Here is a 57,671-nt window from a genome sequence, read left to right as displayed (position 1 = left end):
CTGACGACGGTGGCGCCCGAATCCGTCGAGGCCAGCCAGGTGTCGGCGCTTAGCAAGGCCGGCATTGTCGTCAGCATCGGCCATTCCGATACCGGCTATGCCACGGCTCGCGCCTTAGCCGAGGCCGGCGCAACGGTGGTCACCCATCTGTTCAATGCGATGAGCCAGATCGGCAATCGCGAGCCGGGGCTGGCGGGCGCCGCAATCGATACAGGCACATTCTATGCCGGCATCATCGCCGACGGTATCCATGTCGATCCGGCCACCATGGCCATCGCCTTGCGCGCCAAGCAGGGGCCGGGCAAGATCCTGCTCGTTACCGATGCCATGGCGACGATCGGCACCGACATGACCTCGTTCACGCTGAACGGCCGCACCATCCACCGCAAGGATGGCATGCTGACACTTGCCGACGGCACGTTGGCGGGCGCGGACCTCGACATGATTTCCGCAGTGCGCTTCATGCACCGCGTCGTCGGCCTCGACCTCGACGAAACCTTGCGCATGGCCTCGCTCTATCCGGCGCAGGCGATCGGCCAGTCGCACCGGCTCGGGCGCTTCGCCAACGGTACCGCGGCCAACATCGTTTCGCTGTCGGACGATCTGGACATTAAAAGCGTCTGGATCGATGGTGCCAGGGTTTTTGCAGGCAGCCCTGCTCGTTAGGGTTAGCCGGCTTTGGACGTATAGAGGTCCTTGTAGGCTTCGCGCAGCAGGTTCTTCTGCACCTTGCCCATCGTGTTGCGCGGCAGTTCGTCGACGAAGATCACCCGTTTCGGATGCTTGTACCTGGCGAGGTGCCCGGCGATGGCCTCGACGATCCCCGCGGCGCTGATGGTCGAGCCCGGCGCCCTCACCACGACAGCGGTGACGCCTTCGCCGAAATCCGGATGGGCAACGCCGATGACAGCGCTTTCGGCGACGCCAGGCAGCGCGTCGATCTCGCTCTCGACTTCCTTTGGATAGATATTGTAGCCGCCGGAAATGATCAGGTCCTTGCCGCGGCCGACGATGTGGACATAGCCGTCGGCATCGATCAGTCCGAGATCGCCGGTGATGAAGAAACCGTCGTCACGGAACTCCGCTTTGGTCTTTTCCGGCATGCGCCAGTAGCCGCAAAAGACATTGGGACCCCTCACCTCGATCATGCCGACATCGCCCTTGGCAAGTGTTTCGCCGCTCTCGGGGTCGGTGATGCGCAGGGAGACGCCGGGCAGGGGAAACCCGACCGTGCCGGCACGCCGCTCGCCATCATAAGGATTCGACGTGTTCATGTTGGTCTCGGTCATGCCGTAGCGCTCGAGGATGGCGTGGCCGGTGCGCTCTCGCCAGGCTCTGTGCGTCTCGGCCAAAAGCGGCGCCGAGCCGGAAATGAACAGGCGGATGTTTTTCGCCGCTTGCCGGTTCAAACCGTCCTGCTGCAGCAGGCGGACGTAGAATGTCGGCACGCCCATCAGCACGGTGGCGCGCGGCAGCAGCGAGACGATGCGGGCTGGGTCGAATTTGGTTTCGAACAGCATCGAGGCGCCGGCCATCAGGACGACATTGGTGGCGACGAAAAGGCCATGCGTGTGGAAAACCGGCAGCGCGTGAATCAGCACGTCTGCGGCAGTGAAGCGCCAGAGGTCGACCAGCACCCGCGCATTCGAGGCGAGGTTTTCGTGGCTGAGCATGGCGCCTTTCGAACGGCCGGTGGTGCCGGATGTGTAGAGGATCGCAGCAAGGTCGTCCGGTCCGCGCGCCACGTCGTGGAAGTCCATGGCCGCCTCAGAGGCGCGATCGGTCAACGAACCCTCGCCCTTGTTGCCGAGTGTCGCGATCGCAGCGCCCGAGGCCTGCGCCAAAGCGCCGATCTCGGTCACTCGCGCCGGGTCGCAGACGATCAGTCGTGGCTCGGCATCCCTGAAGAAATAGTCGAGCTCGGTCAGCGTATAGGCGGTGTTGAGCGGCAGGAAGATCGCGCCGGCACGCAGACAGGCGAGATAGAGGAAAATGGCCTCCGGGCTCTTCTCGACCTGAACGGCGACGCGGTCGCCGGCTTCGACGCCCAGCTGCGACAGCACATGTGCCAGTTGAGCGGAGCGCGCCAGCATTTCGCCATAGCTGATCGACCGCCCGTCCTCTGCCTCCATCAAAAGGCGTCCGGGCGTGGGCATCCGGGCACGGAAAGCATCGAACAGATGGTTGCTCAAAAGTCCCCCCGAGCGGCTGTCTCCGGCCGAACGGCGGCGGTCAGCCGGCCGCCTTGTCCGCCGCTGCCCTGATTGCCTCGATGTTTGCCCGATAGGCTGCGACGCTGCCGCCCTTGAAAATGGCCGCACCGGCGACCAGCACGCTGGCGCCGGCGGCGGTGACCAGGGGCGCAGTTTCCGGCGAAATGCCGCCGTCGATCTCGATCCGGATCGGCCTGTCACCGATCAGCGCCTTCACCCGCTTCACCTTGTCTACGACCGCCGGAATGAAGGCCTGACCGCCGAAGCCCGGATTGACCGTCATGATCAGGATCAGATCGAGCCGGTCGAGCACGTATTCGATCATCGTCTCCGGTGTCGCCGGGTTGAGCGACACACCGGCCTTCTTGCCCAGGTTTTTGATCGTCTGCAGCGAGCGGTCGAGATGCGGCCCGGCTTCGGCGTGCACCGTGATGCCGTCGCAGCCGGCCTCGGCGAAGGCGGCCAGATAGGGGTCAGCCGGGGCGATCATCAGATGGCAGTCGAAGAAGGCCTTGGTGCGGTTGCGGATCGCCTTGATCACCGGCGGCCCGAAGGTGATGTTGGGGACGAAATGCCCGTCCATGACGTCGAGATGGATCCAGTCGGCGCCGGCGGCCGCCACCGCCTCGACCTCGTCGCCGAGCTTCGAGAAATCGGAAGCCAGCACCGATGGCGCGATCAGGGTTTTTTTGCTCATGACGCGGTCTTCCCGAACGCCTCGGTTTACGGCCCCTCTGTATCGCCTGCCTAGACCATGAGTCGAGTCCGGAAAGTGGAAGCCGGTTTGTCCTTCCGCTGATGCCACGGCTTCAGGTTTTCGCTGCTCTTTCATCTGCCAGCCAAAGAAAAACCCGCCGGATCGCTCCGGCGGGGTTTTCTTGATCGAATGATCACCGTTTTGAAGTTCGCGTGCGATCCTATTGCTCGAGCTGCGGCTTGCGCCTTGGCAGCTGCTGAAGAACATCTGGATTCAGCAGCAGGCTCGGTTTGCGGATCGGCTGGCACTGGCCATTAATCGGCCGCGCGCCCGGTGCGCACTCCAGCCGCGGTTTGCGGCAGGCGCCGTCGCGCAGCTCTGTCCCACGCGGGCAGACGCAGACGCCACGCTTGTTGTGGATCTGACCAGGTATCGAGCACTCCACCACAACAGGCTTCTTGCGCCTGCAGGCATTGCCTTGCACTTCCGTGCCTTTTGGGCAGACGCAATCGCCTCCGGCGTCGTGGATCTGGCCGCGGATGGTGCACTGCTCCGGCTTCGGCTGGATTGGCCGGCAGACATTGCCCCTGACTTCCGTACCCCGCGGGCAGACGCAATCGCCAGCGGCGTTATGGATCTGGCCCCGAATGGTGCACTGCTCGGGTTTCGGCTGGATTGGCCGGCAGACATTGCCCCTGACTTCCGTGCCCCGCGGGCAGACGCAATCGCCTGCGGCGTTATGGATCTGGCCCCGAATGGTGCACTGCTCGGGTTTCGGCTGGATTGGCCGGCAGGCATTGCCTTTGACTTCGGTGCCCCGCGGGCAGACGCAATCGCCGGCAGCGTCGTGGATCTGGCCACGGATGGTGCACTGCTCGGGCTGCGGCTTGCTGCCCACGCAAGCGCCGTTCTCCAGCTCGGTTCCGCGCGGACAGACGCAGCGTCCGTCTTCGGTACGGATCTGGCCTTTGAGCAGAACGCAAGGTTTTGGCTTCGGCACGATGACCGTGCCGCCCCCGGACGAGCATTGGCCATTGCGGAAGGTCGTGCCGGGCGGGCAGACGCAGTTGCCGGCGTCGTTCATGACGAAGCCTTGCGAGCATTCCTTCTTCACCTCATTCCTGATGGTGAAGGGATGGCAGGCATAGGCCTTGCCGCGATCACCCTGCACGTCGGCCGCACCGCGGGACAGCACGTCGCCACCGCCTTGCACCGGCGTGTTCTGGGACAGCACGCCGACACAGTTCTGGCCGTTGACAGTGCCCTGCAGATTGGCCAGACGGCCATCGTCCGGAATGATCACGGTCACCGTGTGCACGTGGCTTTCCCCGGCGCCGAGCGTCAGTTGGGCGATGCAGGACAGAGGCAAGATTGCCGGCTCCGGCGAGCAGCCGAAGGGCGGATCGATCGAGGTGATCGCAACGCCTTCCAGCCGGCCGAGGCCTTCGACGCCGATCGCATCGCCGAGGCGAACCGGACCGGAGAAGGCGCTCGCGCCATCGTTCGTGATGGTGATCTCGAACGAGCAGGGCTGGCCGGGCTTGCACTCGGCATCACCGGTCTTCTCGACGCGGATGGTCGAGGCGCCGCTGCCCTTGGCGCAGGCCTGGCCGATCGGATAGACGATGTCGTCTCCCGGAGCCGGGCCGTAGGAGCCGCGTGCGCAGTTCTCGAATTCGCCGTTCGCGGCAACCGTCACGTCGAAATGGCGGCTGGTTCCAGGCGTCATGACGGCGCCGGGAATCTGGCACGACAGCGCATTGGCCGGAACCGGTCCGCAAGTCCATTCCGCGCCGTCTGGGGTGACGGTCTGGATCTGGACCGGCGCTCCGCTGGCTATCAGCGTCGCGGCATCGTTGACCCGTACCGGACCGGTCGGGGCAGTGGTGCCGAGGCTGATGACGGTAATGCGGCAGGAAACGACCGCAGCACCGGCCAGCGAACCATTGCACACCTTGGTGATGCGCAGGGCCGGCTGGCCGCCATTCGGATGACGGATGCGTTCCTTGGCGCAGGCCCTGTTGTTGGTGATGTCGTTCTCACCGGGAATAGCCTTCACCTCGGCGCAGTTCTCGACACTGTCGGGCCGGTAGTTGGCCGGCATCACCGCCCTGACGAAGATCGGCGTCGAGGCGCCAGGCAACAGCACGATGCCGGCATTGTCGCAGCGGAACTGGCCGGGGCCGTTCGGTCCGCATGTCCATGGCGGCGTCGGGCCGAAGGTCGAGGATGCCGGCGCGCCGCCCGGATAGGTATCGACGACCGTCAGCGGCCCATTATAGGGGACGCTGCCATTGTTGATTATGTCGACCACGAAGGTGCAGACGCCATCGGCCGAACAGAATTCGGTGCGGGCGCGCTTCTTCAGGATCAGGTCGACCTTCTTCTCCACCGGCGGCCGGCAGTCGCGGCCACGATCGCCACGCCGGCAGACCGGGATCGAAGCACAGCCGCGATCGTTTTGCTGGCTGCCGAAAAGCGGCTTGCCGCTGGCGCCGTAATTGTAAGTGGCGCAGTTGCGCAAGACGCTGCCTCGCCAGCCTGCGGCCGGCTTGAAGCCAAGCTTGAGGTCGACAGAGGCACCCGGATTGAGCGTGGTCACCGGATGAGTGCAAATCATCGGGGTGGTTCCAGGCGCGCAGACCCAAGGCGGGTTCGGCCCTGAATCGAGGGTGGAGCCGGCCGGCAGGGTGACTTCGTTGAGCACGATCTTGCCGTGGTAGGGTGCATCGCCGACATTGGTGACCCTGATGGTGAAGTCGCAGCCGCCGCCCATCGTGCAACGTTGCACGTCGGCGCGCTTTTCGACTTTCAGATCCGGTTCCTTGTCCTTCGGTGGGCAGCGCTGATCACGCGGGATGACGATATCGACAGTTTGCGTACAGCACAGGTCCCAGCCCTCCCTCGGGCCGGCATAGGTTTCGATACCGGTGACGATGATGTGGATGACGTCGCCGGGTGAAGCGCCGACGATCTTCCAATTGAGCACACCGCCGCCGGCCGGCACCAATTGCGTGTCGGGAATGATGGTGATGCCGGGTGTCGTCGTCGAAAGCTGCACCCATTTGCCAGCCATCTCCGGGCCGACCGGCATGTGGTAGATGAAGGCGCCGCCGCCGGGCACGCAATCGACCGTGCCGCGCTCCACCTTGAAGCATTCCTTGCCGGGAGGTGGAGGCGGCGGGTTGCACCTGGTGACGTCGATCTTGATCGACGCCTTTGCACCCGTGAGATAATTGCCGTCGTCCGGCTTGCCCGGATCCTGCGACAGGATTTCGATGCCGGCGCCGCGTTCGCGGCTGACCTTGACCACGCCCTGGTTGTGAACGGTCGTCGGCGACGGAAACGCCGCATGGTCAATCTTGGCGGTGATCTGGAACGTGACGACGCGCTCGTTCGCAGCGCCGATGCCGTCGAGATCGCTGGCGGAAATCCGGAAATCGGGTACCGTCGCGGTATCGTCCGGTGTAGCCGAACTGCTGATCGCAGCAGCGGGCAGCGGTCCGCCGGACGCATTGGTGCCGTCGCCGGTCACATGCACGCCGACGATGCGCAGGCCGTGCGGGAGCTGGTCCCTGAAATCGAGCCTGACCTTTTTCAGCATGGCGGCGAGGTCCGGGCTGGCAAAACCCTGCGGATTGCCGCGCAAGCCAAAGCTCAGCGAGTATACGACATAGTCGCAGCCTCTCTGGGTGCCTTTCTTGGTGAAGAAGGGCACGATCCGGCCCGGCTCCGGATTGACGATGCGAGGATTGTCGAAATCGAGCCTGGGATCTGGAACGGCAGTGTAGATGCCCGCATCGGCAGGCTTGGTCTTGGCCGGAGCAAGGTCTTCAGCGAAGCCTTGCAGCGGACTCAGCATGGCGACCGCGATACCGGCCGCCATCAGCCAGCGCACACCGCGCCTGGCGAGTGACAGGGGTTTCACGATGGTCTCCATGACGAATGATTGTTTGCCGGTTGACTGGCTGCTTGTCGCAGGCGGGAAAAATGCGAGATTGCTCATCTTCCCCTCCTCACGGTTCGCAGCTGACGGCTGGGGTTCTGAGCGGCAAGGTCATCTTGCAGCAAGGATAGTAGCCACCCTTGTCGCTATCGGACTGCCTGTAGAAGCAGAGCCCGACATCGACCGTATCGCCAGGGTAATGGCCGGTGATGCCGATCGTGTATGGCGCGCCGGGCGCATGCGACAGAGGTGAAGTCACCCCAACGCCAGGCGTCCTGGACAGAGCCTTGATCGAATCGCCGCCAAAGCCGGCATGGTCATGGAGATAGAGATCGGCCTCGAGGCCGGAGGGCGTGCAGAAATACCTGACATCCTCGACATCAAGGCAAGGAGGCAGATTGCCGGGGGGCGGAAAGTCCGGCGGATAGAACGGTGGCAGATAGCCGCCCGGCACCTGCTCGTAATAGCCGGCACGGCCTTCGCAGGGGCGCCAGACCTCGACGTCGCCGACATGGCCTTCGACTTCCGGGTCTTCGAAATAATTGTCGAAGTCGACGAACCACGAGCCAAAAGGCGGCATGTTGGCCGGCTTGACCAGTGCCGTCGGCGTGATTTGCACGCCGTGCACGGCGAGTGGCCCGCCGGCTGCGAGTTGTTCGGCAAGCTCCGGGTTGTCGCGCAACTTGTCGCCGGTATCGACCAGCGTGTCGGTGCAGACGCCGGTATCGAGATTGCCTTCGGCATCGTAGCCATATTGCAGGTCGAGGCCGCCGGCCGACTGTCGGTTGTCTTGCGGGAAGCCGACCGCATATTCCTGCGGCACTTCCACCCAGGCCGATTCCGTCGCCGGATCGTCCGGATTTTCGCGCCAGTAGCGGATGACCTGACCCTTGCCGGAATCGGCGAACTGGCTGTAGTCGTAGCGGTTCTCCACCGGGCCGCGCTGGGCCAGGTACATGAAGCCTTCGTTGTCGAAGGCGATGTCGGTGACCGCGTAATCCTTGTCGGCCTTGACCGTCAGTTCCCAGCGCGGGTCGCCGGCGAAACTGCCGTCGCCGGCAACGCCTACCGACCAGATCTCCGCCTTATCACCGACCGAATAATAGAGCCGGTCGCCACGATAGGCGACCGACCAGACGCGGCGCTCGTCCTGCGTGTAGCCCCAGCTGTCGGGGTCCTCGCTGTCGAAGGCAGCACCCTGGATGTCAATCACCGAGCCGTCGTCGGCAAGGGCGGCAAGCCCGTGCGCCGGGCGGCCGGCTATGCCGTGGTCGAACGTGTCGAACAGCGCGCCATTGGCGTCGATGCGGTGGATGAGGCCGGTGTCGAGATCGCTGGCGAAGAACTGGCGGTGGATATTGTCAAAAGTGACGTCGCCGATGCCGGGACCGCTATTGGTGTCGATATCGGCGAATTTCGAGACGGCGCCGGTAACGCCGTCGATCTTCCAGATCGTTCCGGGGCCGCCGCCGTTTTCGGTGCCGAACTGGCCGTCCATGAAGACAGCGTCAGCCGTGCCGCGGCGCTGCCGCTCCGGCCGGCCGTCGGCGTCGCCGTCTGGCGTGACTATGCGGATGCCGTGCAGCGACGTGGCGCCGGCATAGAGGTTTGGAATGGCCGATGGGACGCCGTCGCGCACGCCGTCGTCGTAGGTGATGCCGAACACCTGGCCGATTTGCCCGGCTGTGACCTCGAACGGTGGCGGGGTGAAGACCAATTGGCCAGACGCCGGCCCGCCCAGCCTTGAGACGTCGAAGATGCGCAAGGTCGCGCGCGCCGTGTCGATGAAGGTTTCGTCGACGGGATCGACGCCTGGCGGCAGGCCTTCCTCGAAATTGGGGATGATGGTGCCGGAAAATCCGGTCATTGCCATCGAGCCGGGATAGATGATCCGGGTTTCCTGAGCCTGGGCCGAGCCACCGAGCCAGAGCCCAGCGGCGAGCGCCAGGATCGACAATCCGCTGGCAGCCTCGATGGCGCGGCGCAAACGGCCGGCACGAGAGCGCACGAACGCGCCGTGGTCGCAAGACATGGATCTCCCCCCACAGGTCATGGGAGAAACATCCGGTCCCGGCGCGCAAATCAGGGCAAGGCGCGGCGTTCCGGCACGTTCATCCCTGATCGAATTGTCTGCTTTCCTCAACGTCACGATACGCCTGGGTCCGCGCAGGGTCAACGGAACCGGCGAAAAGCCCAGCGCATCGACCCGGTCCCGAAGGCGATGGTCGCGCTGAGTTCCTGCTGTTCCCGGAGACCATGGAGCCTCTGGATCTGTGGTCATGGGGCTTTCCTTTCCGGGGCCGCACCACGCGGCACCTGAGCATCAGTCGCGGGGCGAGGCGGAAAGGTTCATGGGCCGGGGGCCGGCCCGGCTGGATCACCGCCGAAAATACGGGCCTGCCGGTCCCGAATCCGATCAACCGCGATGAATGGTGAACGCCTTGCGCAGAATGCTTGCGCGCCACGCAGCCTGTTCTTATATACGCGCCAAGCCGTCCAGCGCCGAATGCCGGTTGCCGGAGCGGAATTTCTTGTGAACAGGGGCTTTCGTCGGAACGCCTGTACGGGTCCTGAGAGCCTGCTTAGCGGAGAGATTAGAGAAATGGCAAAAGTAATCGGTATCGATCTGGGAACAACCAACTCCTGTGTCGCCATCATGGACGGCAAGGAATCCAAGGTGATCGAGAATGCGGAAGGCGCCCGCACGACCCCTTCCATCGTCGCCATCAACAGCGACGGCGAGCGCCTCGTCGGCCAGCCGGCCAAGCGCCAGGCGGTTACCAATCCTGAGAACACCATTTTCGCGGTCAAGCGCCTGATCGGCCGCCGCTACGACGATCCGGTGACGGAGAAGGACAAGAAGCTTGTCCCCTACAAGATCGTCAAGGGCGACAATGGCGACGCCTGGGTCGAGGCCGGCGGCAAGAAGCAGTCGCCTAGCCAGATCTCGGCGATGATCCTGCAGAAGATGAAGGAAACGGCGGAGGCCTATCTCGGCGAGAAGGTCGAGAAGGCAGTCATCACCGTTCCGGCCTATTTCAACGACGCCCAGCGCCAGGCGACCAAGGATGCCGGCAAGATCGCCGGCCTCGAAGTGCTGCGCATCATCAACGAGCCGACGGCGGCAGCACTTGCCTATGGACTGGACAAGAAGGAAGGCAAGACGATTGCCGTCTATGACCTTGGCGGCGGCACGTTCGATATTTCGGTGCTCGAAATCGGCGACGGCGTGTTCGAGGTGAAGTCGACCAATGGCGACACCTTCCTCGGCGGCGAGGATTTCGACATGCGTCTGGTCGAATATCTGGCGGCCGAGTTCAAGAAGGAACAGGGCATCGACCTGCGGAACGACAAGCTCGCCCTTCAGCGCCTCAAGGAAGCGGCTGAAAAGGCCAAGATCGAGCTGTCGTCCACCACGCAGACCGAAATCAACCTGCCCTTCATCACCGCCGATGCCACCGGCCCCAAGCACCTGACGCTGAAGCTGACGCGGGCGAAGTTCGAGAGCCTGGTCGAGGATCTCGTCCAGCGCACGATCGATCCTTGCAAGGCGGCGCTCAAGGATGCCGGCCTGAAGGCCGGCGAAATCGACGAAGTCGTCCTGGTCGGCGGCATGACCCGTATGCCCAAGATCCAGGAGATCGTGAAGCAGTTCTTCGGCAAGGAGCCGCACAAGGGCGTCAACCCGGATGAGGTCGTCGCGTTGGGCGCCGCTATCCAGGCCGGCGTGCTGCAGGGCGACGTCAAGGACGTGCTGCTGCTCGACGTGACGCCGTTGTCGCTCGGCATCGAGACGCTGGGCGGCGTATTCACGCGGCTGATCGAACGCAACACGACGATTCCGACAAAGAAGAGCCAGGTGTTCTCCACGGCCGAGGATTCGCAGTCGGCGGTGACCATCCGCGTCTTCCAGGGCGAGCGTGAAATGGCCGCCGACAACAAGGCGCTCGGCCAGTTCGATCTGGTCGGCATCCCGCCTGCGCCGCGCGGCGTGCCGCAGATCGAGGTCACCTTCGACATCGACGCCAACGGCATCGTCAACGTCTCGGCCAAGGACAAGGGCACCGGCAAGGAGCACCAGATCCGCATCCAGGCGTCCGGCGGCCTTTCGGACGCCGACATCGAGAAGATGGTCAAGGACGCCGAGGCCAATGCCGAAGCCGACAAGAAGCGGCGCGCGCTGGTCGAGGCCCGCAACCAGGCCGAGGCGCTGGTGCATTCCTCGGAGAAGTCTCTGAAGGAATACGGCGAGAAGGTTTCCGAGGCCGACCGCACGGCGATTGCCGATGCGATCGCGGCGCTGAAGACCGCTGCCGAAGGCGACGATGTGACCGAGATCGAGGCCAAGACGCAGACGCTCGCCGAAGTCTCGATGAAGCTCGGCCAGGCCATGTACGAGGCTTCGCAGAAGGAAGCCGCCGAGGCCGACGCCAAGGCTGATGCCGCCAAGGACAGTGACGTCGTCGATGCCGACTTCGAGGAAATCGACGAAGACGACGAGAAGAAGAAGTCGGCCTGAACCGCCTGACGGTACAGGTAAGGGAAAAAGCCCGGCGCACAGCCGGGCTTTTTTGCAACCCTTTGCCGGAAAAACGCTGCGCTGCCCGAAAAAATGCGGACAAAGCCTCGTAGACACTGGCATCGCGCCTCCATCACACCTAAATCGGAACAGCGTGCCGGCAAACGACGCAACGATGCTTCAAGACGTTGACTATCCGGACTGCGGGAAAACATGAAAGCTGATTTTTACGAAACGCTAGGCGTGCAAAAGGGCGCCGACGAGAAGGAGCTCAAGAGCGCTTTTCGCAAGCTCGCCATGCAGTTCCATCCCGACCGCAACCCAGGCGACCATGCCTGCGAGCACAAGTTCAAGGAAATCAACGAAGCCTACGAGACACTGAAGGACCCGCAGAAGCGCGCCGCCTATGATCGCTTCGGCCACGCCGCCTTCGAGCACGGCGGCATGAATGGCGGGGCGCAAGGCTTTGGCGCCGGCGGCTTCGCCGACATTTTCGAAGACATTTTCGGCGACATGATGGGCGGGCGCCAGCGCCGCTCGTCCGGCGGCCGCGAGCGCGGCGCCGACCTGCGCTACAATATGGAAATTACGCTGGAAGAGGCATTTTCCGGCAAGACCGCGCAGATTCGGGTGCCAGCCTCGATTTCCTGCTCGGAATGCTCGGGCAGCGGCGCCAAGCCTGGCACCCAGCCCGTCACCTGCTCGATGTGCAACGGCCACGGCAAGGTGCGCGCCACGCAAGGCTTCTTCTCGATCGAGCGCACCTGCCCGCAATGCCAGGGGCGCGGCCAGACCATCAAGGATCCGTGCCCGAAATGCGCCGGCCAGGGCCGTGTCACCGAGGAGCGCTCGCTGTCGGTAAACATCCCTGCCGGCATCGAGGATGGTACCCGCATCCGGCTGGCCAATGAGGGCGAGGCCGGCCTGCGCGGCGGCCCGTCGGGCGATCTCTACATCTTCCTCGCGGTCAAGCCGCACGAATTCTTCCAGCGCGACGGGGCCGATCTTTATTGCAAGGTGCCGATCTCGATGACGACGGCAGCGCTTGGCGGCTCGTTCGAGGTGACGACACTGGACGGTACCCAGACGAAGGTGAAGGTGCCGGAAGGCACCCAGAACGGTCGCCAGTTCCGCCTCAAGGGCAAGGGCATGCCTGTGCTGCGCCAGCCCAATATCGGCGACCTCTACATCCAGACCGTGGTTGAGACGCCGCAGAACCTTTCGCGCCGTCAGCGCGAATTGCTGGAGGAATTCGAGCAGCTTTCCTCAAAGGACAATTCGCCTCAGTCGAGCGGATTTTTCGCCCGCATGAAAGACTTTTTCGAAACGTTCGGCGAGCACTGAAGCTGATCCCTGGAAAACGCTTCCCGAGCGTCATCAACACCTTATCCGGGGATTCGCCTTGTCTTGCACCTCGTAACTGCTAAGTAGCATGCGAGGGAGCGTTGAGGAGGACTTTCAATGACGCGTAGTCCCGGACTGCGAAAGACGCTGGCGGAAAAGTTCGACGACGAGCTGAAGTTCTTCAAGGGCTGGATCGACAAGCCGAAGGCGGTCGGTTCGATCGTCCCGACCAGTTCCATCACCGCTGGCAAGATGGCCTCGATCGTCGATCCGACATCCGGCCTGCCGGTGCTCGAGGTCGGACCCGGTACAGGCGTCATCACACGCGCCATCCTCGCCCAGGGCATTAAGCCTGAGAATCTCTACGCGGTCGAATATTCCACTGATTTCGTGCGCCATCTGCGCCAGCTTTATCCAGGCGTCAACGTCATCGAGGGCGACGCCTTCAATCTCGACGCGACGCTCGGCGACAAGCGCGACCTGATCTTCGATTCTGTGATATCGGGCGTGCCGCTGCTCAATTTCCCTGTCGCCCAGCGCATCGCCTATGTCGAGAGCCTGCTCGACCGTATCCCGGCGGGCCGGCCGATCGTGCAGCTGACTTACGGGCCGCTGTCGCCGATCCCGCCGGGCCGCGGCGACTATACGGTCGAGCATTTCCATTTCGTCATCCGCAACATTCCGCCGACGCAGCTTTGGATCTACCGACGCGGGGCCGCATGAATTGAAACGTTGGGTTTGAATAGCACTTGTCTTATACCCATCGGGTGACAAGGCAGACCCATGGCTGTGATCCCGAAAATTCTCGTCGTCGCCGGTTCGGTGCGCAGCGGCGCCTATAGCGGCAGGACCGCCGACGTGGCACAGAAGGAACTTGCCATGCAGGGCGCCGAGGTGACCCGCATCTCGCTCGCCGACTATCCGCTGCCGATCCTCGACCAGGATTTGGAAAAGGAAGAAGGCATTCCCGACAATGCTTTCAAGCTCGGCCGGATGATCGCCGCCCATGACGGGCTGCTGGTCGCGACGCCCGAATATAACGGCTCCATTCCACCGTTGCTCAAGAACAGCATCGACTGGGTGAGCCAGCTGCGCAAGGATGGCGGCCGGACGTTCAGGCCACTTGCCGGCAAGGTCGCCGGCCTCTGCTCGTCTTCCAACGGACCCTTCGGCGGGATACGCTGCATCAACCATCTGCGCGCCGTTCTGGTACGCTGCCGGATGGAGGTGGTGACACCGGAATGCTCGGTGCCGGAGGGCGGCTACGCCTTCGACGACGAGGGCAAGTTCAGGGACGAGAGACTACGCCAATCGATGGAGCACCTATGCCGAACGCTGATCGAAACCTCGCGCATGCTGTCGACGCGGATCGAGGCATGATCCCGGACGCCGCGCATGCCGACACGATGCAGGAAAGGCTGATCGTCGGCCTCGACCTGCCGACGCTGAAGCAAGCCGAGAAAGCGGTGCGCGAGCTCGACGGGATCGTCTCCTTCTACAAGATCGGTTACCAGCTCGCGTTTGCCGGCGGGCTCGACTTCGCCCGCGAGCTGGCCAGCGGCGGCACCAGGATCTTTCTCGACATGAAGCTGCTCGACATCGACAACACCGTGGCCAAGGGGGTCGAAAACATCGCCAGGATGGGCATGAGCATGCTGACGATCCATGCCTATCCGAAGACGATGAAGGCGGCGGTCGAGGCTGCCAGGGGCAGCGACCTTTGCCTACTCGGGGTCACCGTGCTGACCTCGATGGACGAGCAGGACGTGATCGACGCCGGCTATGAGTATGATCCGCATACACTGGTGCTGAGGCGCTCCGAGCAGGCGCTGCATGCCGGCATGGGCGGCATCGTCTGCTCGGCCGAGGAAGCTGAGGCGGTGCGCCGCATCGTCGGCCCCGACCTGGCGGTCGTGACGCCGGGAATCCGGCCGAAGGGCAGCGACCATGGCGACCAGAAACGCGTGGTGACGCCGGCGCAGGCGATCCGCAACGGCTCCAGCCACCTCGTCGTCGGCCGGCCGATCGTCGGTGCGGCCGACAGGCGGGCGGCGGCGGAAGCGATCCTCGATGAAATGCGCTCGGCCTGAGGGCAGGAATTAACCCGGAGAAAAGCCATGCCCAAGGGATACTGGATCGCTCGCGTCGATGTACGCGATGCGGAAGGCTACAAGGACTATGTCGCAGCTGCCAAACCGGCCTTCGACCGCTTCGGCGCCAAGTTCCTGGCGCGCGGCGGCGCGCATGAGAAGGCCGAGGGGCCGGGCCGCGACCGCAACGTGATCATCGAGTTTCCGTCGCTTGCGGCGGCGCATGACTGCTACCACTCGCCCGAATACCAGCGCGCCGTCGCGATCCGCCAGAAGGTGGCCGAGGGCGAAATCGTGTTGGTCGAGGGGATTTAGGCGAGAAGCCGGTTCGCCGCTGCCTCCGCCATCGCATCGGCGAGGCTCAAGCCCCATTGCTGGCGACAGTAATCGCGGAAATCGAAGCAGGGCAGGCCGGGGCAGACCTCGAACTCGATGAGGTGGACGCTGTCGTCGGCTTCGACCCGGAAATCGATGGAAAACACATCCCGCAGGCCAAGCCCGACCATCAGGCGTTCGGCGATGCGACGGATTCTTGCATCGGCTTCAGGCTGGCTGCCGGCGACCGGCAGCAGCACCGGCTCGGTATATTTTCCCGCAGCTTTCGCCGCTGCGCCGGCATCGCCGTAAAGCGCCAGGCTGTCCTGCATGGTCTGGAAGTCGCCGCCCGAATCGACAAAGGCGATGCCCAGCGCCTCGACGCCGGTATCCGGCCTCAATCCGAGAAAACTGGCGCGCGCGTTGCGGCCGGCGACATAGGGCTGGACGACGACATCGTCGCGATAGGCGGCGAAGACGCGCCGGCTAAGCTCCAGCGCGTGGCCGAGATCGTGGCAGTGCGAATCCGGCCAGATGCCGATCTTGGCGCCGAGCCGGTTCGGCTTGACGAACCAGCCGCCGGGCGAGGCCGGTGGCGCGACCAGCCAGGCGCCGTCACGGGCAAGGCCCGCCCGCGGCACCGGCAGGCCAAGCGCGCCGAGCACGGCGCCGGACCGGAACTTGTCCTGACAGAGCGCGAACGACGCATCGTCGGCGCCGATCGCCTTCAGCCCATTCAGCCGTGCCAGAGCTGGTGCGGCGCCGCCGCGGAAATAGGCAATGCCGTCGGTCAGCGTCCAGACAAGCGTGGTCTTCGGGTCCTCGCCGGCGAGAACGCTTGCAGCATCGTCGAGCGCCAGCGGTACGAACGACAGGCCGCGCGTCTGGCAAGCGGCGGCAAGTGCGTCGAATTCAGCAGCGATGTCGGTCGATTGCGCCAGATAGGAGGCGATTTCGGCGGCACGCTCCGGCACGTGGTTATCGGCGACCAGCCGATCGAAGCAAGCCTTTTCCGGCTCGTAGACAAGGATCAGCTTCGGCTCGCGGCTTGACATGATCGAAACGATTTCCCGGCAGCACGATTGCCTAAAGCAATTCCAGGAAAAGTGTGAAACGGTTTTCCGTCCGGAATTGCGTCAAAACAAAGAGATAGAGCGGTTCAGCATTCCCGCGAAACGATGAACCGTTCTAGCATCGCGCGGCGAATGCATTCGGCTTTCGCGGAACCGACGTCAGCTGGACGCCTGCACGACAATGCTAGACATGGGTCTAGCCAATCAGCACGCGTGGCTCGAAGCGACCATTGACTGGAATGTCGAGCATGAATGTCATGCCGGCTTGCGGGTCGAGCAGGCGCTGCTTCTCGCTTTTGCCCGACCAGGCGGAGGTGACCGCCAGCCGGTCGGCATTCCTGCCGACGAAAGCCGGACAGGACGGCTGCGTCGCCGGCATCGCCACCGAACGGACGAGCTTGCCGTCGGGTCCATAGGCTTCGACGACGCTGCCGCCCCAGCAGGCGTTCCACAATATGCCGTCACGGTCGAGCACCGAACCATCGATATAGCCCTTGGTCGAACGGTGGTCGACGAAGACCTTCGGTTCGCCAACCGGCAGGCCGGTCGCCGGATCGCAGCCGACGCGCATCAACAGCCCGGTGCTGGTGTCGGTGTAATAGGCAATGGTCCCATCCTCGGAAAAGCAGATCGAGTTGGGCACAGTAATGTCGGCATAAAGCCGGCGCAGCTCGCCCTTGAAGAACCAGTAGATCGAACCGGCACCCTTCTCCTCGCCCTTGCCCATGGTGCCGACCCACAGCGCGCCGCAAGGGTGAACGCGTGAATCGTTCGAGCGGGTGACCGCATTGTCGGCCTCGATCGGCGTGTGCAGCGTCAGCTTGCCGGTCGCGACGTCGCGGACATGCAGGCCGGTCTCGGTGGCGATCAACTGGCGCCGGTCGTCGACGATGGCGACGGCGCTGGCCATCTGACCGAGCTCGTGGATCTTGACCGCACCGCCCGACAGGCGCTGTTCGAGGAGCTGGCCATTGACGATGTCGAACCAGTAGAGCGTGTCGGTGGCAGGGTCATAGCTTGGTCCCTCGCCGAGTTGGCAGACATGGTCGGAAAAAACCGAAACAATGGTCTCGCTCATCATGCCACTCCAAACGCCGCGTCCCAGGCCTGAACTGCGGCTTTCGCCCGTGCTGCCACTTCGTCGACGCTCATGCCCGGCTTGAACAGGCTGGAGCCAAGACCGAAGACGCTGACGCCCGCTGCCTTGTAGCCGGCAAAATCCTTGTCCGAAACGCCGCCGACCGCGCCGACCAGCACACTGGCCGGCAGCACCGCGCGCATCGCCGAAATGCCTGCCGCGCCAAGCACGCTCGCCGGGAAGAATTTCAATGCCGAGGCACCGAGCCGGATTGCTTGAAATGCCTCGGTCGGCGTGAACACGCCGGGCATCGTCACCATGCCGTAGTGCATGGCCCGGCCCATGACCTCGGCATCGATATTGGGGCTGACCAGCAGCCGCCCGCCGGCCTTGTGCAGGCCGTCGACATCGGCGGCGCTGAGCACCGTGCCGGCACCGACCAAGGCTGTTGGAGGAAGCGCTCCGACAATGCTGGCGATGGAGGCGTAAGGATCGGGCGAGTTGAGCGGCACCTCGATCGCTTCGATACCGGCGCCGAAGATCGCCTGGCCGATTGCCACCGCCTCGCTTGGCTTGAGGCCACGCAGGATGGCGACCAGACCCCGCTCGAGCTTTGGAAAAGGTGCGGTTTCGGTCATGCGGCAACTCCATTTCCAGCGATCATGCCATTTTCGCGCGCGGCTTCAGCAAGACCGGCACGCACCGCCTCGTCGGCGTCGACCACCCTGACCGCGAGCCCGGCAAGGCCGAGCGCCTCGGCATAGAGCTTGCCGAGTGCGCCCGACGCGATCAGCACGACGGGCACGGCACTCGCCCCATAACGGCGATTTGCCGAAGCGATCTCGCCGCCGATCAGCAGGCCGGACAGGCACGCGGCGGCATCCTCGGGCTTCAGATCCTGCAGCAGGCTGGCGGCGCGGATCGAGAACAGTCTTGAACCGATGTCACCGCCTTCGGCCAACGGCTTCAGGCACCACTCCCGGAAAAATGGATTTTCGGCGGCAACCGGCTTCGGCGGCTCGCCCAGCGAATGGCGCAGGATCGAGTGCGCGGCCAGCACCGAAAACAGCTCGCCGGTCGGCCAGGTGCCGAAACCGGCAACAGAGCCGTCCTCGACCAGCACCCATTTCGAATGGGTGCCGGGCATGCAGACGAGGTGGCGTCCCTTTGCCGGTAAACCGGCGCCGGCAAGCTGGGTTTCCTCGCCGCGCATGACGTCAGGTGCATCGGCGAGGCGTTGGGCAAGGCCAGGCACGATGCGGATGTCGCGGCGCTGGCCGGGAATGCGGGCAGCGCCGGCGAGAATAGCGCCGATCGGCGCCGGCACGCTGACATAGGGTGCCTCCAGCCAGCCCTGGCGCGAACCGGCCATGCCGCAAATGATGACCGGCAGCGCCTCGGCTGCGCCCAAGGCAGCCAGATGCCCTTCGAGAATGGACGAAAATCCTTTAGCTTGGGCGGTGATCAGCCCGTCATCGCCGCGCCGCTCGGCGAGAACCTTGCCGGCGCCGTCGAGCAACCAGACCCTCATGCGGGTGGTGCCCCAGTCGACGGCCGCGACGGAAGCTGCCTTGCTCGATGAGATCACAGGAACCCCCCATCGACGATCAGCATCTGCGCGGTCAGCATGCGTGAGGCATCCGACGCCAGGAACAGCACAGTGCCGACAATGTCTTCCGGCTGCATCACCTCTTTGATGCACTGTTTGGCGACATGAGCGGCGAGCGCTTCTTCGGTGACCCAGAGCTTTCTCTGCCGCTCGGTGATCACCCAGCCGGGCGCGATCGCGTTGACACGGATGCCGTCGACGCCGAGCTTGCCGGCAAGACCCTTGGTGAGACCGACGATGCCGGCCTTGGCGGCGGTGTAGGCCGGCATATCGGGATGGTTGATGAGAAACGACGTCGAGGTGAAGTTGATGATCGAGCCGCCGCCGGCCCGCTTCATGCCCGGCGCCACCGCCTGTGCGCTGAAGAAATGCGGGCGCAGGTTGATGGCATGGTTGTTGTCCCAGAACTCCACCGTGACGTCTTCGACGGCATGACGCTCATCCTGCGCGGCATTGTTGATCAGCACGGTCACGTCGCCATGCGCCTTGGCGGCTTTAGCCGCCGATAGCCGCAACGCCTCGATGTCGCGTATGTCGGTCTTGAGATAAAGCGGCCGCCGGCCCAGCTCCTTCTCTAACCGATCGGCCAGCGCCAGGCTCGCACGGTCGGCAATATCGATGAAGGCGACGTTTGCCCCCTGGCGGACAAAACCTTCGGTCAAGGCAGCACCAATGCCGGAGCCGCCGCCGGTGATCAGCACCGAAGCGCCTTCGAGGTCGGCAAAGCGTGCCGATGGCATCATGAAATTCTCTCCCGGTCCAATGATCTCGGTCGGCCGGCGCGCATCCTATCCAGCCGTGTCGGGCGGGCAAGGGCGAAAGAGTGGATTGTCAGGACTTATGTCCGACAAAAGGCCGCACGGGCCGCCGATCGATCAGCTGCCCAGTCGGACGCGGTACAATTCGACGGCGGCTCCGCTGGTCCCGGCAACCGGCTCAAGCCATTCCGGCACGCTGCCGCGCATCAGCCCGGCAAGAAAGCCTGCCGGCGCCTTGGCGGCGAGGAGCTTGCTTTCGGCGCTGCCGGGGCACAGCGCGACGAGGCCGACGTGATGATCCGCCAGGATGGTCCTGGCATCGGCATCGGACCCAAGGAAGGCATCGAGCGCCAACAGGTTGCCGGCGACGTTGCGATGATAGGGCCCGGCGAAGACGCGATGTCCGGAATAGGCCAGGATCGGCGATCCGAGATTGGAAATTGCCAGTATGGTGGTGCCTGGCAGGCGGCCAAGCGCCGCAAAGGAGGCCATGCGCTGGCAAGCGACATCGGCGCCGTCGCCATTATCCGCCGTGGTGTTGCTGTCGTCGAAGGCTACCGAGGTCGCCGCGGCAGCTCCAGTCCAGACCGCATTCACCGAAACCAGCCAGACGGCAGCCATGCGCAGCGCCACACCGCGCGACGCGCTGGCCTCGGCCCGTTGACGCCATTTGGCAATCCAGGCGGCAAGCGGGATGACGGCGAAGGCGATCGAGAATGTCGAACCGCGTACCTGCCAGGCGCTGACGATGAAGGCCACGACAAGCAGCGCGCCGACAAGGCTGTCCTGCCGCCGCCAGCCACCGCGGCCAAGGCGAAGCGCCATCAGCATGAGCGCAATGAGCGGCGTGGCATAGCGCGCCACCACCCCGGCCGGATCTTCAGTGAGCAGCTTGAACAGCGACTGCGCCTCGTCGATGTGATCAAGCCATAGCTCCTTGAGGCGCGGATCGAGGTTGGCGTAGGGCGCTGCCAGGCATTGTGGGAACAAAAAGACGATGACAGCGGCCAATACCAGGGCAAGCAGGCCAAGCGAGGCGATGCGCCATTGGCGCGTGCGGCCGGCGGGCTCGATCGACGCTATCGCCGCAAGGCCGGTTCCGGCAATCGCCGCGACGACGAACTGCACGGCCGAGAAGGCGTCGCATTGCGCCTGACCCCAGGCAGACGGCGCAATGGTGGCGACAAAGACGAGAGCGGACACGCCGGCAAAGCCGAGGCCGAAATCCCGGGCGATCAGCCTCTCGCCATTGGCGCCGAGGGCGAACAGCATGGCAACAAAGGCGCCGATGGTGGCCACATAAGGCGCGGTCTCCATGCCGACGGCCAGCATCAATCCGGCGCACAGGCCGGAGAGCAATGCCGCCGGCCTGCGCGTTGGCGCTTCAAGCAACAGGCTCAGACTGGCCATGCTCAGCATCAGCTGGATATTGTGGTGATCGAGCGCGCCAGGCGAAAAAATGCCGAGGAAATACAGTGCGGCAGCGCCGATCACGACAGCGGGCAGCACGGCGCTGTCACCGGCAAAGCTGCGCGCGGCGCGAGCCGTGAAAAATACGGTCAGGCAGAAGAGCAGCGCCGGCCACAGCACTTGCGCAACATTCTCGGCAAAGGCCGCGCTGCCGGTCAGGGCCGATACGGCGATGATGATGGCGGCGATCGGCGCATCGACCAGCCGCGACCAATGCATGACGAAACCGCCTTCCAGGCCCATCCTGTACTGGTGGAGATCGAACCACCTTTGGCCGGCCAGCATGTCGCGAACTTCGACGAGGCGCAGCAGATTGTCGTTGTCGCCGCCGGCATTGGTCAGTGCCGGGAAGCCGGCAAAGGCATTGACGGTAAGCGCCAGCGCCGTGGCAAGCAGCGCCAGCGCGATATCGGACCTCGAATTGGAGGCGCCATCGTCGGCTGTGCTCATATCGGGACCTTTGGAAGGAATACGGTGCGGTTTAAACCTAGCCTTAACAGCTTCAATAAATAGTAAAGCCGCCCGAGCGAGGCCGGCGTTTGAGCGGTCAGGGGCCTTACAGGGCATCCGGAGACGAAAATGCCACAAGAAGTGCGCCATGAGCCGAGCATCGCCGTGCTCCTGCCTTGCTACAATGAGGAGCTGACGATCGGCGAAGTGGTGCGGCGCTTTCGCGAAACGCTGCCTGCCGCAGCGATCTATGTCTACGACAACAATTCGCGCGACCTGACGGCGCTCCGAGCCCGCGCCGCCGGCGCCATCGTGGTGCGCGAGCCGCGCCAGGGCAAAGGCAATGTCGTGCGCCGCATGTTCGCCGACATCGAGGCCGACATCTACCTGATGGCCGACGGCGACGGCACCTATGCGCCGGAGGACGCGCCGCAACTGATCAACACGCTGCTGACCGAGCGCTCCGACATGGTGGTGGGCACCAGGCGCGGTGTCGCCAACGACGCCGGCAGGTCAGGCCACGCCTTCGGCAACCGCATCTTCAACAGCCTCTACAAACGTTTATTTGGCTCGGACTTTACCGATATCTTCTCGGGTTACCGCGCCTTCACCAGGCGCTTCGTCAAGAGTTTTCCCGCCGTTTCCGGCGGTTTCGAGATCGAGACCGAAATGTCGGTGCACGCCTCGCAGCTCAAATTGCCGGTCAGCGAGATCGGCCTCGACTATGGTCGCCGGCCGGAAGGCTCCTCGTCGAAGCTGTCGACCTTTCGCGACGGCGCGAAGATCCTGTGGATGTTCGCCATGCTGATGAAGGAGACGCAGCCGCTGCGTTTCTTCGGCGCTTTTTCGGTGTTCTTCCTGGCATCAAGCCTGTTTCTGATGGCGCCGGTGCTGATCGAGTTCGCCGAAACCGGGCTTGTGCCGCGCATGCCGACGTGGGTGCTGTCAGTCGGGCTGCTGCTGCTGTCGATGCTGGCGGCGGTGACCGGGGTAATCCTCGATTCGGTGTCGCGCGGCCGGGCCGAGCAGAAGCGCATCTTCTATCTGTCGATGCCTTCCGGCCGCATCGAACGCGAACGCGCAAGTGCGCTCGCGACTTTGAAGACCGGACCGCGCAAGACCCCGCGGGCGGCTTAGAGCCGTAAATGGGACGCCTCGCCCGCTTCATTGTCGCCGGCGGCATCGGCTTCGTCGCCGACGCGGCGGCGCTTTGGCTGGTGCTGGCGACAACGCCGCTTGGCCCCTTCGCAGCCCGAATCATCTCGATCGGTTTTGCCCTGTCCGTCACCTGGCTGATCAATCGCCATCTGACCTTCTCGCCTTCCAGCCGCGGCGTCGCGCAAGAGGGCGCACGCTATGGCGGCGTCGGCATCGCCACCAGCCTCGTCAATTATCTCGTCTATTGCGCCATGCTGTTCGCGCTGCCGATGGTGCCGCCGCTCGTCGCCCTTGCGGTCGCCTCGCTGGTTGCCATGGCGCTGTCCTTCCTCGGCTATTCCAAGCTGGTCTTCGACCGCTGAACGCACATCGCATTGGGGTCTGCGCCAGAAGCGCAGCCTCATCATGACCTTGGCCGATTGGCAGAGGCCGCCGATTTCCTTATATCGCTCTCGTCGATGCATCGGCCCGAAAAATCGGAAACGATTTTCGGAAAGCACGATGCATGGATTCAAAGTGTTGGAGCGTATGTGCGTCCGGGTGGACGCACGTTTGTTGCAACTGCGCCGGAGAGCACCCATGCCCCTGAAAGTCGCCGTCCAGATGGACCACATCTCTACCGTGTCGATTGCCGGCGACACGTCGTTTGCGCTGTCGCTGGAAGCGCAGCGGCGCGGGCACCAGCTGTTCCACTACACGCCCGACCGGCTGTCGCTGCGCGAAGGCAAGGTGTTTGCCCGTATCGAGGCGATGCAGGTCCGCGACGAGAAGGGCAACCATTATTCGCTGGGCGAGAAGGTGCGCACCGATCTTGCGGAGATGGACGTCATCCTTTTGCGGCAGGATCCGCCCTTCGACATGAACTACATCACCACCACGCATATCCTCGAGCGCATCCATCCGAAGACGCTGGTGGTCAACGACCCGGCCTGGGTGCGCAACAGCCCGGAAAAGATCTTCGTCACCGAATTTCCCGACCTGATGCCGGACACGCTGATCACCAAGGACCCGCTCGAGGTCGCCGCCTTTCGCAAGGAGTTCGGCGATATCATCGTCAAGCCGCTCTACGGCAATGGCGGCGCCGGCATCTTTCACCTGCACGAGGCCGACCGCAACCTCGCCTCGCTGCTCGAAATGTTCGGCCAGTTGTTCCGCGAACCCTACATCGTGCAGCGCTACCTCAAGGAGGTGCGGGGTGGCGACAAGCGCATCATCCTGATTGACGGCGAGCCTGTCGGCGCCATCAACCGCGTGCCGGCCGAGCATGATTCGCGCTCCAACATGCATGTCGGCGGCCGCGCCGAAAAAACCGAATTGACGGAACGCGAACGCGAGATCTGTGCCCGCATCGGCCCCGCGCTGAAGGAGCGCGGCTTCATCCTCGTCGGCATCGACGTCATCGGCGACTACATGACCGAGATCAACGTGACCTCACCGACCGGCATACGCGAAGTGCAGCGCTTCGGCGGCGCCGACATCGCCAGCCTGTTCTGGGATGCCGTGGAGGAGAAGCGCAACTAGCCTCGCTTCGCGAGCGGCCGCGTTGCAAACCATTGCAGCCGTGGCGCTCAGCTGTTCCCCAAATGTTCTTGCCTTCGCCGGAAATCTGTGGTTGTCTCGGGTGACGCCGTTCGCGGCATGATCGCAAAGGCTTGGGGCAAAAGCCTGCATCTGGGGTGAAGACATGGTGGCGCGGGTTCGCACGGTTGCTTTCCAGGGCATCGAGGCCGTGCCGGTCGACGTGCAGGTGATGATCGCGCCGGGCAAAGTCAACATGCACATCGTCGGGCTGGCCGACAAGGCTGTGGCCGAAAGCCGCGAGCGGGTGCAGGCAGCGCTGCATGCATCCGGCCTGTCGATGCCGTCGAAGAAGGTCACCGTCAATCTGGCGCCCGCCGACCTGCCCAAGGAGGGCAGCCATTACGATCTGCCGATCGCGCTCGGGCTGATGGCGGCGCTCGGCGCCATTCCGGGCGACATGCTGGCCGGCTATGTCGTGCTTGGCGAATTGTCGCTCGACGGCACCATTGCCGCGGTGGCGGGCGCGCTGCCGGCGGCAATCGGTGCCAATGCCGAAGGCAAGGGCTTGATCTGCCCGTTCGCCTGCGGGCCGGAAGCGGCCTGGGCCGGCAAGGACTTCGACATATTGGCGCCGCGCAGCCTGATCGCCATCGCCAATCATTTTCGCGGCACGCAGGTTCTGTCACGGCCGGAAGCCGGCATCCATGCCGCGGCGCGCGACCTGCCCGACCTTGCCGACATCAAGGGCCAGGAGACCGCCAAGCGGGCGCTGGAGGTGGCGGCCGCCGGCGGCCACAATCTTTTGATGGTCGGACCGCCGGGGTCGGGAAAGTCGATGCTGGCGCAGCGGCTGCCGTCGATCCTACCGCCGCTGGCGCCCAGGGAATTGCTCGAAGTCTCGATGATCGCCTCGGTGGCCGGCGAACTCGGCGAAGGAAAACTCACCGACCGGCGGCCGTTCCGCGCGCCGCATCATTCGGCCTCGATGGCGGCGATGGTCGGCGGCGGGTTGCGCGTGCGGCCGGGCGAGGCTTCGCTTGCCCATCACGGCGTGCTGTTCCTCGACGAATTTCCCGAATTCTCGCCGCAGGCGCTCGATGCACTGCGCCAGCCGCTCGAGACCGGCGACTGCATGATTGCGCGCGCCAATCATCGCGTCACCTATCCGGCGCGTATCCAGCTGGTCGCGGCGATGAACCCGTGCCGTTGCGGCATGGCCGGCGAGCCCGGCTATCGCTGCCTGCGCGGCGACCGCTGCCGCACCGACTACCAGGCGCGCATTTCCGGCCCGCTGCTCGATCGCATCGATCTCAGGATCGAGGTGCCGGCGGTCTCGGCCAGCGATCTGATCCGGCCGGACCGGGCGGAGAAAAGTGCCGCCGTCGCACTACGTGTTGCCCGCGCCCGTACGATCCAGCGAGAGCGCTTCGAGCGGCTCGGCGCGACCGCCACCACCAACGCCCATTGCTCGCCGTCAGTCATCGAGGAGATCGCCATGCCCGACGCCGCCGGCCTGTCGCTGCTCAGGGATGCCAGCGAAAAGCTCGGCTTTTCCGCACGAGCCTATCACCGCGTCTTGAAGGTGGCGCGGACCCTGGCCGATCTCGAGACCAGCGAGACGGTCGGCCGCATCCATCTGGCCGAAGCGATTTCCTACCGCATGAGCTCGGAACGGATGGCACAGGCGGCGTGACGTTCCCCTCCCCCTTGAGGGGAGGGTGGCCGCGAAGCGGCCGGGTGGGGTCGCCGGTGAGACGCTCGGCCTGTCGCATTTCGAAACCGACCGAGGTGCGGAGCGTTGCGATGCTCCTCCTAAGGCGCACCGTCAGAATTGGGTTGGCGCACTGCGTTGGCGACCCCACCCGGCCCTTCGGGCCACCCTCCCCTCAAGGGGGAGGGGGACGCCGGCGCCTACCCTTGGCCGGCGTGCATCGTGCTTTCGGTTCAGCCGTTATCCCGCGCCTTCAGCTCCAGCCGCCGCGCGTGCAGCACCGGCTCGGTGTAGCCGTTGGGCTGGATGCGGCCTTTGAAGACCAGGTCGCAGGCGGCGAGGAAGGCGATGGACTTGTCGAAATCCGGCGCCATCGACCGGTAGAGCGGATCGCCTTGGTTCTGGCGGTCGACGATCGCCGCCATGCGTTTCATCGTCTCCATGACCTGCTCGGGCGTGCAGACGCGGTGATGGAGCCAGTTGGCGATGTGCTGCGAGGAGATGCGCAGCGTGGCGCGGTCCTCCATCAGACCGACGTCGTTTATGTCAGGCACTTTCGAACAGCCGACGCCCTGGTCGATCCAGCGCACGACATAGCCCAGAATTCCCTGCGCGTTGTTGTCGAGCTCCTTCTGGATGTCTTCTGGCGACCAGTTCGGCCGCACAGCGACGGGCACGGACAGGATGTCGTCGAGTTTTGCCTTGGGCCGGCTCTTCAGCGCCGCTTGCACGGCATGGACGTCGACCTTGTGATAATGGGTGGCGTGCAGCGTCGCCGCCGTCGGCGACGGCACCCAGGCGGTGTTGGCGCCGGCCTTGGGATGCACGATTTTCTCGGCCAGCATCGCCGCCATCAGGTCGGGCATCGCCCACATGCCCTTGCCTATCTGGGCGTGGCCGGCCAACCCACATTCCAGCCCGATGTCGACGTTCCAGGCTTCGTAGGCGGCGATCCAGGCGGCCTGCTTCATGTCGCCCTTACGGATCATCGGGCCGGCTTCCATCGAGGTGTGGATCTCGTCGCCGGTGCGATCGAGGAAGCCGGTGTTGATGAAGACGACGCGTTCTTTCGCGGCGCGGATCGCCTCCTTGAGGTTGACGGTGGTGCGCCGCTCCTCGTCCATGATGCCCATCTTGATGGTGTTTTTGGGCACGCCGAGCAGCGCTTCGACGCGGTCGAAAATCTCGACGGCGAAGGCAACTTCGTCGGGCCCGTGCATCTTGGGCTTTACGATGTACATCGAGCCGGCGCGAGAATTGGCGCGGCGCCCGTTCACGCCGATGTCATGCAGCGCGATCAGCGCCGTCAGCGCCGCATCCATGATGCCTTCCGGCACCTCGTTGCCGTCGCGGTCTGATATCGCCGGATTGGTCATAAGGTGGCCGACATTCCTGACCAGCATCAGCGAGCGGCCGGGCAAGGTCAGCGTGCCGCCATCGGGCGCGGTATAGGTGCGGTCGGGGTTGAGCCTGCGGACAAAGCTCTTGCCGGCCTTGGTGATCTCCTCCGCCAAGTCGCCCTTCATCAGGCCGAGCCAGTTGCGGTAGACCAGCACCTTGTCCTGCGCATCCACTGCGGCGATCGAATCCTCGCAGTCCTGGATGGTGGTCAGTGCCGATTCCAGCACGACATCGGCAATGCCGGCCGGATCGGTGCGGCCGATCTGGTTGTTGCGGTCGATGACGATTTCGATGTGCAGGCCGTTCTTGGTGAGCAGCACGGCTTCGGGGTCGGCGGCATCGCCGCGATAGCCGGCAAACTGTCTGAGGTCGGCAAGCGTGGTGGCGCCGGCACCCTCGCCGAGCCGCAACATGCCGTTGGCGACCGAAAGCCCGTTGACGCCGGCCCATTTGCCTGTGGTGAGCGGCACCGCCTCGTCGAAGAAGCTTTTCACCCAGGCGACGACCTTGGCACCGCGCGCCGGATTGAATTTGTTGCCTCGCTCGGCGCCGGCCGTCTCCGGGATAGCGTCGGTGCCGTAGAGCGCATCGTACAGCGAGCCCCAGCGCGCATTGGCGGCGTTCAGCGCATAACGCGCGTTCATCACCGGCACCACCAGCTGCGGCCCGGCAACCGAAGCGATTTCCGGGTCGACATTTTCGGTGGTCACGCTGAACGCCGGCCCCTCGGGCAGCAGATAGCCGATCTCGCGGAGGAACGTCTTGTAGGCCTCCATGTCGACGGGCGCGCCATGGTCGCGATACCAGCGGTCGAGTTTGTCCTGCATGGCATCGCGCTTTTCGAGCAGCGCCCGGTTTTTTGGCGAGAGATCATGGACGATCGCCGAAAAACCGCTCCAGAATGCCTCCGCTTCAATGCCGGTGCCCGGCAGCGCCTCGTTCACGACGAAATCATGAAGCTCGCGGGCAATCCGCAATCCGGCGATCTCGACGCGATCGGTCATCAGGGCTTCTCCAGACGAAAGGCTAGGCCGGGCCTTTGGCATGTCACGGTGGCAGGGTCAATTCAGCTCAGGGTGAAGGTAGGGCGTTTTCGCTGCCGATCTCCCCCTTGAGGGCCCCTTGTGGGGGAGATGGCCGGCAGGCCAGAGGGGGTCGCCTCGCGGGAAGTGCAACCTCTTCTTTGCACCAAATCGCGTCGCGCTTCATGCGAGGCGACCCCCTCGGTCGCCTTCGGCGACATCTCCCCCTCAAGGGGGGAGATTACGCGCTCACACCGCAATCCTTGGCCGTCCCGACGCCACCGCCACGACATGCGCCTCGATGAACATGCGCTGGCCCTCTACTGTGGAGACGCGGAACTCGCTGGCGATTTCGATCTCGGCGCTGTCGGTGCCAGCGTCCTTCGCCCGTCCAGCGGCAATCGCCCGCACATCTTTCTCCGCTGCGGCGATCGCCGCTGCTTCGTCGTTGAAATCGCGCACGCTTTCACCGGAGGCGACGCGGAACAGGCCTTCCTTGGGCTGGCTGACCCGCGCCTCGGCCGAAACCCGGACCTGGCCGACGACGGCGCCGAGCGCGTTGGCGACATCGGTATCCTCAGGCACCATGCAGTCATTGCCGACCAGCTCGGCCAGGCCGGCATAGTGCAGCGGCGCCGAGGCGCCGAGGCCGATCACCGGACGGTCGAGCGCGACGCTCAAGCGGGCGATGCCGGGATGCGCGTCGACGGCGCGCTGGACCAGGGCATGGGCGACGGTCGCCGCGCCATCCAGCCCGTCCTCGGCAAAGGCGGTTTCGAGGATGACTTCGGCCGACAGGCGGGTCAGCGCGGTCAGCACCCGTTCCGAGATCGCCTCCGGCGAGGCGGCGATGAACTGGCCGCGGCCGTCGCGCCTGCGCGCGAACAGCTCGGCACCCAGACGCGCCGCGGCCGCATCCCAATTGGCCTGCCTGCCCAGCACATGCGCGGCGTCCGACGGCGTGAAGCCGGCGACATGCACCAGCCCGCGCGACACCAGCCGGTTCAAGGTGGCGTTCTGGGCATTCGAGGTCAGCAATCTGTCGAGAGCCTGCGGCACGGCACCAATCAGCTCGTAAAGCTTGGCTTCGGCACCGGTCAGTCCGGCCGCCAGCCGCTCCGGCACGCCGGTGCGCACCGCGAGGCGGCCATCCATGCGGCCGGGGTTGGGTGCGCGCAGCTGGCGTTCGAGCTCTGATGTGACGGCCTCGCCATGCATCAAGCCGGCCAGCGCCAGCGGCACTAGGCGGCGCGGGCCGAGCAGGATTCTCGGATTGAGCGCGCCGTCCTCCAGCGCCACTTCGGAATCGCCGCCGAGGCCAAAGGTGCGCATGGCGACGGCCTCGACCATGGTGCGGAACCCGCCGACGGTGGCGCCTTCCGGATCGAGCCGCGGCCGGCCCTTGTCGAGCACGGCGACGTCGGTGGTGGTGCCGCCGATATCGGAGACCACGGCATCGTCGATGCCGGTCATGTGGCGGGCACCGACGAGGCTGGCGGCCGGGCCGGACAGGATGGTCTCGATCGGCCGCTGGCGGGCAAAGGCGGCCGAGACCAGAGCGCCGTCGCCGCGCACCACCATCAGCGGGGCGGCGATGTTGCGCGCGGCCAAAAAGCCTTCGGTTGCCGCGACCAGCCGGTCGATCATCGAGATCAGCCTGGCGTTGAGCAATGTCGTCAGCGCCCGGCGCGGGCCGCCGAGCTTGGCCGACAGTTCGTGGCTGGCGGTGACCGGCAGGCCGGTCCTGTCGCGGATCAGGTTCCGCGCGCTTAGCTCATGCGCCGGGTTGCGGGTGGCGAAATAGGCGCAGACGGCAAAGCCGGACACCGACTTTTCCAGTTCCGGCAAAGCTGACTCCAGCCCGGACAGATCGAGCTTTGCCGCATTGCCGTGGACATCGTGGCCGCCGGGGCAGAACACCACGGGATCGGTGCCGAGCGCCGCCTTCAGCCCGTCGCGGGCAAGGTCGCCCTCGGCAAAGCCGATCATCACCAGCGCCACGCGGCCGCCCTGGCCCTCGACCAGCGCATTGGTGGCTAGCGTCGTCGACATCGACACCAGTTTGATCGCTGCCGGGTCGGTGCCGGCCATTTCGAGCACCGCATCGACCGCGCCGGAGATGCCGACCGCCAGATCATGGCGCGTGGTCAGCGCCTTGGCCTTGGCCAGCACCTTGCCGCTTGGCCCGCCGGCCTCCGACCACAGCACGGCGTCGGTATAGGTGCCGCCGGTGTCGATGCCGAGGAACAGGGGTGAGGGTTTGGGCTTGGCGGTCATATTTGGGTCCGGAGAATTCGTCTCCGCCCCTTAGCGGATATGAACGGGCCGATAAAGGCACGAGCGCTGGGCCAAGGCAGCGTAATCTCCCCCCTCGGGGGGAGATGGCCGGCAGGCCAGAGGGGGTCGTCTCGCGTGGAGCGCCGGCATTCTCTGGCCGCGATGGCGTTGGCGTCAGGACGCACCGACCCCTCTGTCGCCTTCGGCGACATCTCCCCCTCAAGGAGGGAGATAGCGGCGGCCCCTACCCCACAAACCCCACGCGCTTGTGCGAGCCATCGCAGAACGGCTTGTTGGCGGAGTGGCCGCAGCGGCAGAGGAAGGTGCGTTGCGTGCGGTCGACCGTGTGGCCGGTGCCGGTGACGATTTCGACATTGCCTTCGAGCTTGAGCGGGCCGTTGGTCGTCGGTGTGACGGTCAGCGGGCCATCCCGCACCTCCAGCGCCGGCGTGTCCTTCAGCGCCGGCTCGCCGGTGGCGATGACGCCAGCCTTGGCGTGGCTGCCATCGCAGAACGGCTTGTTTTCCGAGGCGCCGCAGCGGCACAGCGTGGCGCGGTAAAACGTTTCGCCGCCCAACACGATCTCGGCATGGACGGCAAGCGGACCGTTTTCCCTTATGCGCACAATGTTGACCACCGGCGGCTGTTCCTGTGGCCCGCCATCCTTGCGGACATAGGTGATGGCGCCGGACGGGCAGGCTTCGGCGAGCGCCACGATCTTCTCGACGCTGGCCGCATCCGGATGGATCCACTGGCCGGGGGCGTTGGGCACGAAAACATGCGGATCGCCAAGCACGCAGTTGCGCGAATGGATGCAACGTTTTCCCGAAAAGCCGATGTCGATGTTCTCGCCTTCGACCACTGCCATGGGTGGGTCTCCTGTCGGACTACGCTATGGCGACAGTCAGGACGACGTCAAGGCAGCATTCTCCCTCTCGTGAGGGCCGACCTCGGGCACGGCGGTAAGGGAATTCGCATTTTTTGCTCGCAGCACCACATTTTGTTCTTGCTTTGTGCCGGCAGCTATGCTACTAATTTGCGTATGGTGCTAATTGGCTCCAACGACCCGCCTGCCGAGGCGGGTTTTTTGTTTCAGCTTTGAAATTCCGTTGCCGGCCTGCACTCGCGGGACGGCCCTCTCCCCCCTCGAGGGGGAGATGGCCGCGCAGCGGCCAGAGGGGGTCGGCACGACCGGACTCGGCCTGCTGCTGCAGAACAGGTTGGCGCTCTATGCGCGGCGACCCCCTCTGTCGCCTTTGGCGACATCTCGCCCTCAAGGGGGGAGATCTGCCACGTCACGGAACCAGATCGATTTCCTCGGTCTCGCCGCCACTGCAGGTGTAGCAGCAATCGTCGCACTTTTCCGTATTGCCGGGGCCGACGCCCCAATAGGTGTTCTCGTCGCCGTCGACCCAGGCGCCGTAGCAGATCGATTCGCCGTCACTGCAGGACAGCGGGATCGACTTGGTCTCGCCATCGTTGAGATAGTAATCCTGATTGTTGCCCGGCCAGACATGATCGCGGTCCTGGCTGTAGAGCTCGACGCGCATGGCGTTCGGATGGCTGTTCTTGATCTCGAAGGTGACATCGCCGGCATGCGCGACGGGCGCAAACAGCGTGACAATGAACAGCGACGCAGCGACGCGGCGCCCGAAAGCGTAGGACGACATGATGATTTCCCCCCGGAATGAAGCGGCCTGCCCGGCCGCGAGGGGGAACATGGCATGGCGGCGGGATGGGTGGAAGGGGTGCGCCATTTGCACATCGCGAAAGCGCAGCGTTGCCAAGGAAGACCCCTCTCCGGTTTGCTTCGCAAACCACCTCTCCCCACTTCGTGGGGCGAGGAAATGCCAATCACCGAAGCCTCACAAGACCTGGGTTCCTCGCCCCCACAAAGTGGGGAGCCGCGAAGCGGCCGGAGAGGGGGCGGTCCGACTGGCCTCACCGGCTGGGCTTCAGCAGCGTCCAGATCCAGCCGATGAATGTGAGCACGAGGAAGGGATATCCGGCAGCGGGCAGCGGCGCCGAGGTCGGCAGCAAAGGCGCACCCCACAGGATCAGGCCGGCCGAGACGACGAACAGCACAGCCGCCACGACAGCGGTAAGCGGCATCCACGGCGCGAAGGTTTTCGGCGCGCTGACCATGACCAGCGCCGCCGCCCAAAGCGAGATGCCGCCGACATAGGAGGGCACGCTGGCCTCAAGCCCTGCCGCATTGCCGGCCAGCAGCAGGCTTTCGCCGGCGAGAAAGGTCAAAAATCCAGCCGCCACCCAGTCATTGCCCTGCCGCTGATATTTCATCGTCAGCAGCGCGGTCGCCACCACGAGCGCCACGCCGTCGATCGTCCAGAGCGTTTCGCGAAGCTCGGCGCTCGCCACGAAGGTGCCGGCGAGGCCCAGAGCGCCGCCGATGGCGAGGCCGATTGCGGCGACGATGTCCAGAGTGGAAGGCATTGAGACCTCCCTTCCAAGCCAAAGGATACTTCAGGATTGGGCGTTCTTAAAGAGTGGGCTTATGCGGGCCGAAATCAACCATTTCGTGAACGGCCCGATGCCGGGAAGATTTTCCCCAAATAGCGCTGTCACGGATTTCGAGCGGCGCAGTATTGCCGGGCGAAGTGAACGGAACGAGACGGAGGCGTCGAGAGGTGCCATTCCTTTCGGGCGATGGTATGTTTCGGGTTATTTTGACCGATACAGCACACCCACGGAGCGGAAACACGTGTCTAACCGGACCACGGAGTTTCCCCACAGTTGAAATTGCAGAAAATATCTTGAACATCCGCGATATGGGGACGAATCAAATCGAAAAATTGAGCGATGCGTGCTTCGCTTCAACACGATCCGAGCGGATTTCTGAATATAAGAACCGCAAGCAGGCATTTGACTATCAGAGAGTCAGCCCCGCGTCTGTCGAGGAATTTAAAAGCCAAGGGTGGGAATTTGACAGATCCCTGAAGACGGGGACGCGTCTACGTCGAGCGAAATCAAGTGAGGAAATGTTAGAGAATCGATTTTGGTCAGTTCTCTACTTACTTGGATTTGAACGTCTTAACCTCGGGCATGATCTGGCTTTGCCGATCGAGGCGGACGGCGGGCGCACGTCTAAAACGATAAGTGTGCTGGGAATAGACGAGGACACAATTGTCGTAGCTGAGTGCCGGACAGCCGAGAGCTTAAAGCGGAAAAGCCCGTTCAGTGTGGTTGCCGATCTTGATGTGCACAAGCGATCAATAGCGAACACCCTGAGGAGGTTCCTTGGCGAGGGTTCAAACAGAAAGATAATCTGGTGTGTAGTTACCGCTCATATTCGCTGGGCGGACGGAGACCTTGAGAAGGCCAAGGAAAAACAAGTGCACGTTCTGCGAGAGCAGGAGCTGAGGTACTTTCAAGAGATTGCGAAAACGCTGGGGCGAGCAGCAAAGCACCAGTTCGTTGCCGAATTTCTAAGCGGCCAAAAAATCCCTGCACTAGCAAATAGACATGTTTCTGCCTCAAAATTTAAGCTTGGGGGTCGAACAGCATATGCTTTTACCATACCTGCAAAGGACTTGCTTAGGCGGGCATTCGTCAATCATCGCGACCTTCGAGATCCGTCTGGGGCCCCTTCGTACCAACGACTGATCGATTCCAGGAGAATAAAGGCAATTGCCGCCTTCCTTTCGAAAGGAGGATACTTCGCGAACTCCATTATCGTCAGCTTTCACACGCCGGTTCGATTCGACCAAAAGGACCGCGACGAAGATGCCGATGTGCGATTTGGTAAGCTCTATCTACCGGACTCATATAAAACCTGTTGGGTGATCGACGGGCAGCACCGACTGTACGGGGCTTCTTTGATGGAGGAGGGACGGGACCCAATTATACCGGTTGTTGCTTTTGAGAAGCTTCCCGCCACCGAAGAAGCTATTCTTTTTACGACGATCAACAAGGAGCAGAAGCAGGTTCAGCCCCGCCTGCTTGATGAGTTGGATGGCGAATTGAAATGGAACTCAGACGATCCTGAAGAGTCGGCGGGGGGAATAGCGGCTCGATCACTGGATCAACTTAGGCATGAGATTGCAGGGCCGTTCGAAGATCGTTTTGCGCCACCCGGTGTTCCAGCCACCAAAAACCAAGTTTTGACCTTGCCTCAAGTCAAACAGGCTCTCTTGAAAAGCGGGTTGTTGGGGCGACGCTCCAACCGAGATGATTCATACCTACCGGGCGCCCTAACCGGTGGCAGCAGAAAATCTACGCTGGAAAATACCTCCGACTTTCTGAGCGGCTATTTTAGCGCTGTTCGAGCCGCCAATGTCCCCAGATGGGAAGGGGGGCCTCAGCAACTGCTTTGCTACAATCCGGCGATCCAAGCCCATTTGAGGCTTTGTGGGGAGGTCGTGCGCCATTTCAATCTGAAACTAAAACTCGACCCGCACGAGATGGAGCCCCAAGCGCTCGTGTTAAGGATCGTGGAGTTTGGTAAGTCGCTTTTTGATTTCATCTCGGACAGCTCTGACGAAGCCTTTAAAGAGCGGTTCTACGTTCCGTTTGGCTCCGGGGGGCCAGCTCGCTATTTCTACAAGGCGGCAGAGCTGGTGAGTCGAGATCACACCGATTTTGAGCCAGATGGGCTGAAAGAATATTTGGCCGGTACGAACAAGGAACTACGAGAAGAATGTGACCGATTGGTTTCGTGGATCACAGACGAGGTTCACAGCTTCGTAGTTAGGCGGCTAAAAGAGCAGTATGGCTCAGACTTCTTTAATGCAGGTATTAAGAATAAAGAAATAAAAAAGAAGGCTTACGAAAAGAGCCTGGATGACCCCACTGGCGCAAAGCCGCTTGAAACTTACCTGGATCTTCTTGAATTGAAAAAGATTGTAGAAAGTTCGGAAAACTGGCCTTTCTTTAAGGAGAGCCTGAATTTTCCCCTCCCGATACAGCCCAAGGGCCTTGCAAAGAATCTAATTTGGCTGGAGGACTTTAACGAGGTTCGCAAAGTATGGGCGCATCCTTATAATCGTGCTTATTCTGAAGAGGACGTGGCTCTCCTAAAGTTTATAGAATCTGAACTTAGAAAAAGGCTGATTTGATGCTTCTCCGTGCACCAAATTCGGTCATCTCTCCGCTTAAGTGGGCTGGTGGCAAGAGGTGGCTAGCCAACCGCCACCGGGAACTGTTCCCCAACCATTTCAAGCGATATTTTGAACCCTTTCTAGGCGGTGCGTCGATCTTTCTGGGGCTGCGACCTCAAAATTCGATCTTGTCTGATGCAAATGCCGAACTGATTGCAATGTATCGAGCGATTCGCGATGACTGGTCATCCGTAGCAGAGCAGTTGGAATCGCATGCTGGGCTTCACAGCGAATCTTATTATTATCTTCAACGAAGCTCGCCTCCAGACGAGCGCTTCGCCCGGGCTGCGTGGTTTCTATACATGAACAGAGCGTGCTACAACGGTCTATATCGCGTCAATAGGAGCGGAGAGTTCAACGTACCTAAAGGTTCTAAGTCTGAAATATTGCTGAAGACCGACGATTTTTCGGCCGTTTCGTCAGCGTTTTCCGAATCGGAACTTATCTCGAAAGATTTCGAAACCATCGTCGATATGTCTAGCGAGGGGGATTTCGTCTATCTAGATCCACCATATACTGTAAAACACAATTACAATGGATTTAATAAATATAATGAAAGACTCTTTTCGTGGTCGGACCAAGAACGACTCGCAAAGTCTGTACTAAAAGCTAAAGGACGAGGAGTTAAATTAGCCGTTAGTAATGCCAATCACACTAGCGTGTTAGAGCTCTACAAAACATTTGGTGAGATAGTTGAACTTACTCGCCATAGCACTATCGGTGGGCTCAAGGCGTCGCGCGCTTCCATCACGGAGATTTTTGTGCGCGTGGGCTACTGAAAATAGGCCTCAATCGCCCATCTTCAGCGCCTGGATAAACGCTTCCTGCGGGATGTCCACCTTGCCGAACTGGCGCATCCGCTTCTTGCCCTCTTTCTGCTTGTCGAGCAGCTTGCGTTTGCGTGAGACGTCGCCGCCGTAGCATTTGGCGGTGACGTCCTTGCGCAGCGCCGAGATGGTCTCGCGGGCGATGACCTTGCCGCCGATCGCCGCCTGGATCGGGATCTTGAACAGATGATGCGGGATCAGCTCCTTCAGCTTCTCGCACATCTGGCGGCCGCGCTTTTCCGCCGCCGTCCGGTGGACCAGCATCGACAGCGCATCGACCGGCTCCTCATTGACCAGGATCGACATTTTCACCAGGTCGCCTTCCTTGTAGTCGGTCAAATGATAGTCGAAGGAGGCGTAGCCCTTGGAGATCGACTTCAGCCGGTCGTAGAAGTCGAAGACCACCTCGTTGAGCGGCAGATCGTAGATCAGCATGGCGCGTTTGCCGACATAGGAGAGGTCGGCCTGAATGCCGCGCCGGTCCTGGCAGAGTTTCAGGATACCGCCGAGATAGTCGTCGGGGGTGAGGATGGTGGCGCGGATCCATGGCTCCTCGATGGCCGCAATCTTGACCACGTCGGGCATGTCGGCCGGGTTGTGCAGTTCCTTGACAGAGCCGTCGTTCAACAGCAGGCGGTAGACGACGCTAGGCGCGGTGGCGATGAGGTCGAGATTGAACTCGCGCTCCAGCCGCTCCTGGATGATTTCAAGATGCAGCAGGCCAAGGAAGCCGCAGCGATAGCCGAAGCCGAGTGCGGCGCTGGTTTCCATTTCAAAAGAGAAGGACGCGTCATTGAGGCGCAGCTTGCCGACGGCGGCGCGCAGATCCTCGAAATCGGCGGCGTCGACCGGGAACAGGCCGCAGAACACCACCGGCTGCGCCGGCTTGAAGCCGGGCAGGGCTTGTGCCGTCGGGCGCTTGTCCTCGGTGATGGTGTCGCCGACGCGGGTGTCGGCAACCTCCTTGATCGAGCCGGTGAAGAAACCGAACTCGCCGGGGCCGAGTTCGTCGACATTGATGCGGGCGGGCGTAAAGACGCCGGTGCGCTCGACCAGGTACCTGGCGCCGGTGCCCATCATGCGGATGGTCTGGCCCTTCTTCAGTACGCCGTCGATGATGCGGACCAGCACGATGACGCCGAGATAGGCATCGTACCAGGAGTCGACCAGCATCGCCTTAAGCGGGGCCGCGATGTCGCCCTCGCGCGGCGGCGGCAGATCGTTGACGATCGCCTCCAGCACATCGGGAATGCCGAGCCCGGTCTTGGCCGAGATCAGCACGGCGTTGGAGGCATCGATGCCGATCACCTCCTCGACCTGTTCGCGGATGCGCTCGGGCTCGGCGGCGGGCAGGTCGACCTTGTTCAGCACCACGACGATCTCGTGGTTGTTGTCGATCGCCTGGTAGACATTGGCCAGCGTCTGCGCCTCGACGCCCTGCGAGGCGTCGACGACCAGCAGCGAACCTTCGCAGGCAGCGAGCGAGCGCGACACTTCATAGGCGAAGTCGACATGGCCGGGCGTGTCGATCAGGTTGAGGACATAGTCCTGTCCATTGTTGGCGCGGTATTTCAGCCGCACCGTCTGCGCCTTGATGGTGATGCCGCGCTCGCGCTCGATGTCCATCGAGTCCAGCACCTGCTCCTTCATGTCGCGCAGCTCCAGCCCGCCGGTCGACTGGATCAGCCGGTCGGCAAGCGTGGATTTGCCATGGTCGATATGGGCAACGATGGAGAAGTTGCGGATGTTCTTGATCGGCGTGGTCATGCGGCGCGCTTTAGCAGGGGCACGCTACATCGGCAAGCGGCGGGGCGCGGGTGCGGCGGCGGGGCGGCAAAGTCGTTAAACTTTGATCCATGAGATTAGAGCATAGTTCGCGCCCGGCGTGATAACCCACCGGTCTATCGCCGTTTCGGGGGATCGGAATGCCGCTGTCAGCACGCAAATTTCTCAAATCGGTGAGCGGCTCGTTCGCGCCATTGCTCGCCATCTTGCTTATCCCGATGGTTGCCGCATTGGGTTTTTCCATCGACTATACCTCTGCGGTTTCAACCAGGGCATCGATGCAGAACGCCCTCGATGCAGCGTCGCTGTCGATCACGACGCTTGCGACGACCACGACGTTGGCGGACCGCCAGGTAAGCCTGCAGGACTCATATCTGGCCAATGGCGGGCAAGGCACGGCCAAGCTCGACAGCTTCGTCGTCGCCACCGACGGCGCCGCCAGCATCAAGGCTTCGGCCGGCTTTGCCATGCCGACGAATTTCATGCAGATCGCCAGGATCAACACGGTGCAGGTCGGCGTTGCGTCGGCAGTGACAAAGCGGCCGGCATTGGTGGAGGCCACGTTCAAGGTCGACAAGATCTCTGGCTGGTGGGACAAGACGGTGACGCTCTACGGCACCAAATTCGGGGACATGGTGGCCAACAAGCTGATGAGGATCTCCTACGCGTACAACAGGTTTGGCGATCCCAAAGGCTACGGGACGTCCTCTGTTTACGCGATCAACGGAACGACGGAGACGCTGGTCCAGAAACAAGTATGCACGACCGTCACGGTGACCAGCTTCTATGGCTTGCCCACCGGCACAATCACTCAGATCAGCGGTACCAGGAAATACGCAACCACCTGCGTCAACACGATGTATCCCGCGACCGGCGCCGGTGCGGTGATCGACGTGAAGGACATGGATAACCTGTCTCTGGAGATGAAGATTCCGAATCCCAATCCTGGTCTTGGCGGCGGCTATCTGGCGTCGGGCACGAAAGAAACCCTGCGATCGGACGATCCGGCCACGTCCGACCGATTGTTCATCGACAAGGTCAAGACGCTGGCCAATACGACTGTCGACATCTTTGAGGCCGTGCCGTGCGGCATCACCAGCAGTCAAGCGTGGGAAGATGGCGGATCACTTACCAACAACACCATAGACGATGCCGATTTTTCCTATTTTGTGACCGGCAAGTGCGCGTTCAACAAGCGGCCTTCGGAAACCGTGCTCACACAATAGGGGCGACTTGAGTGCCGATCTCCCCCTTGTGGTCCTCAAGGGGGGAGATCGGACATCGCCTCGGCTTTCGCCAATGCTCTAGGAACTCGGACTTCTCCTCAATCACGAAGCGGTGATGCTGTAACGAAGCGTGCGTCGGCGGCGAAGTGTGGACATGACACGATGTCTGCGCAGGAGAAATGCGATGCCCGGATCGACAGCGAAACGCAGCACAGCCCTGATGGGGCTCGCCGCGGCACTGTTTTCCGCGACTGTGCTGTCGGCAACCAGCGCGGCCGCCGGCGAGACGCTGACCGTCGTAGAGCTGTTCACCAGCCAGGGCTGCTCGTCCTGCCCACCGGCCAACGCCAATCTGATCAAGGTCAAGGACCGGCCCGGCGTGCTGGCGCTGTCCTTCAACGTCACCTACTGGGACTATCTCGGCTGGAAGGACACATTCGGCAAAGAAGAATTCACGCAGCGCCAGGTCCGCTATGAACCGTCGCTCGGCCGTTCCGGCCCGTTCACGCCGCAAGTGGTGGTCAACGGCAGGGCCGATGCCGTCGGCGCCAGGCCGGGCGAGATCGAGCAGCTGATTTCGAGTGGCGGCCACGGTGACGGACCTTCGCTGTCGCTCGCCGGCGGAAAGGTCAGCATCGGCGCCGGTCCGGTGCCCGGCGGCAAGGCCGACGTCTGGCTGGTGCGTTACGGCAAGGGCGTCGTCGAGGTGCCGGTGGCGCGCGGCGAAAACACCGGCCGCACGCTGCCGCACGCCAATGTCGTGCATTCGCTGACCAGGCTGGGCAGTTGGACCGGCGACGCCACCGCACTGCCGCTGCCGGCGGCGACGGGCGGCCTCAGCACAGCGGTGCTGGTGCAGGTGCCGGGCGGCGGGCCGATCCTTGCTGCCGCTACGAACTAGAAACCCTGCCGAAATTTTCACAACGCGCAGCGGCGCCGCCGCATGCGATCAACCCTGCCAGAACCCTAGGAGATCATCATGACCAATCGTTTGACCAATCGCCCGACCCTGGCGGCACTCGCCTTCGCACTTTGCTCGACGGCGCTGTTCGCAGGAGGCGCGGCGCGGGCCGAAGATGCGATGAAGCCGGCCATGGCGACAAACGCCATGAAGCCGGCAACGGATGCCATGAAGCCGGCCGGCGCCATGGCCGCTGACGCGATGGCCACGACCGCGATGAGGGCGGGCGATCCGATGAAGGCCGACTGCATGAACAAGGCCCCCGCCGAGACGGACGCCATGAAGAAAGCCGAAGCGACCAAGGCCTGCGATGCCATGGCTCCGACCAAATAGGCGATGCGCACAGCAATGTGAGAGCCCGGCGGACCTATCCGTCGTATAATCCAAACCAGCATCATGGGAGATCAGACATGACCGGAGCCGTGAAACGATCGTCGATTTTCGCAAAAGCAGCACTTGCCGCGCTCATCCTCACGGCCGCCGCGGCCGTATTCTGGCAGACGCCGGCAGTCTCGGCCGAAGACGCGGTGGTGATCCCGCCGCCGGCAATGGACGAGAAGGCCACCGCCGGCACCGAAAAGGCGGTCTTCGCCGGCGGCTGCTTCTGGGGTGTGCAAGGCGTGTTCCAGCACATCAAGGGCGTCACCAGCGCCGTTTCCGGCTATGCCGGCGGCGACCAGGACACGGCCGTCTATGAAATGGTCGGCACCAGCCGGACGGGCCATGCCGAATCCGTCGAGATCACCTACGAGCCGTCCAAGGTGACCTACGGCCAGCTGCTGCAGGTGTATTTCTCGGTGGCGCACAACCCGACGCAACTGAACTACCAGGGCCCGGACACGGGCACCCAGTACCGTTCGACGATCTTTGCCGAAAACGACGCACAGAAAAAGATCGCCGAAAGCTACATCGCCCAGCTCGACAAGGCCAAGGTGTTTCCCAAGCCGATCGTGACGACGCTGGAGACCGGCAAGACCTTCTATCCGGCCGAGGACTATCACCAGGATTTTCTGACGCTCAACCCGACCTATCCCTATATCGTCTACAACGATTTGCCCAAGGTCGAGAACCTGAAGCGGCTGTTCCCCAACCTCTACCGCGAAAAGCCGGTGCTGGTGCTGGCCGCTAACAAGAGCTGAGCTTTTGCAGGGCCTGCTGATCTCCCCCCTTGAGGGGGAGATGGCCGGCAGGCCAGAGGGGGTCGGTTCGGTTGGCGCGACGCGGTCCGGCATATCGAGGAAGACGAAGCTGGCACTCCACGCGCGGCGACCCCCCTCTGTCGCTTTCAGCGACATCTCCCCCTCAAGGGGGGAGATCAGCAGTTTCCGCGCTTCGCACTAGTCCCCCTTTTTCCAAGGCAGGCTCCAGCGCACCTTCTCCAGCGTCGCCTTTGCCTCGGTCGAGTCCGGGTCGGGCTCCGTCTCGCGATAATGCGCCGAGCCCTCAGGCGGGTAGGCAAGTGTGTTGTTGAGGGCGAATTTGTCGATCTGGCTGAAGTCGGGGAAAGGCAGGTTTTGCGCCTCGCGCCAATCGCTGACCCTTTTCTCCGCGGCGATGCGTTTTTCGTCGTCGACCGGAAGGTCGGTGGCTCTGTATTCCAGTGACGAAGGGAAGGCGAACTGCGCGCCGGCATCATCCATGATGTTGATCATGGACAACAGGATGTCCTCGCGGATGGCTTGAAAATCGGCCACGTCGGCGGTTTTGATATAAGTGAACACGTCGATATCGAGCGAATAGGCGCCGAAGCCGGCAAAGCGCACGCGGCACGGCTCATCGATGACGCGCGGATGGGCAATCAGCAGCTTGCGCAGCTCGGCCAGGACGTAACGTAGCTGATCGGGCGTCGTTTCGTAGCGCAGCTGTAGCGTCGTCGCGAACCGGGTGCGGTCGCGATGCGCGTAGTTCTCGATCTGCATGCCGGCGAAATCCGAGTTTGGCACCGAGATGATCGTGCGGTCGAGCGACCGGATGCGGGTGGAGCGCATGCCGATATGCTCGATCGTGCCGGACTGGTCGCCGAACTTGCAGAAGTCGCCGACGCTGACCGGCCGATCGGCATAGAGCGTCAGGCCGGAGAGGAAGTTCTGCAGCGTCGGCTGCGCCGCCAGCGCCACCGCCAGACCGCCGATGCCGAGACCGGCAATGACGCCTTCGTAGGGGATGGCGAGCACTTCGGCCAGCAGCAGGAAGGCGACGACCAGCACGGCGACGCGCGCCACGCCGGTGGACAGCGAAATCAGCGTGTCGTGATAGCCGGGCACCTGCCACAGTCCACGGTAATGGTCGGCGACCTTGCCGATCAGGTGCCAGACCACCGGCACGGCGCCAATCACGACCAGGCTCCAGGCGATTGCCTTGACCGGGGCGGCGACCACTTGCGGCAGACCGAGCGGGCGCAGCGTCAACAGCAGGAAGAAGCCAAGCACGATCGAGCGCACCGCCCATTCGACGATGCGGAAGAAGGCAGGGCTGTCCGTCCTTCGCACAAACAAGGAAATCAGCGCATTGGCGATGAAACCGAAGACGATGCCGGCCAGTGCGGCAAGGCCGAGCATCGACCATTGCCAGCGCTCCATCGGGCCGGCGCGGGTGAGCAGGCCGGGGCTGATCTCGCGGGCGAGGCCACGGGCGATGAAGAACGGGTCGGTGCTGGCGAAGGCGGCGAATTCCGGCGCCACCGGCACGTCTTCGACATCGGCGTAGAGCGCGCGGATGTGGGCGAGCGTCTCGGGCGTGAACTGCCAGATCTTGCCCTTCTCAGTCTCGACCGGGCCGATGACGATGTTGCCGGCGGGATGCTCGAAATAGACGAAGGGGGTGTTGCTCTTCGGATCGTCGGGGATCTCCTGCCAATAGACGTAGCCGATGCGGTCGATGACCTTTTTGAGATAGCGCTCGAGCAGGAACGCCTCGTCGCCACGCACCGCCTGACTGTAGTTGCGCAGGTCGAGCGCCGCCTGGGCCGGGTCGCCGGCTTCGGTGAGGCCGCTCAACAGTACCTTGAACGTGTCGCGCGGCGAGGCGAGCCTGCTCGGATCGTCGACCATGTCGACGGCTTCGCCACGCGCTTCCTGGAATTCGGCGAGCTTTGCCTGGAGCTGGCCAAGTGGCGGCCCGACGATGAACCAGTCGCCATTCTTGCGGCGAAAAGTGACGGCGAAGGAGACCCTGGTGCCGTATTGCGGCAGCGTCGCCGTCACCTCGTCGCCGGAAATCGCATCATGCGGCAGGCTCCACAGACGGAACGTCGCGTTGTCGATGACGGTGAACAGAAGCTTGGTGTAATCGGGCATGTTGAGGCCGCCGCGGTCGGCCTCGGTGACGTCGACGAGACCCGCTGCCAGACCGGCAAGACCCATGCCGCCGCCGGTGGCGCGCGGCACATTGTCGGCGCCGCTCTCGTTCATCGTCTGCAGGAACGAGCGCATGGTGCTCATCGGGCTCGACTGGTCGACACGGACGTCCTCGACGGCGCTGACGCGCACACCTGTCCACCATTCGGCGGTGGCGGCATCGAAGCGGCCCATGAAGCTGCCGCCGTCAGGCGATTGGACGAAGGTGAAGGCGCCCTGGCGGTCGCCTTCGAACCAGTGGCCGACAAGCTTGTCGCCTTCGGCCTTGGCCTCGATACGGCCGTTATAAAGCGGGTACACGCCCTTTACGTCAGTGCCCGTCTGCTCGAACTTGATCTGGGCGCCGCCGCCGCGCCACTTCGTGTCCCACACGCCCGTCCAGTTGGCCGCGTCCTGGGCATGCGCCTGGGGCATGGCCGGCAGCAGGCCGGCAAGCGCGAGTGCGCCGATCAGCGCGACCGTCCGGATCAGCAAAAGCAGCAGCCGATCCTGTCCTGCCGCAAAAAAGGGGTTCATTCTGTTGCCCTTCTTCTTGCCGGTGATTCTGCTGGTCCGGCCAGAGAAGGTTATTCCGCTTGAAGATGAATATTCTGTTTCAGGCTGCGACTGCTATGCCGGTCAGTCATAGGTCAGATCCGTCGCCTTGCCGGCGAACACCCGGTAGGCAAAGAACGAATAGAAGATGATGATCGGCAGCACGACGACCGTCCCGACCAGGATGACGGCCAGGCTTTCGGGTGCCGAAGCAGCCTGCCAGATGGTCAGCCGGTCGGGCACCACGAAGGGGTAGAACGACCAGGCGAGGCCGGCAAAGCCGAGCGTGAAGATCGCGGCCAATGTCAGGAACGGGAGCAGCGCGTGGCGGTCGCCGGGTTTCGGCAGATGGAAGGTCTGGCGCCACAGCCACAGGAACAGCACTGCCGACAGGATCGGCAGCGGCGACAAATAGAGCATGGCCGGCCAGACGAACCATTTGTCGAAAATGCGCGCGCTGGCAAAGGGCGTGGCCAGCGATACCGCGACCATGCCGAGCGCGGTCAGCACCAGCGCCGTCCGCAGCCACAGCACCGCCTTCTTCTGCAGATCGCCTTCGGTCTTATAGATGACCCAGGCCGCTCCCATCGCCGCGTAGGCCGCGGCAAGGCAGAGCGCCACCAGCGCGCCGAAAGCGACGCCGCCAGGGCCGACGTCGAGGCCGAGCACATAGACGCCGAGCATATAACCTTGCGCCAGCGACGCGACGACCGAGCCGAGGAAAAAGATGCGGTTCCAGCGGTGCTTCCTGCCGGCCGGTACCTTGGCGCGGAAATCGAAGGCAACGCCGCGCAGGATCAAGCCGACCAGCAGCACGAAGACAGGAATATAGAGCGCGGTCAGGATGGTGCCGTGCGCCAATGGAAAGGCGACCAGCAGCAGGCCGACCGCCAGCACCAGCCAGGTCTCGTTGGCGTCCCAGAACGGGCCGATGGCGGCGATCATCGTATCCTGCTCGGTGTCTTCGGCTGCGGCGAACAGGATGCCAATGCCGAGATCGAAGCCGTCGAGGATGACGTAGATCAGGATGGCGAGGCCCATCAGCCCGGCGAAGATCAGAGGCAGCAGGGTCGGCCAGTCGACGCTCATGATGTTTCTCCTGGTTGCGCAACCGGCTGCGACAGCGGCCTGTTCATGACGCCCGGTAGCGGCGAGGTGTCACCATCCTTCGCCGCCTTCAATGCCAGATGCACCAACACGCCGAGATAGGCGATCAAGAGCAGCACATAGAGGATGAGATAGACCGCGAGCGACAGCGCGACATGGCTGCCGGCGACCGGCCCGACAGCTTCGGCGGTACGCAGCACGCCGGTGACCAGCCAGGGCTGGCGGCCGATCTCGGTGGTGTACCAGCCGGCCAGCGTCGCCAGCCAGCCGGACAGCGCCATCGGCACCATGACGAGCGCCAGCGGCTTGGGCAGGCCGTGGCGGCGCTTGAGGAAGAAGGCCGCCGACCAGGAGACGGCGAGCATCAGGAGGCCGGTGCCGACCATGATGCGAAAGCCCCAGAACACCGGAAATACCGGCGGATGGTTGCCGGCATAATCGTTCAGACCCGGCACGATGCCGCCGGCGCTGTGCCTGAGGATGAGGCTGGCGCCATCCGGAATGGTGAGCTCGAACCTGTTCTGCTTGGCCGCTTCATCGGGAAGAGCAAACAGCACCAACGGCACGTTGGGACCGGTGTTCCAGTTGGCTTCCATGGCGGCGATCTTCTGCGGCTGGTGTTCCAGCGTGTTGAGGCCGTGCTGGTCGCCGGCAAAGATCTGGATGGGAATCAGGATAGCGGCGGTGAAGACGCCGGTGCGCAGGGCCTTCCACATCGATTCCGAGCGATCGCCGTAGAGATAGCGCAGCGCCGACAGGCCGGCGATCAGGAACGAGACGGTCAGCCCCGAAGCAAGCAGCATATGAACGAGCCGGTAGGGCATGGACGGATTGAAGACAACGGCCCACCAGTCGGTGGCGTGCGCAACACCATTGCGCATCTCGAAACCGGCCGGTGTCTGCATCCACGAATTGAGCGCGATGATCCAGAAGGCGGACAAGGTGGTGCCGCCGGCCACCAGCACCGTCGCCAGCGTATGGACGCGGTTCGAGACGCGGCGGAAGCCGAACAGCATGATGCCGAGGAACGCCGCCTCGAGGAAGAAGGCGGTCAGGATTTCGTAGGCCAGCAGCGGGCCGGCAATGTTGCCGACCGTCTCCATATAGCCCGGCCAGTTGGTGCCGAACTGAAAACTCATGGTGACGCCGGAAACCACGCCCATGGCGAAGGACAGCGCGAATACCTTAACCCAGGTGAAATACGCGCGCATCCAGGCGGAATCGTTTGTCGCGTTGTAGCGGAGCTTGAAGAACAGCAGCACCCAGCCGAGCGCGATGGTGATCGCCGGGAACAGGATGTGGAACGAGATGTTCGCGCCGAACTGTATGCGCGACAGAATGAGCGGGTCCATGGCGGCTCCGGCTGCTGCTTGTTTGTTGAAGGATAGGCTTGATGCACCGGACGGTCAAAGCGGCGTCCCGCCGCGAGGCGGAACGCCGCAGTGCGGTTAATCTGCTTTTGCGTGGAATTTGGCTGGACGACCGGGCAGGTGTTGCCTATTCCGGCGAACCTCGATGTCCAGAACTGTCGGGAGCGCCATTGACATCCGGATTTGCGGACCGACATTCAGCGGATTAAACCAACAACTCTGTTTCAAGCAGTCGTTTTCAGCCATGCAGCCGATCATCTCGATTTCCGGGGTCTCCAAGACCTACGCCACCGGCTTCAAGGCGCTGAAGGAGATCAATCTCGACATCGTGCGCGGCGAGATCTTTGCGCTGCTCGGGCCGAATGGCGCCGGCAAGACAACGCTGATCTCGATCGTCTGCGGCATCGTCAACCGCTCGTCGGGTTCCGTCACCGTCGACGGCCATGACATCAACCGCGACTACCGTGCCGCGCGCAGTCTGATCGGGCTGGTGCCGCAGGAACTGACCATCGACGCCTTCGAGAGCGTGTGGGCGACGGTTAACTACAGCCGCGGCCTGTTCGGCAAGCCGGCGGACAAGGCGTTCGTCGAAAAAGTGCTGCGCGACCTGTCGCTCTGGGACAAGAAGGACGCCAAGGCGATCACGCTGTCCGGCGGCATGAAGCGCCGGCTGATGATTGCCAAGGCGCTGTCGCACGAGCCGCGCATCCTGTTCCTCGACGAACCGACGGCAGGCGTCGATGTCGAGCTGCGCCAGGACATGTGGGCGATGGTGCGCCGGCTGCGCGAAGACGGCGTCACCATCATCCTGACCACGCATTACATCGAAGAAGCCGAGGCGATGGCCGACCGCGTCGGCGTCATCAACCGCGGCGAGATCGTACTGGTGGAGGACAAGGCCGAGCTGATGCGCAAGCTTGGCCGCAAACGGCTTGTGCTGGAACTGCGCAGTCCCCTGGCCACCGTTCCCGATGCTTTTTCGCACTACGCGCTGGAGCTTTCGCCGGATGGCGGACAGCTGACCTATACTTATGACAACCAGAGCGAACGGCCGGGCGTCGCCTCGCTGATCCGCGAGCTCGAGGCGGCCGGCATCCAATTCCGCGACATCGATACGGAAAACAGCTCGCTCGAGGAGATCTTCGTCAATCTGGTGAGGAAACCGGCATGAACCCGCGCGCGGCTATGAATCTTCATGCGGTATGGGCGATCTATCGGGTGGAGATGGCGCGCGCCCTTCGCACTGTGCTGCAGAGCATCGTTTCGCCGGTGATTTCGACGTCGCTCTATTTCGTCGTCTTCGGTTCGGCCATCGGCTCGCGCATCACCGAGATTGACGGCATCAGCTACGGCGCCTTCATCGTACCGGGGCTGATCATGCTGTCGCTGCTGACGCAATCGATCTCCAACGCCTCTTTCGCCATCTATTTTCCGAAATTCGTCGGCTCGATCTACGAATTGCTGTCCGCGCCGGTGTCCTATCTGGAGATCGTCATCGCCTATGTCGGGGGCGCGGCGACAAAGTCGATCGTGCTTGGCCTGATCATCCTGGCGACGGCCTCGCTGTTCGTGCCGCTGACGATCGAGCATCCGTTCTGGATGCTCGCCTTCCTGGTGCTGACGGCGGTGACCTTCAGCCTGTTCGGCTTTATCATCGGCATCTGGGCGAAGAGCTTCGAGCAGCTGCAGCTGGTGCCGCTGCTGATCATCACGCCGCTGACCTTCCTCGGCGGCAGCTTCTATTCGATCAACATGCTGCCCGGCATCTGGCGCACGGTGACGCTGTTCAACCCGGTGGTCTACCTGGTCAGTGGGTTCCGCTGGAGCTTCTACGGCAAGTCCGACGTTTCGGTCGGCGTCAGCCTCGGCATGACGGTGGTCTTCCTGCTCATCTGCATAACGATCGTCGCCTGGATCTTCAGGACCGGCTACCGGCTGCGCAACTGATCGAACGGGCCTCGTCCAGGCGAAGCAGCCTGATCGATCGACCTTTCCTTGCCGAAGGCGATAGGCCTGCGCCCGATGCCTGGAGCCCGCGCTTGAATGCCTCGATCTTGCTTTTCATGCATTGTTATATATCATGTTATCGATGTTCATGGGGATGAATTGGCCTATGGAAGACGTCATACGATCGCTTGGCTTTCTGTGCCTGGGCAGCAGGCTGAAGCGTATAGGCGAGCAACTGCAAGCGGAGGCGCAGCGCCTGCTCGACAGGCTGGATATCCCGGTTCAGGCGAGCCAATACCCGCTGCTGGCCGCGCTCGACAGGCTGGGTCCGCTGTCGGTCGGGGAACTGGCGCAATCCCTTGGCATCGCGCAGCCAGGCGTAACGCGAAGCGTCTCGCTTCTGGCCGAATTGGGACTGCTCGAAGTCAGTCCGTCGACCGATGACCAGCGGCGCAGGATCGTCTCGCTTACTCGGGACGGGCGGCGGCTGGTCGATGTCGCAAAGCGCGACGTCTGGCCTTGCATCGAGAACGTGGTCGCGGATTTGTGCGCAGGTTTTTCGGGGCCGCTTCTTGAGCAGCTGGCTGCCATCGAGGACGGCCTCGCCGCTGCCCCTCTCGACCGTCGTGTAAATAAGCCTGAGGGTGCCGCGCAATGAGACATCTGCTCGACCGCCCTATCTGGAGCGCGCTTCAGACGCGACATCGGGCCTTCGCGGAGGGTGACAACCTCGCCATGCGATATCGGCCGTCGATCGTCCCTTTCGCCGCCACTGGTGCGGACGACCCGGAAAGCCTGCGGGCGCTCGAAAACCTTGTCCCCCCGGGCGAGAGTGTGATCCTGCTTCAAGCGGACGCGATTGCTCTGCCCACGGGGCTTTTCGCGACTTCGACCGCAGCCGGGGTTCAGATGATCGCCGAGCAGCCATTGCAGATCGTCTCCGACCCGCGCGTGCATCGTCTGACCCGAGACGATGCTGCTGAGATGCTCGCCCTGGCATTGCTCACCAAGCCTGGCCCATTCACGCTCGAAGCCTTGAGCCTGGGCGATTTTTGGGGTGTGAAGATCGAGGGCAGGCTTGCGGCAATGGCCGGCGAGCGCATGAAGCAACCTGGCTATACTGAACTCAGCGGGGTGTGCTCACATCCGGAATTTCGCGGCGGTGGCCTAGGAAAGCTGCTGTCCCTGTTAGTGGCAAACCGGATAGTGGCGCGCGGCGAAGTTCCCTATCTCCACGCCTATGCCAGCAACGCCGCGGCCATAGCGTTATACGAGTCCATCGGCTTCAGGTTGCGAAGCACAATGAATGTGGCCGTGGTTCAGCGCACCGAATGATTAGTCGGCGCATGATGCGCAGCATGGATGCATCCCGTATCGGAAGGAAGGATTTCGTACCGCCGAAATCCTTCCTTGAGACTGCAAGACCTTGCTGCGTGTCAGACCGCGATCTTGCCGCCGCCTTGCCTGGTGATGGCAACGACCGCCGGGCGCACCGGCATGTCCGGCTTGAAGTCGGGCCAGCGCGTCGACAAATCCTCATAGTAGGACGGACGGCCGAAAGCCTCCCAGTCCTCGCCGCCGTCGCCCGGATGCTGGACGGCAACGAAGGCGGTCTGGTCGTCCGGCGCAAACAGGGGACCGCACATTTCGGCGCCGATCGGCACGCGGAAGAACAGCTTTGATGTCGCCCGTGCCGTCCCCTCCGTATCGACAGCCCACAGACCATCGGTGCGGCCGGTGGCTTTCGGGCCTTGGCCGTCGGTGGCGACCCAGAGGCGGCCAGCCGAATCTACCGTGCAATTGTCCGGCATGCCGAACCAGCCATTGGCGGTGGTTGCGGTCGAGAAGGTGGCGCCGACGTCGGCCACAGCGGGATCGCCGCATTTCAGCAGGATTTCCCACCTGCCCTTTGTCGCGGTGAAATCACCGCCGTCCTCGACGATCTCGATGATGTGGCCAAAGGCATTTTCGGCACGCGGGTTGGCAGCGTCGACCTGGTCGGCCTTGCGCTTCGAATTGTTGGTCAGCATGACATAGACCTTGCCGTTGGCGGCATTGGGCTGGATGTCTTCCGGGCGGTCCATCTTGGTGGCGCCGAGCAGGTCGGCGGCGCGGCGCGTCTCGATCAGCACGTCGGCCTGGCTGGCAAAGCCGTTCTCCGCCGTCAGCGGCCCTTGGCCGAAGACGATCGGCAGCCATTCGACCGAACTGTCGTCGGCAAACTTGGCGACATGCAAGGTGCCGTCGTCGAGCAAATCCATGTTCGCGGCGCGGTCGTCCGGATTGAACTTGCCTGTGGTGACGAACTTATAGACGTAGTCGAAGCGCTCGTCGTCGCCGAGATAGAAGACGACACGGCCATCCTTGGCGACGATCGATTCGGCGCCCTCATGCTTGAAGCGCCCCATGGCGGTGCGCTTCCTCGGCACCGAAGTCGGATCCTGGACGTCGACCTCGACGATCCAGCCGAAGCGGTTCGGCTCGTTAGGCTCCTTGCCGATGTCGAAACGGCCGTAATGCGCTGCCCATTCATAGGCACCTTCGGGAATGCCGAGGCGCTTGTAATTGGCCGCCTCCCTGTGGCCCTGCGGCAGCTCGCCCGAGAAATAGCCGTGGATGTTCTCCTCGGCCATGACATAGGTGCCCCACGGCGTGACGCCGCCGGCGCAATTGTTGATGGTGCCGATGACCTTCGTGCCGGTCGGATCGGCGCTGGTCTTGACGCGGTCGTGGCCGGCGACCGGGCCGGAGAGCGCGATCTCGGTGTTGGAGGTGATGCGGCGGTTGAGCTTGCCGTCGCGAACGACCTGCCATTTGCCTGATACCTTGCGTATCTCGACGATAGTGCCGCCATGCGCGGCCATCTCGACATCGACTTGCTCCTTGCTGAGGGGCGCCTGCTTGGCTTTGCCATCGACGATGGTGACGAGACCCGGAAACATCAGGTGCGGATTGGTGTATTCGTGATTGACGACCAGCAGGCCGTGCTCGGCCGAGCCGTCGATCGGGATATAACCGACATAGTCGTTGTTGTAGCCGAATTGTCTGGCCTGGGCTTCCGCCGACTGTTTTGTCGGATCGAATCCCGGCGAATCGGCGAACAGCGGATCGCCCCAGCGCAGCAGCACGTCGGCGTCATAGCCAGGTGCGACGTGATGCTTGTCGTCGATGCCGGCCTCGAGCTCGTCGAAAGCGAAGGCGGAGCCTTTGGCGGCGCGGGCGTTGTCGGCGGTGATCAGCGCCAGCGGGCTGACGGTAGCGGCTATGGCCGAGACGGCAAGCGAACCCTTGAGGAAGCCGCGGCGCGAGAACCGCGCGGCGATGATCTCACCCATGGTGCGGTTGTCGGTGGGATTGGCTCCTGGCCCATCGTTTTCCTCGAGCAGGCTGGTGCGGAAATGGGCGTCAGGGGTGCGATGTTCGGTCATAGGGCCTGCCTCTGGCTGGATGGATTGCTGGAGCGTGTTGCCTTGCCAATCCGGTATTACCGGCAGGTCACAGTTTGATGACATGCCGGCTAAATTGCCACCTGCGATTTCGTCTCCAACATCGGCCCTGCTTGACCGCGACCGGCGCTTCGGAAACAAGAGCTGCGGCAGGCGGTAGGGACCGCATCGGGAGGAACAAAAGTGAGTTTCTGGGGACTTGGGCAGCTCTGCGTCTCGACGGTGATCTTCCTGCTGGCGGCGATGGCCGCAAAACAGTGGGGGCTGGCGCCGAGCCTCGGCAAGATCGTGCTGACGTTGGCGCTCTACTCGCTGGGCAATCTGATCATGCTGAGGCTGATCCGTGAATTCGGCATGTCGGTGTCGTTCAGCCTGTCGGCGGTGATCCAGCTGGTGTCGGTGAATGTGGTGGCGCTGGTCTTCTTCGGCGAGCGCGTCAATGCCTTGCAGGCAACCGGCATCGTGCTTGCCATCGCAGCTGTGGCGCTGATCACGCTCGGGCCCTATCTGCAAAGGCTGTAACTGCGATCGGGCCGATGAAGAAGATTGCAAGCAGACTGCCCAACTGGCTGGAGTTCCCGGTTCTGCTGGCCGGGCTGGTCATTGCCGGCGGGCTGTGGGGGTTCGAGGAGCTGATGGAGCTGGCGCGGGCCACCACGCCGCATGCCTTCGACACCGAAATCCTGCTTGCCTTCCGCAAGGCCGGCCAGCCCGACAATCCGATCGGACCGGCGTGGCTGGAAGGAGCGATGCGCGACATCACCAGCCTCGGCAGCGCCAGCGTACTGCTGCTGATCACGGCAGCAATGATCGTCTATCTGCTTCTTATCCGCAGGCCAGGCGCGGCGCTTCTCATGTTCGTCGCGGTAGCGGGCGGCCAGCTCCTGTCAAGCGTGCTGAAATTCGACATCGACCGGCCGCGCCCCGATCTGGTCTCGCATCTCGCCGATGTGGCATCGCTTTCGTTTCCGAGCGGCCACGCCATGCTGTCGGCGGTGACGTATTTGACGCTGGGCAGCATGGCGGCGCGGGTTTTGCCCGGGCGCACAACGAAGATCTATGTACTCGGGCTGGCGGTGCTGACGACAGTAGTGGTCGGCATCAGCCGCATCTATCTCGGCGTCCACTGGCCGTCCGACGTATTGGCCGGCTGGTGCGCCGGCTTTGCCTGGGCGATGCTGTGCTGGCTTGCGGCACGGTTCCTGCAGCGATGGCTTGGGCGGGCCGACGGCACCTGACTCAAATCAGCCTGTTGATCAGGCCATGACCGCAGCCTGCCAGCAAGAAAACCATCGACAGCAAGGCTGTCGAGGTCGCCAACGCTTTGAATATTTTCACCCGCTCATCCTTTTGAAGTCGTTCCTGTGAAGTCGGGATCGCAGCGGATGTCCCGCCAAACGATGCCGAGGTTTGTAGCATGACAGCGCATCGGCTGGCAAAGAGTGCTGCATGTTTGGAGGCAGATCATCAATCCTTGGTGCAGGAAGACGTCGCCGACCACGCCAGCGCAGGAACTTCATCCTCGACTGTTCGGCCGTGCCGTTCTTCGATTCGACGGCAGCCAATGTCATCGAGGGCGCGGGCCCACAAGGCGAGCCGCGCCGGCGTTCGCTTCATTATATCAGGCGCTTCACCGCAGGATACGCCGCGTGCTGATCAACCACGGCGTCAAGCGGCCGCTGGTGACTTATGCGCCTCGATCACGGATGCGCGGGCGCAGCTGAGGAGAGCCGCGCCCGTCGCCTGAACTGGCAACGCCGGCTTAGTCGAGGCCCAACGCTGAGACCTCGCCCTCGTTCATCAGCGGCACGAAGATTGTCGACCTGCCGTCGGTGCCGATGTCGGCGCTGCCCGGCTTGAACGTCGCAACCGCTTGCGGCGTGCCGCCGGCTTTGTAGCGGTAGAGCGTGCCGGTCATATAGGCAGTGGCGTAGATGCTGCCGCCGATGGCAACGACGCCATCGAGGTTGGCAAACTTTTCCGCGCCAGCCAGTGGCGAAACGGCCTTGGTAGCAAGATCGACCGAGAGCAGGCCGCCCGGCTCCGCGGTGCTGAAGTCGGGCTTGATGCCCTTGCCCCAGGAAGCGACGATCAGCCGGCCGCCATCGGCGAAGATGCCATTCGGCGAAGCAAGCGCCGCATCCCTGACGAACAGTTCGGGCCGGTCGCGGTCGATGCGATAGATCGTATCGGCAAGCATATCCGTGACGTAGACCTTGCCGGATGCATCAGCGGTCATGTCGTTGAGAAAGACCGCGTTCGGCACGTCGATCGTCGATGTTAGCTTGCCGCTTGCGAGGTCGACGACGCGCACATGGGTGAGGTCGGCGACGTAGAGTTTGCCGCCCACAATCGCCATGCCCTTGGGCGCGTCCATGCCGTCGGTCCAGTGTTGCGTGACGAGCTTGCCGTCCATCGACAGGATCGACAGATAGCCGTTGCCGTCGGCTTCGCCGGGATTGCCGACGATGTTCGAGACGACAACGCGCTGGCCGGCGGCGTCGAACAGCGCCGATTCAGGCTGCTCGAGGCCGCCGGTGCGCCAGAGTTCAGCGGCCTGAACTGCCGGCGCGGCGGCGATGCCGACCAGGGCGAGAAGTATCGAGGTGAAGCGGCTCTTCATGGCTAGTCTCCTGTAATGGACTGGCGGAGAGCTAGGCCTTTCGATACTTTTCGGGAAGAGCTATCAGGACTAGTACCGAAGGCTGATACCAAATCGTGCAAAAGAGGTGCATCCCATGAACGGCCTGATCTTCGAAGCGCTGAAGCGGACGCTTAAGGCAAAGGGCATCACCTATCGCGTCCTCGCCGAGCGGATGGGTGTTTCCGAGCCGACGGTGAAGCGCATCTTCCACGAGCGCAACTGCAAGCTCGACCGGCTGATGGAGATCTGCACTGCCGCCGGCGTAGAGTTGGAGAACGTGCTCGGCTCTATGAACAGAGGACCAGGACCCGCCAACCAGATCGCGCCGGAGATCGAGCGCAAGCTCGCCGGGCGGCCGGCACTGCTGTTCGTCTTTGTCATGCTTTCCGAGAAATTCACGCCCGAAGGCATCATGCGCTCACAAGGGCTGAGCGAGGCTTCGATGTTCCTCTATCTGCGCGAGCTCGAGGAACTCGGCCTGGTCGCGCTCGGTCGCGGCCTGTCGGCAAGGCTGCTGATCGAGGCGCCGATCCAGTGGAATTTCGAGGGGCCATTGCGGCCGCTGTTCGAGACGACTAACAAGAATTTCATCGGCTGGGCCATCACCCATCTTGAGCGCGAGTCGACGTTCGTCAGCTTCTCCAGGCGGATGCGGCCGGAAACGGCGGAAATGGTCAGGCGCGAGGCGGAGGAATTGGCGGAGCGCGCCAAATTGCTTGCTCATCACGACCAGCACACGACGCCTGAAGACCGACTGGTCGGCTACAAATGGACGTTTGCGTTCGGCGCAACGCCGTTCCCGGTGATCATGCCGATCGGGCCGCATCCGCGCGACGCAGGCGCACGGACGGACGATCGAGTTGCGGCTGCCGCAAACGGACGACGTCTGCCGGCCTAGGTCAAAATGCAGAACGACCGAGTCCGGGCTGTTGGCGGCAGCCAGTCTGACTGAGCTTCTTACCCCTGAGTATCGGCCGCAAACCGGTTCTCAGAAGGTCCCCTGCTCAAACACAAGATCGAGCGGCTATTCGGCGGTCTTGTTCGCCACCTTGTCATCCCAGACCATCTGCCGGTAGTCGAAGCCGTATTCCAGCGTCGGCTTGACAATACGGAAATAGGGCGACAGGTCGAAATCGCGCGGCGTGTAGAGCGAGTGATGGCGGATGTGCAGGATTTCCCTGCGCGAAAAGCTCGACTGGGCCGAGGCACGGCCAGGCGCCCGGGTAATCTCCGGCAGGATCGGGTAGCGGATCAGGCCATACGCCTCGGCGATCAGCGACGAGCAGATGGCGCGCGTCGGGTCGCCGGAACCGAAAGCCAGCATGCGGCGGCGCCAGCGCACCGGCACCGGCGGCGTCGGCAAGAAGTAGCGCAGCATGTCGAATATGTTCCTGAGATCGTATCTGAGACCGAGCCTGCCGATCATGAACGCGACGACCGCTTCGCGATCGTCCGGAGCCAGGCCACTCGCCCGGCAGATGCGGGTGTTGTAGCTGCGATAGCGCGACAGCGGCACGGCGATGCAGCCATCGCCGAGCGTGACCTCGATCAGGCGCCGCCGCTCCGATCCGTCCTCCGGCTCCGGTAATGCATCGCCGATATAGAAGGCGGCATGCGACCAGGTCGACTGGGTGAGGTATTTGATCGCCGCCGAGATCTTCTGGTTGCCTTCGATGAGCAGGATGTCGCCGGGCTCGAGCGTGCGGCGCAACGTTTCGGCGTCCGACGGCGTGTAAGGCTCGTAGCCGGACGATTCCTCCTGCAGCCGGCCGGCAAGCCAGCGGCCAAGTCGGTCCAGAAGCGTGTCGCCGGGCTCGGTCATGCCAGACGGCGATTACCACAGGGCGGCAAGTTAGACCATGATCAGCCCACGCCAGGCGTGCCGGCGTCTTCGTGCGCAACTGTGAGATCTTCGCGCGCCTTACGGGCGAACTTCCTCGTCGAGCGCTTCGGGCTGTCGCCGAAAAGCTCGGCCGCCTCGGCGAGGCAGGTCTTTTTCAGGCTCTTTTCCGAACGCTTCAGCAGCTTGGCAAGCAACCGCGTCTCTTCAGCAGGACCGAGTGGCTGGTCCTCGGCATCGAGAAGCGCGCGCATGACGAACACATCGTGCAGCTCGCCGAGCCGCTCGCCCAATTCGTCGACGGCCCTGCGCCGCGTTTTGATCGGCGTCGGCCACAGCCGGCCGAGCAGCGACAGGTGCATGCCATGCGTCTTGGCCGCCTTGCGCAGGTCGTGAAAGTCATCGGCTTCGCCGCGCGAAGCCGCCCTGTCCAGCGCTTTCCTGGCGCGGCGCAAAGTGGTGCGCGCGCCTTCGGCGAGCACGTCGGCAGCCTGCTCCGGCTGGTCGGGCAGAGCGAGCTTGTCGATCCGGGCGACACCTTCCTCGCAAGCGGAAATCGCCGCGCCTATCGCAGCATCGAGGCCTGCTCCGCCATGCAGTTCATGCTGGCGCGCGACGAGCCTGTCACGCACGGCACCGAGGCCATCGGCGGCACTTTGCTCGGGAAAGCTTGCCGCCAGCCGGTCGATTGTTTCGACCAGCGCGGTCGCCTCGCGCGGGCCGGCAAGCAGGGCCGCCACCTGGCGGTAGCACCGATTCTCCGTCACGCAGAATGTTTCGTCTCCGGAACGGACAAGGCGCAGCAAGGCGCGGACGTTCTTCAGCCGTTTGCGGCATTTGTGCAGCCCCGGTTCGGGCC

The 57,671-nt window shown here is 63.2% G+C and carries 47 protein-coding genes and 1 pseudogene (2 of these 48 cut by a window edge); 25 read left to right on the top strand and 23 right to left on the bottom strand.

Features of this window, described 5'->3' with window-relative positions:
- On the top strand, positions 1-666 hold the 3' portion of the coding sequence (gene nagA, locus NKI41_RS16895; protein ID WP_352684090.1) for an N-acetylglucosamine-6-phosphate deacetylase. The gene continues 507 nt to the left of window position 1, outside the view; 666 of the gene's 1,173 nt are visible here — the last part of the coding sequence; its start codon lies off the left edge, out of view; its stop codon occupies positions 664-666.
- A gap of 2 nt (positions 667-668) precedes the next feature.
- On the opposite strand, the gene NKI41_RS16890 is transcribed toward nagA, so the two are convergent.
- The 4 genes from NKI41_RS16890 to NKI41_RS16875 all read right to left on the bottom strand — a co-directional run bounded on the left by NKI41_RS16890 (position 669) and on the right by NKI41_RS16875 (position 8,888).
- Positions 669-2,192 (bottom strand): malonate--CoA ligase, encoded by a 1,524-nt coding sequence (locus tag NKI41_RS16890; protein ID WP_352684088.1) that lies wholly within the window; start codon positions 2,190-2,192, stop codon positions 669-671.
- 40 nt (positions 2,193-2,232) lie between these two features.
- Entirely contained in the window at positions 2,233-2,910 is a 678-nt protein-coding gene (rpe, locus tag NKI41_RS16885; protein WP_352684086.1) for a ribulose-phosphate 3-epimerase, read from the bottom strand.
- 220 nt (positions 2,911-3,130) lie between these two features.
- On the bottom strand, positions 3,131-6,916 hold the full coding sequence (locus NKI41_RS16880; RefSeq protein WP_352684084.1) for a DUF7929 domain-containing protein: 3,786 nt from the start codon (positions 6,914-6,916) through the stop codon (positions 3,131-3,133).
- A gap of 10 nt (positions 6,917-6,926) precedes the next feature.
- On the bottom strand, positions 6,927-8,888 hold the full coding sequence (locus NKI41_RS16875; RefSeq protein WP_352684082.1) for a hypothetical protein: 1,962 nt from the start codon (positions 8,886-8,888) through the stop codon (positions 6,927-6,929).
- Positions 8,889-9,458: 570 nt separating this feature from the next.
- On the opposite strand from NKI41_RS16875, the gene dnaK reads away from it, so the two are divergent.
- From dnaK to NKI41_RS16845, 6 genes are all read left to right on the top strand, one after another.
- Complete coding sequence (gene dnaK / locus NKI41_RS16870) at positions 9,459-11,375, top strand: molecular chaperone DnaK (protein ID WP_023679851.1); 1,917 nt, start codon at positions 9,459-9,461, stop codon at positions 11,373-11,375.
- A 213-nt stretch (positions 11,376-11,588) separates the two neighbouring features.
- Positions 11,589-12,719, top strand: a complete 1,131-nt coding sequence (dnaJ, locus tag NKI41_RS16865; protein ID WP_023679852.1) for a molecular chaperone DnaJ — start codon at positions 11,589-11,591, stop codon at positions 12,717-12,719.
- Between the two features lie 117 nt (positions 12,720-12,836).
- Positions 12,837-13,442 carry a phospholipid N-methyltransferase PmtA gene (gene pmtA, locus NKI41_RS16860; protein ID WP_023679853.1) on the top strand — a complete coding sequence of 202 codons (606 nt, stop codon included), beginning with the start codon at positions 12,837-12,839 and terminating at the stop codon, positions 13,440-13,442.
- Positions 13,443-13,502: 60 nt separating this feature from the next.
- Complete coding sequence (locus NKI41_RS16855; protein WP_352472807.1) at positions 13,503-14,099, top strand: NADPH-dependent FMN reductase; 597 nt, start codon at positions 13,503-13,505, stop codon at positions 14,097-14,099.
- Positions 14,096-14,809, top strand: coding sequence for an orotidine-5'-phosphate decarboxylase (gene pyrF, locus NKI41_RS16850; protein ID WP_352684079.1), 714 nt, complete (start codon positions 14,096-14,098; stop codon positions 14,807-14,809). Before NKI41_RS16855 ends, pyrF begins: the two co-directional genes overlap by 4 nt.
- A gap of 27 nt (positions 14,810-14,836) precedes the next feature.
- Entirely contained in the window at positions 14,837-15,124 is a 288-nt protein-coding gene (locus NKI41_RS16845) for a DUF1330 domain-containing protein (protein ID WP_023679856.1), read from the top strand.
- Here the strand turns inward: NKI41_RS16845 and NKI41_RS16840 are convergent.
- The 6 genes from NKI41_RS16840 to NKI41_RS16815 all read right to left on the bottom strand — a co-directional run bounded on the left by NKI41_RS16840 (position 15,121) and on the right by NKI41_RS16815 (position 21,562).
- Positions 15,121-16,179 (bottom strand): D-alanine--D-alanine ligase family protein, encoded by a 1,059-nt coding sequence (locus tag NKI41_RS16840; RefSeq protein WP_352684077.1) that lies wholly within the window; start codon positions 16,177-16,179, stop codon positions 15,121-15,123. The two genes, NKI41_RS16845 and NKI41_RS16840, sit on opposite strands and share 4 nt — an antisense overlap.
- Before the next feature lie 214 nt (positions 16,180-16,393).
- Positions 16,394-17,275, bottom strand: coding sequence for an SMP-30/gluconolactonase/LRE family protein (locus NKI41_RS16835; RefSeq protein WP_352684075.1), 882 nt, complete (start codon positions 17,273-17,275; stop codon positions 16,394-16,396).
- Positions 17,275-17,913, bottom strand: coding sequence for a 2-dehydro-3-deoxy-6-phosphogalactonate aldolase (locus tag NKI41_RS16830; RefSeq protein ID WP_023679860.1), 639 nt, complete (start codon positions 17,911-17,913; stop codon positions 17,275-17,277). The genes NKI41_RS16835 and NKI41_RS16830 overlap by 1 nt, the downstream gene beginning before the upstream one ends.
- Complete coding sequence (locus NKI41_RS16825) at positions 17,910-18,860, bottom strand: 2-dehydro-3-deoxygalactonokinase (protein WP_502901214.1); 951 nt, start codon at positions 18,858-18,860, stop codon at positions 17,910-17,912. The genes NKI41_RS16830 and NKI41_RS16825 overlap by 4 nt, the downstream gene beginning before the upstream one ends.
- Positions 18,860-19,627 (bottom strand): SDR family NAD(P)-dependent oxidoreductase, encoded by a 768-nt coding sequence (locus NKI41_RS16820; protein WP_352684071.1) that lies wholly within the window; start codon positions 19,625-19,627, stop codon positions 18,860-18,862. The genes NKI41_RS16825 and NKI41_RS16820 overlap by 1 nt, the downstream gene beginning before the upstream one ends.
- Before the next feature lie 132 nt (positions 19,628-19,759).
- Positions 19,760-21,562 (bottom strand): GtrA family protein, encoded by a 1,803-nt coding sequence (locus NKI41_RS16815; RefSeq protein WP_352684069.1) that lies wholly within the window; start codon positions 21,560-21,562, stop codon positions 19,760-19,762.
- 129 nt (positions 21,563-21,691) lie between these two features.
- On the opposite strand from NKI41_RS16815, the gene NKI41_RS16810 reads away from it, so the two are divergent.
- From NKI41_RS16810 to NKI41_RS16795, 4 genes are all read left to right on the top strand, one after another.
- A complete protein-coding gene (locus NKI41_RS16810) occupies positions 21,692-22,699 on the top strand; it encodes a glycosyltransferase (RefSeq protein WP_352684067.1) in 1,008 nt (335 codons plus the stop codon).
- Positions 22,700-22,707: 8 nt separating this feature from the next.
- Positions 22,708-23,082, top strand: a complete 375-nt coding sequence (locus tag NKI41_RS16805) for a GtrA family protein (RefSeq protein WP_352684065.1) — start codon at positions 22,708-22,710, stop codon at positions 23,080-23,082.
- 217 nt (positions 23,083-23,299) lie between these two features.
- Positions 23,300-24,241, top strand: coding sequence for a glutathione synthase (gene gshB / locus NKI41_RS16800; RefSeq protein WP_352491152.1), 942 nt, complete (start codon positions 23,300-23,302; stop codon positions 24,239-24,241).
- Positions 24,242-24,404: 163 nt separating this feature from the next.
- Complete coding sequence (locus NKI41_RS16795) at positions 24,405-25,934, top strand: YifB family Mg chelatase-like AAA ATPase (protein WP_352540027.1); 1,530 nt, start codon at positions 24,405-24,407, stop codon at positions 25,932-25,934.
- A 251-nt stretch (positions 25,935-26,185) separates the two neighbouring features.
- Here NKI41_RS16795 and NKI41_RS16790 read toward each other — a convergent pair whose 3' ends face one another.
- The 5 genes from NKI41_RS16790 to NKI41_RS16770 all read right to left on the bottom strand — a co-directional run bounded on the left by NKI41_RS16790 (position 26,186) and on the right by NKI41_RS16770 (position 33,106).
- Positions 26,186-28,357: a malate synthase G gene (locus tag NKI41_RS16790; RefSeq protein ID WP_352684063.1), complete on the bottom strand. Its 2,172-nt coding sequence runs from the start codon at positions 28,355-28,357 to the stop codon at positions 26,186-26,188.
- A gap of 267 nt (positions 28,358-28,624) precedes the next feature.
- The gene (locus NKI41_RS16785) at positions 28,625-30,652 is read right to left on the bottom strand and encodes a hydantoinase/oxoprolinase N-terminal domain-containing protein (RefSeq protein WP_352684061.1); all 2,028 of its coding nucleotides are present in this window, start codon (positions 30,650-30,652) and stop codon (positions 28,625-28,627) included.
- 244 nt (positions 30,653-30,896) lie between these two features.
- On the bottom strand, positions 30,897-31,520 hold the full coding sequence (locus NKI41_RS16780; protein ID WP_352684059.1) for a CDGSH iron-sulfur domain-containing protein: 624 nt from the start codon (positions 31,518-31,520) through the stop codon (positions 30,897-30,899).
- 427 nt (positions 31,521-31,947) lie between these two features.
- Positions 31,948-32,322, bottom strand: coding sequence for a hypothetical protein (locus NKI41_RS16775; protein WP_352614221.1), 375 nt, complete (start codon positions 32,320-32,322; stop codon positions 31,948-31,950).
- Between the two features lie 271 nt (positions 32,323-32,593).
- Positions 32,594-33,106 carry a hypothetical protein gene (locus tag NKI41_RS16770; RefSeq protein WP_352684057.1) on the bottom strand — a complete coding sequence of 171 codons (513 nt, stop codon included), beginning with the start codon at positions 33,104-33,106 and terminating at the stop codon, positions 32,594-32,596.
- Positions 33,107-33,426: 320 nt separating this feature from the next.
- On the opposite strand from NKI41_RS16770, the gene NKI41_RS16765 reads away from it, so the two are divergent.
- Positions 33,427-35,727: a DGQHR domain-containing protein gene (locus NKI41_RS16765; RefSeq protein ID WP_352684055.1), complete on the top strand. Its 2,301-nt coding sequence runs from the start codon at positions 33,427-33,429 to the stop codon at positions 35,725-35,727.
- Positions 35,727-36,548, top strand: coding sequence for a DNA adenine methylase (locus NKI41_RS16760; protein WP_352684053.1), 822 nt, complete (start codon positions 35,727-35,729; stop codon positions 36,546-36,548). The genes NKI41_RS16765 and NKI41_RS16760 overlap by 1 nt, the downstream gene beginning before the upstream one ends.
- 9 nt (positions 36,549-36,557) lie before the next feature.
- Here the strand turns inward: NKI41_RS16760 and lepA are convergent, their stop codons facing one another.
- Entirely contained in the window at positions 36,558-38,363 is a 1,806-nt protein-coding gene (gene lepA / locus NKI41_RS16755) for a translation elongation factor 4 (protein ID WP_352539818.1), read from the bottom strand.
- Positions 38,364-38,521: 158 nt separating this feature from the next.
- Between lepA and NKI41_RS16750 the strand changes: the two genes are divergently transcribed.
- From NKI41_RS16750 to msrA, 4 genes are all read left to right on the top strand, one after another.
- The gene (locus tag NKI41_RS16750) at positions 38,522-39,607 is read left to right on the top strand and encodes a TadE/TadG family type IV pilus assembly protein (protein ID WP_352684051.1); all 1,086 of its coding nucleotides are present in this window, start codon (positions 38,522-38,524) and stop codon (positions 39,605-39,607) included.
- A 184-nt stretch (positions 39,608-39,791) separates the two neighbouring features.
- On the top strand, positions 39,792-40,508 hold the full coding sequence (locus NKI41_RS16745) for a DUF1223 domain-containing protein (RefSeq protein ID WP_502901213.1): 717 nt from the start codon (positions 39,792-39,794) through the stop codon (positions 40,506-40,508).
- Between the two features lie 78 nt (positions 40,509-40,586).
- Positions 40,587-40,901: a hypothetical protein gene (locus tag NKI41_RS16740; RefSeq protein WP_352684049.1), complete on the top strand. Its 315-nt coding sequence runs from the start codon at positions 40,587-40,589 to the stop codon at positions 40,899-40,901.
- A 77-nt stretch (positions 40,902-40,978) separates the two neighbouring features.
- The gene (gene msrA, locus NKI41_RS16735) at positions 40,979-41,707 is read left to right on the top strand and encodes a peptide-methionine (S)-S-oxide reductase MsrA (RefSeq protein WP_352684047.1); all 729 of its coding nucleotides are present in this window, start codon (positions 40,979-40,981) and stop codon (positions 41,705-41,707) included.
- Positions 41,708-41,905: 198 nt separating this feature from the next.
- On the opposite strand, the gene NKI41_RS16730 is transcribed toward msrA, so the two are convergent.
- The 3 genes from NKI41_RS16730 to NKI41_RS16720 form a co-directional block, all read right to left on the bottom strand.
- Complete coding sequence (locus NKI41_RS16730; protein ID WP_352684045.1) at positions 41,906-44,440, bottom strand: mechanosensitive ion channel family protein; 2,535 nt, start codon at positions 44,438-44,440, stop codon at positions 41,906-41,908.
- A 102-nt stretch (positions 44,441-44,542) separates the two neighbouring features.
- Positions 44,543-45,547, bottom strand: a complete 1,005-nt coding sequence (locus tag NKI41_RS16725; protein WP_352539814.1) for a cytochrome d ubiquinol oxidase subunit II — start codon at positions 45,545-45,547, stop codon at positions 44,543-44,545.
- On the bottom strand, positions 45,544-46,917 hold the full coding sequence (locus NKI41_RS16720; RefSeq protein ID WP_352684042.1) for a cytochrome ubiquinol oxidase subunit I: 1,374 nt from the start codon (positions 46,915-46,917) through the stop codon (positions 45,544-45,546). The genes NKI41_RS16725 and NKI41_RS16720 overlap by 4 nt, the downstream gene beginning before the upstream one ends.
- Before the next feature lie 262 nt (positions 46,918-47,179).
- On the opposite strand from NKI41_RS16720, the gene NKI41_RS16715 reads away from it, so the two are divergent.
- The 4 genes from NKI41_RS16715 to NKI41_RS16700 all read left to right on the top strand — a co-directional run bounded on the left by NKI41_RS16715 (position 47,180) and on the right by NKI41_RS16700 (position 50,217).
- Positions 47,180-48,106, top strand: a complete 927-nt coding sequence (locus NKI41_RS16715; protein ID WP_352539812.1) for an ABC transporter ATP-binding protein — start codon at positions 47,180-47,182, stop codon at positions 48,104-48,106.
- A 14-nt stretch (positions 48,107-48,120) separates the two neighbouring features.
- Complete coding sequence (locus NKI41_RS16710; protein ID WP_352472853.1) at positions 48,121-48,882, top strand: ABC transporter permease; 762 nt, start codon at positions 48,121-48,123, stop codon at positions 48,880-48,882.
- Between the two features lie 166 nt (positions 48,883-49,048).
- Complete coding sequence (locus NKI41_RS16705) at positions 49,049-49,540, top strand: MarR family winged helix-turn-helix transcriptional regulator (protein WP_352684040.1); 492 nt, start codon at positions 49,049-49,051, stop codon at positions 49,538-49,540.
- Positions 49,537-50,217: a GNAT family N-acetyltransferase gene (locus NKI41_RS16700; RefSeq protein ID WP_352684038.1), complete on the top strand. Its 681-nt coding sequence runs from the start codon at positions 49,537-49,539 to the stop codon at positions 50,215-50,217. The genes NKI41_RS16705 and NKI41_RS16700 overlap by 4 nt, the downstream gene beginning before the upstream one ends.
- A gap of 101 nt (positions 50,218-50,318) precedes the next feature.
- Here NKI41_RS16700 and NKI41_RS16695 read toward each other — a convergent pair whose 3' ends face one another.
- Entirely contained in the window at positions 50,319-52,310 is a 1,992-nt protein-coding gene (locus NKI41_RS16695; RefSeq protein ID WP_352684036.1) for a PhoX family protein, read from the bottom strand.
- Between the two features lie 201 nt (positions 52,311-52,511).
- On the opposite strand from NKI41_RS16695, the gene NKI41_RS16690 reads away from it, so the two are divergent.
- The 3 genes and pseudogenes from NKI41_RS16690 to NKI41_RS16680 all read left to right on the top strand — a co-directional run.
- Positions 52,512-52,850 carry a hypothetical protein gene (locus tag NKI41_RS16690; protein WP_023679017.1) on the top strand — a complete coding sequence of 113 codons (339 nt, stop codon included), beginning with the start codon at positions 52,512-52,514 and terminating at the stop codon, positions 52,848-52,850.
- 14 nt (positions 52,851-52,864) lie between these two features.
- On the top strand, positions 52,865-53,566 hold the full coding sequence (locus NKI41_RS16685) for a phosphatase PAP2 family protein (protein ID WP_352451848.1): 702 nt from the start codon (positions 52,865-52,867) through the stop codon (positions 53,564-53,566).
- A gap of 259 nt (positions 53,567-53,825) precedes the next feature.
- Positions 53,826-54,075 (top strand): annotated as a pseudogene (locus tag NKI41_RS16680) (sodium-independent anion transporter); the annotation flags it as partial.
- Between the two features lie 15 nt (positions 54,076-54,090).
- Here the strand turns inward: NKI41_RS16680 and NKI41_RS16675 are convergent.
- Positions 54,091-54,951 (bottom strand): SMP-30/gluconolactonase/LRE family protein, encoded by an 861-nt coding sequence (locus tag NKI41_RS16675; RefSeq protein WP_352684034.1) that lies wholly within the window; start codon positions 54,949-54,951, stop codon positions 54,091-54,093.
- Between the two features lie 115 nt (positions 54,952-55,066).
- On the opposite strand from NKI41_RS16675, the gene NKI41_RS16670 reads away from it, so the two are divergent.
- Positions 55,067-55,870: a helix-turn-helix domain-containing protein gene (locus NKI41_RS16670; protein ID WP_352451850.1), complete on the top strand. Its 804-nt coding sequence runs from the start codon at positions 55,067-55,069 to the stop codon at positions 55,868-55,870.
- A 126-nt stretch (positions 55,871-55,996) separates the two neighbouring features.
- Here the strand turns inward: NKI41_RS16670 and NKI41_RS16665 are convergent, their stop codons facing one another.
- Complete coding sequence (locus NKI41_RS16665; RefSeq protein WP_352684032.1) at positions 55,997-56,794, bottom strand: C40 family peptidase; 798 nt, start codon at positions 56,792-56,794, stop codon at positions 55,997-55,999.
- 41 nt (positions 56,795-56,835) lie between these two features.
- Positions 56,836-57,671 carry the 3' portion of a CHAD domain-containing protein gene (locus NKI41_RS16660; RefSeq protein WP_352684030.1) on the bottom strand. 106 nt of this gene lie beyond the right edge of the window, so 836 of the gene's 942 nt are visible here — the last part of the coding sequence; its start codon lies off the right edge, out of view — the gene reads right to left on this strand; its stop codon occupies positions 56,836-56,838.

Source organism: Mesorhizobium sp. M0601, assembly GCF_040320845.1.
In the GTDB taxonomy this organism is placed as follows: domain Bacteria; phylum Pseudomonadota; class Alphaproteobacteria; order Rhizobiales; family Rhizobiaceae; genus Mesorhizobium.
The sequence above is the reverse complement of the archived record's forward strand: the minus strand, read 5'-3'. Positions and strand labels throughout refer to the sequence as shown.

What these genes read in the sequence shown, in the direction of transcription:
- rpe (WP_352684086.1), bottom strand. Translation starts at nt 2,910, where the DNA reads ATGAGCAAAAAAACCCTGATCGCGCCATCGGTGCTGGCTTCCGATTTC.
- NKI41_RS16880 (WP_352684084.1), bottom strand. Translation starts at nt 6,916, where the DNA reads ATGAGCAATCTCGCATTTTTCCCGCCTGCGACAAGCAGCCAGTCAACC.
- NKI41_RS16875 (WP_352684082.1), bottom strand. Translation starts at nt 8,888, where the DNA reads ATGTCTTGCGACCACGGCGCGTTCGTGCGCTCTCGTGCCGGCCGTTTG.
- dnaK (WP_023679851.1), top strand. Translation starts at nt 9,459, where the DNA reads ATGGCAAAAGTAATCGGTATCGATCTGGGAACAACCAACTCCTGTGTC.
- dnaJ (WP_023679852.1), top strand. Translation starts at nt 11,589, where the DNA reads ATGAAAGCTGATTTTTACGAAACGCTAGGCGTGCAAAAGGGCGCCGAC.
- pmtA (WP_023679853.1), top strand. Translation starts at nt 12,837, where the DNA reads ATGACGCGTAGTCCCGGACTGCGAAAGACGCTGGCGGAAAAGTTCGAC.
- NKI41_RS16855 (WP_352472807.1), top strand. Translation starts at nt 13,503, where the DNA reads ATGGCTGTGATCCCGAAAATTCTCGTCGTCGCCGGTTCGGTGCGCAGC.
- pyrF (WP_352684079.1), top strand. Translation starts at nt 14,096, where the DNA reads ATGATCCCGGACGCCGCGCATGCCGACACGATGCAGGAAAGGCTGATC.
- NKI41_RS16845 (WP_023679856.1), top strand. Translation starts at nt 14,837, where the DNA reads ATGCCCAAGGGATACTGGATCGCTCGCGTCGATGTACGCGATGCGGAA.
- NKI41_RS16840 (WP_352684077.1), bottom strand. Translation starts at nt 16,179, where the DNA reads ATGTCAAGCCGCGAGCCGAAGCTGATCCTTGTCTACGAGCCGGAAAAG.
- NKI41_RS16835 (WP_352684075.1), bottom strand. Translation starts at nt 17,275, where the DNA reads ATGAGCGAGACCATTGTTTCGGTTTTTTCCGACCATGTCTGCCAACTC.
- NKI41_RS16830 (WP_023679860.1), bottom strand. Translation starts at nt 17,913, where the DNA reads ATGACCGAAACCGCACCTTTTCCAAAGCTCGAGCGGGGTCTGGTCGCC.
- NKI41_RS16820 (WP_352684071.1), bottom strand. Translation starts at nt 19,627, where the DNA reads ATGATGCCATCGGCACGCTTTGCCGACCTCGAAGGCGCTTCGGTGCTG.
- NKI41_RS16815 (WP_352684069.1), bottom strand. Translation starts at nt 21,562, where the DNA reads ATGAGCACAGCCGACGATGGCGCCTCCAATTCGAGGTCCGATATCGCG.
- NKI41_RS16810 (WP_352684067.1), top strand. Translation starts at nt 21,692, where the DNA reads ATGCCACAAGAAGTGCGCCATGAGCCGAGCATCGCCGTGCTCCTGCCT.
- NKI41_RS16805 (WP_352684065.1), top strand. Translation starts at nt 22,708, where the DNA reads ATGGGACGCCTCGCCCGCTTCATTGTCGCCGGCGGCATCGGCTTCGTC.
- gshB (WP_352491152.1), top strand. Translation starts at nt 23,300, where the DNA reads ATGCCCCTGAAAGTCGCCGTCCAGATGGACCACATCTCTACCGTGTCG.
- NKI41_RS16795 (WP_352540027.1), top strand. Translation starts at nt 24,405, where the DNA reads ATGGTGGCGCGGGTTCGCACGGTTGCTTTCCAGGGCATCGAGGCCGTG.
- NKI41_RS16790 (WP_352684063.1), bottom strand. Translation starts at nt 28,357, where the DNA reads ATGACCGATCGCGTCGAGATCGCCGGATTGCGGATTGCCCGCGAGCTT.
- NKI41_RS16785 (WP_352684061.1), bottom strand. Translation starts at nt 30,652, where the DNA reads ATGACCGCCAAGCCCAAACCCTCACCCCTGTTCCTCGGCATCGACACC.
- NKI41_RS16780 (WP_352684059.1), bottom strand. Translation starts at nt 31,520, where the DNA reads ATGGCAGTGGTCGAAGGCGAGAACATCGACATCGGCTTTTCGGGAAAA.
- NKI41_RS16775 (WP_352614221.1), bottom strand. Translation starts at nt 32,322, where the DNA reads ATGTCGTCCTACGCTTTCGGGCGCCGCGTCGCTGCGTCGCTGTTCATT.
- NKI41_RS16770 (WP_352684057.1), bottom strand. Translation starts at nt 33,106, where the DNA reads ATGCCTTCCACTCTGGACATCGTCGCCGCAATCGGCCTCGCCATCGGC.
- NKI41_RS16760 (WP_352684053.1), top strand. Translation starts at nt 35,727, where the DNA reads ATGCTTCTCCGTGCACCAAATTCGGTCATCTCTCCGCTTAAGTGGGCT.
- lepA (WP_352539818.1), bottom strand. Translation starts at nt 38,363, where the DNA reads ATGACCACGCCGATCAAGAACATCCGCAACTTCTCCATCGTTGCCCAT.
- NKI41_RS16750 (WP_352684051.1), top strand. Translation starts at nt 38,522, where the DNA reads ATGCCGCTGTCAGCACGCAAATTTCTCAAATCGGTGAGCGGCTCGTTC.
- NKI41_RS16745 (WP_502901213.1), top strand. Translation starts at nt 39,792, where the DNA reads ATGCCCGGATCGACAGCGAAACGCAGCACAGCCCTGATGGGGCTCGCC.
- NKI41_RS16740 (WP_352684049.1), top strand. Translation starts at nt 40,587, where the DNA reads ATGACCAATCGTTTGACCAATCGCCCGACCCTGGCGGCACTCGCCTTC.
- msrA (WP_352684047.1), top strand. Translation starts at nt 40,979, where the DNA reads ATGACCGGAGCCGTGAAACGATCGTCGATTTTCGCAAAAGCAGCACTT.
- NKI41_RS16730 (WP_352684045.1), bottom strand. Translation starts at nt 44,440, where the DNA reads ATGAACCCCTTTTTTGCGGCAGGACAGGATCGGCTGCTGCTTTTGCTG.
- NKI41_RS16725 (WP_352539814.1), bottom strand. Translation starts at nt 45,547, where the DNA reads ATGAGCGTCGACTGGCCGACCCTGCTGCCTCTGATCTTCGCCGGGCTG.
- NKI41_RS16720 (WP_352684042.1), bottom strand. Translation starts at nt 46,917, where the DNA reads ATGGACCCGCTCATTCTGTCGCGCATACAGTTCGGCGCGAACATCTCG.
- NKI41_RS16715 (WP_352539812.1), top strand. Translation starts at nt 47,180, where the DNA reads ATGCAGCCGATCATCTCGATTTCCGGGGTCTCCAAGACCTACGCCACC.
- NKI41_RS16710 (WP_352472853.1), top strand. Translation starts at nt 48,121, where the DNA reads ATGAATCTTCATGCGGTATGGGCGATCTATCGGGTGGAGATGGCGCGC.
- NKI41_RS16705 (WP_352684040.1), top strand. Translation starts at nt 49,049, where the DNA reads ATGGAAGACGTCATACGATCGCTTGGCTTTCTGTGCCTGGGCAGCAGG.
- NKI41_RS16700 (WP_352684038.1), top strand. Translation starts at nt 49,537, where the DNA reads ATGAGACATCTGCTCGACCGCCCTATCTGGAGCGCGCTTCAGACGCGA.
- NKI41_RS16695 (WP_352684036.1), bottom strand. Translation starts at nt 52,310, where the DNA reads ATGACCGAACATCGCACCCCTGACGCCCATTTCCGCACCAGCCTGCTC.
- NKI41_RS16685 (WP_352451848.1), top strand. Translation starts at nt 52,865, where the DNA reads ATGAAGAAGATTGCAAGCAGACTGCCCAACTGGCTGGAGTTCCCGGTT.
- NKI41_RS16675 (WP_352684034.1), bottom strand. Translation starts at nt 54,951, where the DNA reads ATGAAGAGCCGCTTCACCTCGATACTTCTCGCCCTGGTCGGCATCGCC.
- NKI41_RS16670 (WP_352451850.1), top strand. Translation starts at nt 55,067, where the DNA reads ATGAACGGCCTGATCTTCGAAGCGCTGAAGCGGACGCTTAAGGCAAAG.
- NKI41_RS16665 (WP_352684032.1), bottom strand. Translation starts at nt 56,794, where the DNA reads ATGACCGAGCCCGGCGACACGCTTCTGGACCGACTTGGCCGCTGGCTT.